The organism is Streptomyces sp. NPDC005878 (assembly GCF_040629815.1).
Lineage (GTDB): Bacteria > Actinomycetota > Actinomycetes > Streptomycetales > Streptomycetaceae > Streptomyces.
Map to the genome: position 1 here is coordinate 1 of NZ_JBEXWK010000004.1, position 57,671 is coordinate 57,671.

Here is a 57,671-nt window from a genome sequence, read left to right on the forward strand (position 1 = left end):
TATAATAATTGATTGAGATGGTGTATTGCACCACCGGGTCGGGGGGTGGGGCGCCGGTTCGGGGCGCCCGACCACGCACTGCCTGGTCAGAGGTACGGACGGGTGATCAGCTCAATCGCATGACCAGCGGGGTCCTTGAAGTAGACACCCCGACCGCCATGCTCATGGTTGATCTCGTTCGGGCGTCGCATGTGGGGATCGGCCCAGTGCTCGGTGCCCTGGTCGCGGAGTCGCCGGTACGCCCGGTCGAAGAGCTCGTCGTCGATCAGGAACGCGTAGTGCTGCATCTGGATGTCCACGGGCGGCTCGGCGAACTGAAGCAGTACGCCGTCGGAGAGCTGGATGTTGGTGAACGGGCCCCAGGACGGTGCTTCGGGGAGTTCGAGGAGCTCGCGGAAGAAGCGGGCCGACTCGTGGCGGTCCTTGGCGGCGATGATGGTGTGGTTGAACGCGACTGACATGCAGGTGACCTCGTTGTTGTTCGGCACGGAAAGCGGACGCGCAACGCTCGTGCGTCGGGAGGTCCGCGTGCCGAACCGAGGGGGTGCCTGCCGCGCACCCGGTGGGGGATCAGCCCTCCACCGGTTGGCCCATCCGTGTGTGGCGTATCGCCGGTCCGGTGTTCACGTCGGGTGACCTTACTTGATCTCGCCAGTCGCGACAACAGGTCAGTGGTCGGGGCTCAGTTGGTGAAGAACGGCGAGTCGGCCCACAGCGGCGGCATACAAAAGGCCCGTCGTGCGGCGGGGCTCTCCGTCACGTCCCCGAGGGCCGCGGCTGCTCGGGCGGAACCGAGCTCTCGGCGACCTCCATCCACTGGTCCAGGTCGGCCTGGGTGAACTCTGTCCACGGTGGGATCTCGGGGAGTTGTCGGAGAAGTTGGTAGGCCTCGGGGATCTGGGGACCGCGGAGGACAGGGCAGTGGCAGCCGGCGATGACCTCGGCGTCCAGGTGCTGGAAGTCGGTGACGACCCTCCCGAACTTCTCCGGATCCAGCAGCGCGACCCAGGGGGGACCAGGCTGCCGCCGAAGAACTGGCCGTCGCGGAATTCGTCGGGTGACAGCGCCGCCATGTCGGGCATGGGAGTCGGCACGTTCGTGGCGAAGGTGTCGACGGACCACAGGACGTTGGTCTTCCGGTCGAAGAGAGCGCGGGTTGTGGGGTTGTCGTACAGGGGTGGCCGTTTGGCGACCAGGGTGCGATCGCCCGCGTCGATCGTGTCGCCGTCGGTCATGAAGCGGCACCGGTTGATGGGAGTCTCCCACTCCTCCGCCATGCGGCCGATGGAGAACCACGTCGTCAGCAGGGTCGCGTTCGGGCACTGGGCGAGGACCGCCAGGAGGTTGCCGGCGTGGTCGCGGTCGTCGTGGGTGAGGAAGATCCACCGTACGTCCAGCGGATCCACGACAGACCAGGCCGCCTCCAGCCACTGGGCGCGCACCGCGGGCGCCCCGGTGTCCACGAGGATCGGTTCGGCTCCTCGGATCACCATCGAGTTCATCGGGAAGTGGCCGACGGGCGGGGCCTCAAGGGCCCACGGGATGACAAACGTCTCTTCGGCGATCTTGTACGGCTGCAGAAGGTTGAACGTCTCTGTGGTTGTCATTGCTGCTCTCCCTGGCGAGTCGCCGCAACGTCCCCCAACCAGTCCAGCCCCGCACCCGGGCCGACGTCAACCGCCGGATGTGTAGTGGTTGACCGGGTGGGCGACGATCCCGCGTGGCGTATCGCAGAAACCCCTTGAACTGCTGCGAAAGCAGCTCACCTGACAGCGTCCAGCGCCGGGGCGATGGTGGCGAAGGCGCGGTTGGTGAGTTCGGCGGGGTCCTCGGAACCGTCGCTGCCGCTCCACCGTTGCAGCACGGTGTCGAAGGCGGTGAGCGCCATCCCGGCCGCCAGCCGGGGGTACAGAGCGGTATCGGGGTCGAGTCCCAGGCGCCGCGCCAGCTCTCCTGCCAGATCCTCGCGCCACTGGTCCTGGCGCTCCAGAAAACGTGCGCGCAGGGCGGGGGTGCGCAGGATCAACTGGACCACACGCAGGGCCCGGTCGGAGTGGTCGGCGCAGGCGGCCATGGAGACCCAGACGGCGTGCCGCAGGGCAACGGAAGGCCGCTCCTCGGGGGGACGCGACGCCAGCGTTGTGCGCATACCGGTACCCAGGTCGGCCAGGAACTGGACGACCACGTCCTCCTTGGAGGCGAAGTACCGGAAGAACGTCCGCTTGGACACACCTGCGGCGGCCGCGATCTCGTCGATCGTGACCGCGTCGAACCCCTTCAGCGCCAGAAGCTGGAGGGCTGCTTCGCTCAGCTCGTCGGAGACCAGCTGGCGTTTGCGCTGGGCCATGGTGACTTCAGGGCGGGAGTCCACCGGCCGATCGTACGCCATGCCATTCATGGCACTCGGTAACCTCTTGACACCGAGTGCCATAGGCGGCAGCGTGTGCCGCATGATGAAGAAGGAGCGCTGGACCGCCGATCGGATCCCGGAGCAGGCGAAGAGGGTGTTCGTCGTCACCGGGGCCAACAGCGGCCTCGGCCTGGCGACCACCCGGGCACTCGCCCGCAAGGGCGCCCGCGTGATCCTCGCGGTCCGCGACGAGGCCAAAGGCCACCGGGCCGCCGCAGCGATCGCCAGTGAGCAGCCCGGCGCCCACCTTGAGGTCCGTTGCCTCGACCTGGCCGATTTGGATTCGGTCCGGGCGTTCGCCGGTCAGTTGCGCGCCGATCACCCGAGGCTGGACGTCCTCGTCAACAACGCCGGCGTGATGGCACCGCCCCGCTCGCTGAGCGCCCAGGGGCACGAGGTGCAGTTCGCCGGCAACCACCTCGGCCACTTCGCACTCACCGGTCTGCTGCTCGACCTGCTGACCGACGGCCGTGACCCCCGCGTGGTCACGGTCAGTTCGACCAACCACCGGCAGGGACGCCTCTACTTCGACGACCTGTCCGGTGAGCGCACGTACTCGCCCATGAGGTTCTACAACCAGTCGAAGTTCGCCAACGCCGTCTTCGGATGGGAACTCCACCGGAGGCTCACCGCGGCCGGCAGTCCGGTGCGCAGTGTGCTCGCCCACCCCGGCTACACCTCCACCCATCTGCAGACAAGCGCGCCGGTCGGCATGGTGAAGATGCTGTTCGGCCACATCCTCGCCCCGCTCGCCCAGCGCGCGGAACAGGGCGCGCTTCCCCAGCTGTACGCGGCCACCGCCGCGGATGTGGAGAGCGGTGAGTTCATCGGGCCGGACGGCTTCGCCGAGCTGCGCGGTGGCCCGACGCGCGTGCGGTTGGCCACCGCGGCGGCCGACCCGCAGACCGGCCGCCGTCTGTGGGAGCTGTCGGAACAATTGACCGACGTGCGGTTCACGCTCCCGGCCCCGGGGCGCTGACCCAGGCAAAAATGCGGGTCGGCGCGGCCGGGTGGGGTTTTCCCAGGGCCGCGTTAACGTGGTGGACGTGACGGGAAACGATGCCGACCGGCGGTGGTCGGAGTCCATGCCGGCGGCCTACGAGCAGTATCTGGTCCCCGTGGTCTTCCGGCCCTTCGCCGAGGACCTGGCGGCCCGAGCGGCGGCGCTCCGCCCCCGGCGGATCCTGGAACTCGCCTCCGGCACCGGCGCGTTAACGTCGGTGTTGATCGCGGAGGTATCCGGAGCCGAAGTGACAGCCACCGACTTGAACGAGGCCATGGTCGCCTACGGGTCGGCCCGGGTACCCGATGCCATGTGGCGGCGGGCCGACGCGCAGCGGCTGCCGTTCCCGGACGGGAGCTTCGACCTGGTGGTCTGCCAGTTCGGCGTGATGTTCTTTCCCGACCGGATCGCGGCCTTCCGCGAGGTCCGCCGGGTCCTGGCTCCGGGCGGGCGGTTCCTGTTCAACACCTGGGGTCCGCTCGGTACGCACGCCTTCGGAGCCGCGTTGCAGGCAGGCCTCGAACGCGCCTTTCCGGGCGACCCGCCGCCCTTCCTCCCCACCGTCCCGCACGGCTACGCCGACCCCGCTGTCGCGGCCTCCGACCTGTCGGCCGCCGGATTCGCCGTCGAGGAGGAGCAGGAGCTGACCCTTCAGGGCCGGGCGGCCTCGGTCGCCGATGTCGCCACCGGGTTCCTCGCCGGAACGCCGGTACGCGCGGGCGTGGAGGAGCGGGGCGACGAGCAGGCCGTCCGGGACACCGTCATCGCGGAGATGACGGCCCGTCTGGGCCCCGGGCCGGTGACCGCCCCGATGACGGCGTACGTCTTCCGCGCCGCGGCCTGGACAGAAACGGCCCGGACAGAAACGGCCCGGACAGCATAGGGAAGCCTGCTGCATCTCGCGGTCGTCTTCCAACCGGGTGACAACTCCGTGCGGCCGCCGCCTCCACACAGGGCCGCCGTAAGTGCAGCGGCGGCCCGTCGTCCACCTGGATGGCGGACGGCGGCACCGACGCCCACACCACCGGCCCTGTGACGGAGGGATGCCCACGCGGCCTGTCCCGCTCCACGCCCTACGTCAGCCCAATCCTGTGGTGCCGACCGCCTTGCGGGGGATTCTGGTCGCCCACCAGCAAGCGGGCCTTCCCTTCGTACTGCGTCGTACAGCGGCGGCCCCCAGCCTGTCGAGGAGGAAGTGTGCCCGGCCCAGAAGACATCCTCGCCCCGGGCGGCGCGGACGACGACCAGCAGTTGCTGCAGCAGGTGGCCCACGCCCTGCGAGAGCTGCATCCGCAGGCATCGATGGCGCAGATCGCCCGGGAGGTGGGGGTGGCGCCGACGGAGCTCTATCGCCGCTACCCCACCAAGGACGCGCTGTTGCTGGCCCTGGCCACGTCCTTCTTCGACGGTCTCCTCAGACACGCGCAGGAGGCCCGGGCGCTGCCCGCCGAGCAGCAGTTGCAGTACTTCCTGCGGACGGTCGGCCTGCATCTGGCCACCAGCCGCAGCGTTCTGCCCCACGCCTTCGGGGAAATGTCCCTGCCCGAACAGCGTCACCAGATTTACGCGATCATCGCCGACCTCCTGGCCGGCGCCAAGGAGACCGGCCACGTTCATCCAGACACCGACGTGGCCGACATCGGCGCGATCATCTGGGGTATGCGGGGCGTCATCGAGATCACCGGGGCCCTTGCTCCCGACGCCTGGGAACGCCACCTCGACATCGCCCTCGCCGGCCTCACCAATCCCCGCCTCACCTTCAGCGGGCCGCCCATGGATGTCGACCGCCTGGACCAGGTGATCAGCGGACGCCGCCCACAACGCTGACCCGGCGCCACGCCTGTCACCTGGGGGTGATGGCGATCCCTTCGGGGTGGTGGCCGGTTTCCAGCGTCGCCCGCACCTTGGGCTGCGTGGGGTCGATCACCGTGACGGTGTCGGACTCCTCGTTGGTGACCCAGACGCGGCTGCCACCCGGACTGACCGCAAGGCCCTGCGGCGTCTTGCCCACGGGCACCCGGGCCAGGACGCGTCCTGACGTCGTCTCGATGATCAGCAGGACATCCGCGCCGGAGTCCGTGGCGTAGAGCCGCCGCCCGTCGGGGCTGACGCCCACGCCCACCGGGGCTTTGCCGACCGCCCAGGTGTCCACCACTTTGCCCGCCCCGTCTTTTGACGCCCAATGGGGACAGGGGCATGAGGATTTGTCGACAACGGTGTGGTGACGTGTGTCGCCAGGGTTGGTCATGCCGCATGCAGCGCCACCGTCGGGTGCGGTCGTGAGGCGCGGATCGCCGGATAGAGGCCCGCGAGCGCGCCGATCAGGAGCGTGGCCGTGAGGCCGCCCGCCAGGGACCAGGGTGGGAGCACCGGCGTCCGGCTTGGGACCGGTCGAAGCCGTACGTGGCCTCGTCGAGGCGGGCCGCCTGCGTGGTGACACCGGCGGTGCGCTCCTCAAGCACCACGTCACTGCGGCGGATGCGGGCGTCCACGTTGGCGGTGGCGGTGGCGTGCCGCACCGGGCCGATGCGCTCGACCATCGCCACCGCGTTCCTGGGGGGGGTGACCGGGCGGCCCGTACTGTCGTCGTCCGCCGCCTCGACCATGAGGAGGTTGGTGTCCTTGCGGTCGAGCCGGACCATCAGGTCCGCGCGGCTCGATGGGCGGTCGCGTGCGGAGCGGGCGGACGAGAGCCGGTGACCCGCGGTGGATCAGGCACAACGGCACCCGTGACAGGATCCGTAGGTATGAGCATGGAACAAGCGGATCGCCCTGTCGCCCTGGTCACCGGGTCCACCTCGGGGATCGGGGAGGCCGTCGCGCGGAGGCTGGCGGCGGACGGGATGCGGGTCGTCGTGCACTCGCGGCGCAGTGCGGAGGCCGGCGAGGCACTGGCCGCGGAGCTCGGCGGGGATTACGTGCGGGCGGACCTGGCGGTGGAGGCAGAAGCCCGGGCGCTGGTCGAGACGGTGCTTGAGCGGTGCGGGCGGCTGGACGTGCTGGTGAACAACGCGGGCATCAGCTGGCCGATCCCGCACGACGACCTCGCCGCGGCGACACCCGCCGACTGGCGGCAGCTCCTGGAGGTCAACCTCATCGCGCCCTGGGTGCTGTGCACGGCGGCGCTTCCGGCGCTGCGCCGCTCCCCCGCGGGCGGCGGCATCGTGAACATCACCAGCCACGCCGGGGTGCGGCCCAAGGGCTCGTCCGTGCCGTACGCGGCGAGCAAGGCGGCGCTCAACCACGTGACCCGGCTGCTCGCGTCCGCGCTCGGGCCCAAGGTGCGGGTCAACGCGGTCGCACCGGGGCTGGTGGACACGCCGATGACGAAGGACTGGGCGCAGGCACACGAGCTGTGGCGGGAGCGCGCGCCCATGCGCCGCCCGGCCCAGCCCGCCGACGTGGCCGACCTGGTGGCTTCGGTGATCGCCAATACGTACCTCACCGGCGAGGTCATCGTGCTCGACGGGGGGCTGAACCTGACCTGACGGTTGTGTGCGCGGCAGGGACCGGCTTGGGCCGACCGTCCTGGAGCTATCCCGAGGGGATGGGGATCGTGGCGCTGACCACGTACCCACCGGCGCTGTCCGGCCCCGCGCTGAAGAAGCCCCCCAGCAGATGCACCCGCTCGCTCAGGCCGATGAGGCCGTGCCCGCCGCTGGGCAGGTCGAGCGGGGCGGTGCCGGCTACGGCGGCGGTGTTGCGGACCTCCACTCTCAGCTCATGGCGCGCGCACCGCACCCGGACCCGGGCCCTGGCCCCCGGGGCGTGCTTGCGGACGTTGGTCAACGCCTCCTGCACGATCCGGAAAGCGGCTCGCTCCACGCCTTCCGGGCACGAGGCGCACTCCCCGTAGCCGATGTCCGCCTCGACATCCACGGCGCTCTCGGCGAGGAGCCGCGGAAGGTCCGAGAGGCGGGGCTGGGGTCTGCGCTGCGCGGAGCCCGCTCCCGCGGCCCGCAGCACGCCGACCATGTGCCGCAGTTCCTCCAGGGTCCTGACGGCAAGCGTCCGGATGGTGTCGGCGGCCTCCCGCGACGCGGAGTCGGGCGTACTCATGCGCAGTGCCCCGGCCTGCAGACTGATGAGGCTCACCTGGTGGGCGACGACGTCGTGCATCTCCCGGGCGAGCTGTGTGCGCTCCGTGGCCAGTACCTGCTCGGCCAGCAGACGGTCCTCCCTGCTGCGCCCCTCGGTGAGTTCCTTCAGCCGCGCCGTGAGCTCGCAGCGCAGGGCGACCGCGCGCCCCAGCGCGATCGCGGCGATGGGTGCCCCCAGCTTCTGCTCCAGCCAGAGCATGTTGGTCAGCCTCTCCACCAGTGCCTTGGCCTCCAGCGGGTTGGGCAGGATCTCGGCGGCGGTCACGAGCACGGCGCAGGTCGTCAGGAGCAGGCGGCTCGGCCTGAGGCGGCTGACGGTGTACAGGGCGATCAGTGCTGCCAGCCAGGCGCTGCCCGCGAACTGGCCCGGCAGGGTGAGCAGCAGCGTGGTGACCGGCATACGCAGTCGGGCGAACAGCGCAAGACCCGCCCCCAGGGACAACGCCTGCTCCAGCGTGCTCAGCTTGGCTTCCGTGATGAAGGTGTCGCCGACGGCCAGCACCACCGGTCCCAGGATGTACAGCAGACGCCACTGTGCGGGAGTGAGCGTCATACGGGGCGCCGGGGCTCGTCCGCGCGGCCGTCCACCAGTCCCGCCCGCTCCGCGACGACGGCCGCCTGCACCCGGTTGAGGCCGCCCAGTTTCCCCAGCAGCGCACTGACATGGTCCTTCACGGTGCCGTGGGCGAGGTGCAGACCGGAGGCGATCTCCGCGTTCGAGAGTCCCCGTCCGAGCAGGGTGAGCACCTCGCGTTCGCGGTCGGTGAGCCCTTCCACCGCCCGCCTCGCCTGTCCGGCGTCCCCGGTGCCCTGCACGTATCCCCCGATGACCGTGCGGGCCACCGTGGGATCGAGCGTGCTGCCGCCGGCGGCCAGCACGCGGACGGCCCGGGCGAGCTGTTCGGGCTCGGTGTCCTTGAGCAGGAAGCCGGACGCCCCGGCACGCAGGGCCGTGGCGAGGTACTCGTCCGTGTCGAACGTGGTCAGCATGGTGACGGCCGGCAGCCGCTCCCCCAGGACGGCCGTGAGCCGGCTCAGCACGGTCAGCCCGTCGACGTCGGGCATCCGGATGTCCAGCATCACCACGTCGGGCCGCTGCGCGAGGACGGTGTCCACGGCCTCGCCCCCGCAGCAGTCCGCGACCACGTCGATGTCCGGCGCTGCGGCCAGGATCATCCGCAGGCCTGAACGGACCAGCTGCTCGTCGTCGACGACGACCACGCGGATCGCCCGGTCTTCCCGTTCCGCTGCCACGGATCCGACTCTAGGCCGCAACCTGGCGGGCCGCCGTGTGAGGAGCGGGTCCTTACCCCCGCCGGGTGGCGGGGGCCGAGGGCGACGCCGGGCGGATCCCCCGGCCGGCGCCCGTGGGTCATGGTGGTTCGTGTGGTCCCCGTGCCGTACGCGTCGCCGTAAGGCCCTCACCGTGGGTCCACCCCCCTCCAGGCGCCTCCACCCGCCTCACCCCTGAGCGTATCGAGCAGCCTGGCACCTCCCGGCCATCGCCTTCTCCCGTAGACGGGCGACGTCCGCCGGCCGAGGACCCACCGCCGGACCGGCACCGCCCCCACGCGGCACGCCGACCGGACGGCGAGGAAAGGTATCTCTCGTATGTCGCACACAGGCAGTCGTACGGCGCCGGAGTCCCGGTACGGAGCGTCCCCGCTCGCGGGACGCGAGGCGGAACTGCGCGTCCTGCGCGACGGCGTCGTCGCGTCCGCGGCCGGCCACCCCTCCCTGGTCCACCTCACCGGCGAGTCGGGCATCGGCAAGACATCGCTCATCCAGGCCCTTGCGGGTACGCGTTTCGGCGTCCCGGTCCTCGTCGGCAGCGCGTGCGGCGCCCCGCTGGAGCGGGACTTCTCCTTCGGGGTGGTCCGCCGGCTGTTCGCCGACCTCCTCGCCAAGACCGACGAGCCCACCCGCCTGGCCCTGCTGGAGCTGGCGGGCCCCCCGGCGCGGCTCGTGCTGGACGAGGCCTCCCCCGACATCCGCCGCACCAGTACGTACACCACCCATCACGCGCTGTTCAGGCTCATCGCGAAGCTCGCCGAGCGCTCCGCCCTGCTCCTCGCCGTGGACGACGCCCACGCCGCCGACGCCCCGTCGATGCGCTTCCTCGCCTACGCCGCCCACCGCCTCGCCGGCCACCCCGTCACCGTGCTGCTCTCGACCACGGACGGCGAGCGGCCCTACGCGGAAGAGCCTCTTCTCGCCCTGACCGGCCAGGCCCGCGAAGTCCGGCTCGCTCCCCTGAGCGGCGAGGCGGTGGCCGAGGTCGTGCACCGGTCGACCGGGCGGGTGGACACGGAGGTCGTCGCGGCCTGCACCGAGGTGACCCGGGGTAACCCCTTCCTGCTGACCGAGCTGCTGCGCGTACTGAGGCACTCGGGCGCTCCCCTGGACGCGCTCGGCGCGGTCGAGGTGCGCAGGCTCGGCTCCCCGGCCGTGGCGGCCCGCCTGCGCGCCCGCTTTCGGGCCTGTCCCGACACCGAGGCCCTGGCCCACGCCGTGCCCGTCCTCGGTGACGGTGCCGAGTTCGACATCGCCGCCGATCTCGCGGGCCTGGAGCCGGCTCGGGCCGCGCGCGCCCTGGATACCCTCGCGTCGATGTCCGTGGTGGCCAACTCCCACCCGCTCGGCTTCACCCACTCCTTCGTCCGCACCACCGTCCTGGACAGCATTCCGGTCGGCGCGCGGCTGACCGCGCACGGGCGGGCCGCGCACCTGCTGCACGCCGCCCACGCCCCGTCCGAGCAGGTCGCCGCCCACCTGCTGCGCTCCGGGGCCTCCACCGCGCCCTGGGCGTGCGAGGAGCTGCGCGGCGCGGCCAAGCTCGCGGCGGGGCGCGGTGCCCCGGACATCGCGGCCACGTATCTGCGCCATGCGCTCAAGCAGCCCTCGGCGCCGTGTGAGCACAGCGCCATGCTGTGCGACCTGGGCACCGCCGAGCTGTCGTACGCACCCCACGACGGCATCCGCCACCTGCGCACGGCGCTGGACACCGCCACCGACGCCCGGCAGGCCGCGCAGGCGGCGCTCAAGCTCGTACCGGCGCTGTGCATGGTGTCGGCCCACGAGGAGGCGTCCCGGATCGCCGACACGGCCATCGCCGACCTCGGCGACGAGGACCCCGACCTGGCCTGGCGGCTGGAGGCGACGGCGATGACGCCGGAGTTCCTGCGGCTGCCGACCGTGCCCACCGCGCTGGCCCGCGTGGAACGCATGGAGCGGCCCGTCCTCGGGGACCTCGCGCTGCGCCGCGCCCAGCAGGGGACGGTGGCCACCATGGCGGCCTGGCGCGGAGTGGAGCGCGAGAAAGTGGTGCGCTGCACCCGTGAGGCGATCCTCAGCGCCGACCACAACTTCTTCCGGCCGCCCTCCTACTACACGCTGTTCGCCCTGGCCCGTACCGACGCCTCGGCCGCCATCGACGAGGTGTTCGCGGTCGGCGACCGGATCGCCGAGGGCAGCGGATGGCCCCGGGCCATGGCCATCATGGCGATGGCCCACGGCCTCAAGGCCGTGCACGAGGGGGACCTGCACGAGGCCGCCCGCCGTTTCGCCGCGGCGCTGGCGTCGTTCGAGGACTACGGACTCGACGTACGCGGCGACCACTGCGCCGTGACCTGCGCTGTCTGGTTCGCCGACGTACTCGTGTCCCTCGGGCGGGCGGACCGGGCGCGCGCCCTCCTGGCCCACCATCTGCGCGGGGCGGACGACGTGCCCGAGATGCTGGAGTACACGGCGCTGCTCTGCACGCGCGGCCGGCTGCTCCTGGCCGAAGGGGACGCGCGGGGCGCCGTGGACGCTCTGGAGGAGTGCGGCCGACGGGCGGCGGCGTGGCAGATGCACAATCCCGCGATCCTGCCGTGGCGCTCACTGGCCGCCGCCGCCCACACGGCACTCGGGCAGCGCGAACGGGCCCGTGAGCTGGCCGAGCAGGATCTGGCGCTGGCCCTCACCTGGGGCACCGACCGCGTCGTCGGTGTCGCCCAGCACGCACTGGCCATGGCCCTGGGCGGCGACGAGGGACACGAGCTGCTGACGACGGCGATCGCGCGTCTGGCCGCCTCCCCGCACCGCCTGGGCCGCGCTGCGGCGCTCCTGGACCTCGCGGCGCTCCAGGCCGAGAGCGGGGGCGACGAGGCCCGCGCCACGGTGGAGGAGGCGATCGCCCTGGCGTCCGCGTGCGGCGCCGAGCCGCTGGTGCGGCGCGGGGAGCGGTTGCTCGCCCAGGTGGGCGGAGGACGGCGCAGGAGCAGGCGGGGCAGCGCTCCCCTCGGCCTCACCCCGCAGGAGCATCAGATCGCGCTCGCCGCGGCGCGCGGGGCCACCAACCGGCAGATCGCCCAGGACCTGTGCGTGACCGTCCGCAACGTGGAATTCCACCTCTCCAGCGCCTATCGCAAGCTCGGGGTGAAGCGGCAGGGGCTCGGCCCGCTGCTCCTGACGGGCGGCGCCCCCGAGTCGCCGGACGCCCAGCAATTGGTCGGAGCCGGCAGCCGCTGAGCTGTCACGGTGCCTGGGCCCCTGATCGGGCCCAGGCACCTCTTTCTGACCGGCAGCGACCGCTCCCCGCCCCCGGCCCGCAGATGACGGAGGCGGCCGGTGCGCAGGTCCGGCCGCGGCCACCCGCGCGTCCGTCGGGTGGTCGGCCTTCGGTACCGAAGCACCTCAGCGGTGCCGGCCCCGTACGAGTCTGTGGTGGTGACCGTAGGGACACGGCCACCGGGCCACTGCCAGTCTCGTAGACACGAGTTGCCGATCTCGTAGACACGAGTTGCCGACCGGCCGGGACGAACACTTTCCCCCGGCAGCCCTCCCCCTCCCCCCTCCCCCTGGGATGCGCCTGCCATGTGCCCCACACACCAGAGCCCCCTCGCTCACCCGCTGTCCGCGCTGCGCAGCGCGGAAGGCCTCTCCCACGCCGGATACGCCCAGCTCGTCGCCCGCAAGCACGCCGAACTCGGCTACGGCACCATGGCAGCCCGCCGCGAGAAGATCGCCCGCTGGGAGTCGGGGAAGGTCACCCCCGAACTGACCGCACAGTTCACGATCGCCCGCCTCCACGGTGTGCCCCGCTCGGACGTACTGCGCCTGGGCTGGCCGCACTGGCTGCACCTCGCCGGCGGCTCCCCCGTGCCGCTCTGCGCACCCTGGACCGCCGAGGAGGCCCTGCGCTCCCTGCGCGCCCACTCCCGCACCCCGCAGACACCCGCGTCCGACGACGGCCACTTCACCGTCTGCGCGGACTCCGTGGAGCGACTGCTCACCCACTGGCAGGAGACGTCCCGTACACCCCCCGCACCGCCGGAACGCCCGGGCCGACGGCCGGCCGACGCCACCGTCACCGCTCTGGAAGCCCGCCACGACCAGCTCAGGCAGCTGTGCCGCACCGAGACACCCGCGACCGGCCGGGTGCTGGCGGACGCCGAGCTGCGCGTGGTCACCGAGCTGCTCCACACGGCGGGCTACGGGCCGGAGTTGGGCGCGCGTCTGATGGCGGCCACCGCCCGCGCCGCATGTCTCAGCGGCCTGCTCGCCTACGAACTCGGTGATCAGGCACGCGCGCAGACGGCCTACGTCGCGGCCCTCAGGGCCGGTGTCCTGGCCCACGGCCACGACCACGAGCCGGGGCTCTGGGTGCTGGTGCTGCTCGCCGCCCAGCAGGCCACGCAGGGAGCCCCCGCCAACGCACTGCGGCTGCTCGACCACGCCGAACCGTCCTCTCCCGCGCGAGCCGACTCCCCGCTGCCCGCGGTCGTGCACATCACGCGCAGCGCGGCCCGCACGCTTCAGGAGCAAGCCGAAAACCCCTCGCAACACCCCTCATCGGAGGCCGCGTTCACCACCGCCGATCTGGACGTACTCATCCGCCACACGTTCCTCCACGACGCCGTACCCGCCCCGGCCGTTGCCCCACAGGCACACCGAGGGCACACCCCACCCTCTGGAATCCCCTGCCACGAGCGGCTTGGCTGAATCCTGTGCCGCGACACTCCTTCCCCTCACGGCCCGCTCCGGGCAGCCCCTCCCACCCTTGACGGTCCAGCCGATCGCGTCTCCGTTCCAAGGAAGGCAACCGTGACTTTCCCGCTCACCCTCCCCGGCCCTCCCCGCCCCCACCGCCCGCTGCCCACGCGCCACCACCCCTCCCCCGCGATGGCACCGCGCACACCGTCCGGCGCGGTCCGCATCCTGCGCTGGCCCGAGCAGTCGCACCAACTCGACCAGTGCCGCGCGCAAGGCGTCCCCCGCCTGCTCCTCGTCGCACCGACCGCGCCGCCCCCGCACTGCGTCGACCAGCTGGAGGACTGGATCCGCACCCCCGCGGACCCCCAGGACGTCCAGGCCCGGCAGGCCGCGCTGCAAGTGCGGGCTGCGCCCCGTGACCCGGTGCTCGACCACCACGGGATCCTGCACTTCGCCGAGCAGTCCGTGCCGCTCGGGCAGGGCGAAGCCGATCTGGCCAGGGTGCTGCTGGCCTCCTACCGCGGCACCGTCAGCCGCGAGGACCTGACGCGGGTGATGTGGCCCGAGGGCGAGATGCCCCGCCGCAACGCCCTGGACGTACGCGTCCTGCGCCTGCGCCGGCGACTCGCCCCGCTCGGCCTGGTGATCAAGACGGTGTGGGGCAGGGGCTACATGCTCGACACCCAGCCGGACCCGCAACCCGCCCAGCGCCGTGTGCCGGGAGGCGAGTGAGTCCGATGGAAACGCCCAGGACGCCCCCCACCCTCGCCGACCTCGCGCGGCACGGCGCCGAACGGTGGCCACAGGCTCCGGCCCTGCGCTGGCGCACCGCCGAGGGGGCACCGCGCGAACTCACCTTCGCGCAGGCCCACGACGCGAGCGACGAGATCGCCCGCGGGCTGCTGGCCCTCGGCCTCGCCCCCGGTGACCGGGTGGCCATCCAGAGCAAGTTGCGCCCCGAGTGGACCCTGACGCTGCTGGCCGCCGCCTCCTGCGGACTGGTCCTGGTGTCCCTGCTGCCCACCACGGTCCCCGAGGAGATCGTCCACGTCGTCAACGACTGCGACGCCAAGGCGGTGATCTGCGAAGACGGTGAGCAGCTCACCAAACTCCGCGCCGCTCTGCCCGCACTGCCGGGTCTGCGCCACATCATCGTGATCGACGAGGAGCCCCGGACCGACGGGGAGCCCGGCACCACCGACCCCCCGACCACACTCGTCGGCCTGCGCCGCGCCGGCTCCCACGCGGTACCGGCCGCCGCGCTCGCCCGACGGCGGGCCACGATCACCCCCGACGACCTGCTGGTCATCATCTACACCTCGGGAACCACCGGCCCGAAGAAGGGGTGCGCCCTCTCCCACGGCAACTACGTGGCGGTCCTAAAGGCCCACCCCGCGCCTCCCCGGCGCCGACCCGACCAGGCGTACACCTCGAACGGCACCGTCTTCGTCGTCACCGGCCCCCACACCATCGCCCTCCTGATGCAACTGCTCAGCTGGTGGGCCGGATACACCTTCACCAGTTTCAGCGGCGGCCCACCCGACACCATGCCCGCCGAACTGCGGGCCGCCGCGCCCGCCGTCGTCCCCCTCGTCCCCCTCGCGCTGGAGATGATCTACCGCTCGGTCCTGGCCCCCCGCTCCCCCGCCGAACGCACCGAGCTCGTCGACGCCGCCCGCGCCGGACTGTGGGTGCGCCGGATGCGGGCGGCGGGCGAACCCGTAGCGCCTGAACTCCAGGAGTGGTTCGACCACACCGACAGGACACTCTTCGCCGAAGTGCGCGAGCGCTTCGGCGGCAATCTGCGTCGCGCGACGGTGTCGGGAGCGCCCGTCTCCCCGGACATCCTGTCCTTCTTCGTCGGCTGCGGACTGCCCTTGGTCGAGTGCTACGGCATGACCGAGACGGCGGCCGCGGCGACCACCAACACCCCTGACGACAACCGTCTGGGCACCGTCGGCAAACCCCTGCCCGGAGTCGAGATAGCCATCAGCGACGACGGTGAGATCCTCATCCGGGGCGACAACGTCTTCCACGGCTACTGGGGCTATGACGAGGGCGAGTTCGGGGCGGTCCACGACGGCTGGCTGCACACCGGCGACCTGGGCGAACTGGACCGGGACGGCTGTCTGCGCCTGACCGGCCGCAAGAAGGAACTCATCCAGCTCTCCAACGGCATGGCCGTCACCCCCCACCCCCTGGAGCGGGAGCTGCGGGCCCACCCCCTGATCTCGCAGGCCGTCTTGTACGGGGAGGCCAAACCGCACCTGGTCGCGCTGCTCACGCTGGACGCGGAGCGCGCCGCCCAGTGGGCCGCCGAACGGGACCTGCCCGCCGATCCGCGTGCCCTGGCCGCCCACCCCCTCCTGACCGAGGAGCTGCACAGGGCGCTGGACCACGCCAACGCCACCGTGCAGGAGTACTTCCGCGCCAAGGCGTTCCACGTACTCGACCGTGACCTCAGCATGGCGTCCGGAGAGCTGACGGTCTCCTTGAAGGTCGCGCGCCCCGTCGTGCACGCCCGCTTCCGCGAGCTGTACGAAGCCCTCTACGAGTAGACCCGCGAGGACAGGAGAAAGGCCCCGGTCCGGTGACCGGGGCCTTCCTCCTGTGCGCCCCCTACGGGGTGCCTACCTCGTCAGATGACCAGGTCGGGCTGGTACAGGTCGAGCCAGACGTGCAGGTCGAGGAGCTTCTCCAGCAGCAGGCGCTGCCCGGGTGCGTTCGCGGAGGCGCCGGGAGGGGTGTCGGCGGCGCGGGTCGCGGCCCGGCGGTCCACCAGGGCGAAGACCGCCGCCTCCCGCTCTCCCAGGACCTTCCGCGCCTGCCGCTGCAACGCCTCGACGTAGCGGACGTCCTGTGTCATGGGATACGGGCTCTTGGTGCGGCGCTGGACGACCTCCGGCACGACGGGGCGGGTGGCCTCGCGCAGGATGCTCTTCTCCCGCCCGTCGAAGACGTGCAGGGGCCACGGGATGTTGTACGCGTACTCGACGATGCGGTGGTCGCAGAACGGCACCCTGACCTCGAGGCCGGCGGCCATGCTCAAGCGGTCCTTGCGGTCGAGCATCCCGCCGAGGCTCCGCGTGAGGTGCAGATACAACAGCTCGCGGCGCCGGCGCCGGTCCGCGACCTCGCCGTCGAGGAAGGGGGTCGCGCTCACGGCCTCGTGGTAGCGCTGTTCGGCGAACTCCGGCATCTCCAGCGACTTTCGCAGGTCGGGAGACAGGAACCCGCGCTCCTGGCGGACGGCACCCGTGGCGGCGGTCAGCCAGGGGAAGCCCGCGCTCGCGCTGATCGTGGGGTCGTGGAACCACCAGTAGCCGCCGAACATCTCGTCGGCGCCCTCCCCGGACAGCGCGACGGTCGAGTGCGCCCGCACCGCGCGGAAGAGCAGCAGCAGCGAGTGGTCCATGTCGCCGCGCCCGACGGGCAGGTCCCGCGCGGCCACGCAGGCGCGCCGCACCTCCTCGTCGGCGAGGGCCGCCGGGTCCAGGACCAGGTTGGTGTGCCGGGCGCCCACGTGGTCGGCGACGGCCCGGGCGTAGGCGGTGTCGGGGCTGACGTTGTGTCCGTCGGGGACGAAGTGCTCCTGGTGGCCGACGAAGTCGACGGAGAAGGAGCGCAGCGCCTCACCCCCGTAGGCGAGTTCCCGGGCGGCGAGCCCCGTGATGGCGCTGGAGTCGAGGCCGCCCGAGAGCAGGGTGCACAGCGGGACGTCCGCGACCAGTTGCTCGCGTACGGAACCTTCGAGCAGGGCGGCCAGGTGGCCCGCGGTGGCCGTTCGGTCCTCGGTGTGTTCGGTGGCCCGCAGCTGCCAGTAGGAGCGTTCACGCAGCCCGGAGCGGTCGAGCACGGCCATGTGGGCCGGTGGCAGCTCCCGCATGCCCCTCCAGACGGCGGCGCCGGGTGTCTTGACGCCGAGCATGATCTCCCGCAGCCCGTCGAGGTCCACGGAGGGCCGGACGCCGGGGTGAGCGAGGATGGCCTTGGGTTCGGAGCCGAAGAGCACGCCGTCGGGCGTGGGGTGGTAGTAGAGGGGTTTGACTCCGAGCCGGTCGCGGACCAGGAGCAGCCGTTCGGTGCGGCCGTCCCACAGGCCGAAGGCGTACATCCCGTTGAGGCGGTCGACGAGGGCGTCGCCCCACTCCAGGTAGCCGCGCAGCACCACCTCGGTGTCGCTCGCGGTGGTGAACCGGTGGCCGCGGGCGCGCAGTTCGGCGCGCAGTTCGCGGAAGTTGTAGACCTCGCCGCTGTAGGTCAGTGCCACCGTGCCGTCGGCGGTGGCGGCGGTCATCGGCTGGGCGCCGCCGGCCAGGTCGATGATGGACAGTCTGCGGTGGCCCAGGGCCGCGTGGTGGTCGGCCCAGATGCCGCCCGCGTCCGGCCCGCGGCCGGTCATGGTGGCCGTCATCCGCTCCAGTGTGTCTCGCTGTCCGGTGAGGCCGGTGTCGTACGAGACCCATCCGGTGATTCCGCACATCTGTTGTCTCCGGGTGGTCGTGCAGCGCCACCGGGGCGGAAGGCGGCGGCGTCAGGTCGCCGCCCCGCCCCGGTGGCGGCTGCGGGGAGGGTGGACTAGTCGACGAAGACGTGGTCGCCGCGGAAGGTGGTCCCGTCCGGTGTCGCCTCGGCCGGGTCGGATCCGAGGGAGACCACCTTGTTGTCCGCGTCGACGAAGACGACCTTGGGTTCGACCTTGGCGGCCTCCGAGGCCTCGACCATGCCGTACGCGATGATGATCACGAGATCGCCGGGGCTGATGAGCCGGGCCGCGGCCCCGTTGATGCCGACCACACCGGAGCCCCGGGGGCCTTCGATGAGGTAGGTGGAGAGCCGGTTGCCGTTGTTGATGTCGACGATGTCGACCTTCTCGCCCGGCAGCAGGCCCGCGGCGTCCATGAGGTCGGCGCACAGGGTGAGGGAGCCGACGTAGTGGAGGTCCGCCTGGGTGACGGTGGCACGGTGGATCTTGGAGGTGAACATGGTACGGAGCATGGGAGCGGTTTCCTGTCTCTACGGGGGCGAGGGTGGGGAAAGGGGGGTTCAGAACTGGACGGACTTGACTTCGAGGAACTCCTCCAGCCCGAAGACGCCGTGTTCACGGCCGTTCCCGGACTGCTTGTAACCGCCGAACGGGGCACGGGGGTTGAAGCCGCCGCCATTGATCTCGACCTGTCCGGCCCGGATGCGCCGGGCCACGGCCAGGGCGCGGTCCGGGTCGGCCGACCACACGGCGGCGGCGAGCCCGTAGGGCGTGGCGTTGGCCAGGGTGACGGCCTCGTCCTCGTCGTCGTAGCACTCGATCACCAGCACCGGGCCGAAGATCTCCTCGTGCTGCGCGTCCATCGCGGTGGTGACGTCGGACAGGACCGTGGGGCGTACGTAGTACCCGTGCGGAAGGTCCTGGAGGGGTTCCGCCCCGCCGGTGATCAGGGTGGCGCCCTGGCCCTGGGCGCGTTGGATGTGGCGGCGCACCCGGTCGCGCTGTCCCGCGGAGATCAGCGGGCCCAGCTGGGTGGCGGGCAGCAGCGGGTCGCCCACGCGCATGGCCCCGGCTGCCTGGGCGGCGGCCCGTTCGACCTCCTCCTTGCGGGCGCGGGGCACCACCAGGCGGGTCAGGGCGCAGCAGGTCTGTCCGTTGTTGAGGAAGGCGGCGGCGACGGCGCGGGGCACGACCTGGCTGACCTCGGCGTCCGGGAGCATCACCGTGGGGCTCTTGCCGCCGAGTTCGAGACCGACCCGCTTGACGGTGCCGGCGGCGGCCCGGCTGACCGTCTTGCCCACTTCCGTGGATCCGGTGAAGGAGAGGAAGTCGACGTCCGGGTGCGCGGCGAGTGCCTGGCCCACCACCGCTCCGACGCCGCTCACCAGGTTGAAGACCCCGGCGGGGAGACCGGCTTCCTCGATGATCCCGGTGAGGGCGAAGACACTCAGGGGCGCCAGTTCACTGGGTTTGAGCACCACCGTGTTGCCCGCCGCCAGCGCGTACGCGGCCTTCGCGGCGACTTGGTACAGCGGGTAGTTCCACGGGGTGATGGCACCCACGACGCCGAACGGTTCGCGGATCAGGAGCGAGGGGGCCCGGTGCTGTTCGTACGGGTAGGACTCACCCACCTCGGCCGCGGTGCGGAAGGCCAGGGCCGCGAGGCCGACCTGCGCCATGCGGGCGAAGCCGATCGGTGTTCCCACCTCTCGGGTGATCAGCTCGGCGAGTTCCGGTCCGCGGCGCTCGATGCCGTCAGCCACCGTGCGCAGATACGCGGCGCGGTGCTGGGCGGGGGTGCCGGCCCAGCCGGTGAAGGCCCGCCGTGCCGCGTACACCGCGGAGTCGACGTCTTCGGGGGTGCCGCCGGGTGCGGAGCCGATGACCTTCTCGGTGGCCGACTCGATCACGTCGATGTCGGTGCGCGAGGTGGAGGTGGTCCAGGCGCCGTCGATGTAGAGGTGACGGTGGTGCATGTCGGTGCCCCTTCCTGAGGGCGGGGTGGGGGTGGTCATGACGGCGTGCCGTGCCGCCGCGGGTCCGGCCGGGTACGCGGCGCGGTGGGCGGGTGGCCGCGCACGGCGCGCTCGATGTCGCTCAGCGCGGCCCGGAAGGCGGTGAGGTGCGGGAGCAGGAAGAAGATGTGCAGGGCTCCCGGTATCCGGCTCACCGCCGCGGGTACCTGGTCGCGTTCCAGCCGCCGTGCGTACTCCTCCGCCTCGTCGCGCAGCGGGTCGTGCTCGGCGGTGAGGATGAGCGCGGGGGGCAGCCCGTAGAAGTCGTCGGCGAGGAGCGGGGCGGCCAGCGGGCTGCGGGCCGCGTCCGCGTCGGGCACGTACAGGTCCCAGAACCGCTCCATCGCGGCGCGGGTGTTGAGATATCCCTCGGCCTTGTCCCGGTAGGACGCGAAGTGGGTGTGCCGCGCGGGTGCGATTGGCGGGCAGATGAGGATCTGCAGCGCGGGGCGCGGTCCGCCTTCCTCGCGGGACGTCAGGCATGCCGCGGCGGCCAGGTTCGCCCCGGCGCTCTCGCCCGCCACGATGAGGTGGCCGGGGTCGGCGCCGAGCTCGGCCGCGCGGGCGGCGAGCGCGCACAGGGCCGCGTAGGCGTCGTGCGCGGGCGCGGGGAACTGGGTTTCGGGGGCGAGCCGGTAGCCGGCACTGGCCACCACGGCACCGGTCGCGTTGGCGAGCCGGCGCAGCGGCCGGTCGACCAGGTCGAGGTCGCCCGCGGCCCAGCCGCCGCCGTGGAAGAACACCAGGAGGGGGCGGGGCCCGGGGCGCGGCTCGGGCTGGTACACCCGTACCGGCAGCATGCCCGCCGGTCCCGGGACGAACGTGCCGAGGACGCGGGCCACCGGTTCCGGGTCGCCCTGGACCTGTCGCAACCGGCCGATCAGCAGCCTCAGTTCGGGGACATCCGCGCTTTCCAGTGGCGGGAAGCCCTGCGCGCGCAGCGTGTTCAGGAGGGCTTCCGAGTCCGCCTGCGACGGCGAGGGGTGCGGTTCTTCCTGGTGCGGGGTCATGGCGTTCCTTGCGGTGGGGGGAGGCGGGCGCGAGGTCACGGCCTGCGCGGGCGTGGCAGGGCCGGGCGGAAGTCGGCCAGGTTCAGGCGCGCGGTCCTGCGGCGGTACTCCGCCGTCTGGCCGGGCCAGTTGTTGGTCACCCGGCCGGAGGAGTGCCGGTACCAGCTGGTGCAGGTCGCCCAGACCGAGCGCCGGGTGCGGCGGGTCATCTCGGCGTCGAAGGCCTCGGCCACCTCGGGGCGCACTTCGAGGAATGACCGGGTGCCTCGGGCCAGTTCACGGACGGCTGCCTTGATGTAGCGGATCTGGCTCTCGATCATGTAGACGGCCGATCCCGCGCCGATGTTGGTGTGAGGGCCGTAGACGAGGAACAGGTTGGGGAATCCCGGCACCGTCATCCCAAGGTGGGCGCGGGCGCCCTCGCTCCACTGGTGCGACAGCCGCGCGCCGCGCCGTCCGGTCACCCGCAGCGGTCCCAGGAAGTCGGTCGCGGCGAACCCGGTCGCGTACACGATGGTGTCGACCTCGTGCCGGGCGCCGTCGGAGGTGCGGATCGCGGTGGGTGTGATCTCCGTGATCGGCTCGGTCACCAGGGTGACGTCGGGCCGCTGCAAGGCCGGGTAGTAGGTGCTGGAGATACCGACGCGCTTGCATCCGACCTCGGTGGTGGGGGTGAGACGGGCCCGCAGCTCCGGGTCGGTGAGCTGCTGGGTGAGCTGCGCCTGGCTGCCGCGCCGGGTCAGCCCCGCGGTGGGCGAGCGCCGGGTGAGCCCGCTGACCAGGGACTCGTTGAAGAGCCACCAGCCCAGCCGCGCGGCCTTGTGCCGTACGTCCCGCACCGGGCGGGGCAGGCGGTGCGAGGCGGGCAGGGTGCGGTCCCACTTGGGAACGACGTAGGGCGCCGAGCGCTGGAAGACGGTGAGGTGCTCCACCTGGTCGGCGATGGCGGGCACGATCTGCAGGGCACTGGCGCCGGTGCCGATGACGGCGACCCTGCGGCTGTGCAGGGAGTGGCCGTGGTCCCAGCGCGCCGAGTGGAAGGCGCGTCCGCGGAAGCGCTCCGCGCCGGGGAGGCGGGGTACGACCGGCCGGTTGAGCTGGCCGCAGGCGGCCACGAACACCTCCGCCTCGATCGTCTCTCCGGCCGCCGTGCCCAGCCGCCACAGCAGCCGGTCCTCGTCGAAGACCGCGTCGGTGACCTCCTGCCCCAGCCGCAGATGGGGGTCCAGGCCGTGGGCGGCCACGCACGAGCGGAGGTAGTCGAGGATCTCGGCCTGCGGGGCGTACCGCCGCGACCAGGGGTAGCGGGGGCCGAAGGAGTACGAGTAGAGGGAGGCGGGGATGTCGCAGGCCGCACCGGGATAGGTGTTGTCCCGCCAGACGCCGCCGATGTCGTCGGCCTTGTCGAGGACGACGAAGTCGTCATGTCCGGCCCGCTTGAGGGCCATGGCCACGCCCAGTCCCCCGAAGCCGGCGCCGACGACGGCGACCCGGATACGGCGGCCGGCCGTGCGGCCCATCACCGCTCCTCCCCGGCCGGGGCGGGCGGGATGTTGTGGTTGAAGCGGAGCAGGTTGTCCGGGTCGTACTGGGCCTTGACCCTGGCGAGGCGGCGCAGCCGGGTGTCGTTCCAGAACGCGCTGACCCGCATGTCGGCGTCGTCCTCGCTGAGCAGGTTGAGGTAGGCGGCGCCGGTTCCGAAGGCACGCAGGTCGGCGCCCGCCTCGCGCACCCAGCTCCGGCACCGGTCGTTGTCGGCCGGATCCGCCCACTGCCCGACGATGTGGATGAGCCAGCTCTCCTCCCGGTGGGCGAAGGCGGTGGCGTCGGCGGGGATCCGGGTCGGCTCCGCGTCGAACGGGATGACCTGGAGGACGGTCTCGGGCGAGGGGAGGTCGGCACCGATGCGCGCGACCGTCTCCCGCTCGGCGGGACCGAACCGCGGCAGGAACTCGCTGGTCCAGTACTGCTGGTGGTCGCGCGGGTTGGCGGGGTCCAGCATCGACTGGACGTGGACGAGCGGCATGGGGGCGATGGCGTCGATGAGCGGTTCGCCGAACTCGCGGAAGCGCCGCACCACTTCCCAGCCGTCCTCCACATCACCGGCGTAGCGCAGGAAGAAGGCGACGACGGGCCGGCCCTGGTGCTCCTCGGGGAAGAACTCCAGCCGCGGCACCCGCAGGAAGACGACGTCGGTGCTGAGTTCGTCGGGGGTGGCGGCGATCTCGTCGTGCAGGAACTCCAGGACCGCGGCGGCCTCTTCGACCGGATAGGCGACGATGCCCGCCAGCATCATCGGCCCCACGGGGTGGGCGCGGTACTCGAAGGAGGTCACGACGCCGAAGTTGCCTCCGCCGCCGCGTACGGCCCAGAACAGCTCGGTGTTCTGGTCGGCGCTGGCGGTCACGAGCTCCCCGTTCACCGTGACCATATCCACGGAGAGCAGGTTGTCGCAGGTCAGGCCGTACTTCCTCTGGAGCATGCCCATACCGCCGCTGAGGGTGAGGCCCGCGATGCCGGTCTCGGAGACCTGGCCGCTGGGTACGGCGAGGCCGTGGACCTGGGACTCGCGGTCCACGTCGCCGAGCGTCGCTCCGCCCTGGGCGCGCACGGTGCGGCGCGCGGGGTCGACGTGCACCGCGCGCATCAGCGACAGGTCGACGAGGAGCCCGCCGTCGCAGGTGCCGTGGCCGGCGATGCTGTGCCCGCCGCCGCGCACCGCGACAGGAAGGCCCGCCTCGCGGGCATACGCCAGGGCCGCGAGGACGTCGGCGGTGCCGAGGCAGCGCACGATCAATGCCGGGCGGCGGTCGATCATCGCGTTGAAGACACGGCGCACGGTGTCGTACTCCGGGTCCACCGGAGTGATCAGCTGTCCTCGCAGTGCGGCACGCAGCTGCTCGAGGGCGGGGGAAGTCATTGCCTTGCCTCCTGGGGCGTTCGGCGGTGAGGGGAGAGGGCGGGCGACAGGGTTGCCCGACGGTCGTGGCGGTCAGGCGCCGGCCGCGGCCGCCTCGGCTCGGCGGCGCTCCATGAACTCCTCGAACTTGTCGTGGAGTTCGTCGGTGGCACGCATCAGCCGGCCGGTGGCGGGATCGACGAGCGAGTGCACCGAGTGGGCTTCGGCCAGCAGGCGTCCGCCGTTCGTGCGGTAGATCTCGTAGTGGCACTCGAGGTGGCGCCTCGGGGTCACGGCCCAGGTCCGGATGGTCAGGTCGTCCAGGTACTTGGCCGGCTCGTGGAAGCGCGCCCGGAAGTTCGTCGTGGTGATGGTGTAGTTCCAGAAGTCGACGCCCACGGCCAGTGCGAACGCCTCACGACCCAGGTCGAACCAGGGGACATAGCTGGCGTAGTAGGCGTGGCCCTGCACATCGCATTCGCCCCAGCGGACGCGGGCGGTTGTATCGATGTGGTTCCAGCCCTCGATGGCGGAAACCGTTTCAACCCAGCGCGGCATGACGCCTCTCTTCTCTCACAGGGGTTCAGAAAAGGCAGACCCGGAGGAATACAGAATTCCTCGACGAGCGCCGAAATGCGGAAGTGAGCCGCATCGACATCAGCAGGCTAGGCATATCCAGAAGAGCCCGTCAATAGGACTCGAAAAGCATTACTCAGCGCCCTCCACGATGACGTTGAGCTGCCAAATCTTACAGAGTTCTGTCATTCCTTACCGGTCCGGAAAAGAGCCCTTTCGCTTCCGGTAAGAAGGCGGGACAACCGCGACAGATCGGTTGACACGCATGCGGGGCGGAATCTAACTTCAATCTCAGGACGGGCCGCCGGCAAGGACCGGAACCTGAATTCGATTGCGGATTCCCGCTTTCCTTCTCGCATTCCTCCCGTTCCTCCATTCCCCCGACCATCGCGCAGCGACAGGAGTCGTCGATGGAAATGTCAGAAATTCTTCGCGCCACGATGCCCCAGGACGTCCATGCGGCGGGCATCGACCTGGTCGACCTGTGCCGATGGGACCTGGCGGTCGCCCGGACCAAGGGGGAGCTTCTGCAGCGCGTCTTCACCCTGGCCGAACGCCGGACCGCCGAGGACCACGCCGACGCGGACACACCGCCCCAACGGCTCCTCGGCAAGGCGTTCGGCGTCAAGGAAGGCGTCGTCAAGGCCGTCGGAGGACTGCCGATGGACGCGGCCTTCAAGGACATCGAGGTCGAGGTCGCCCCCGGCGAGACCACCTGGCCGGTGCGCCTCCACGGCGAACTGGGCCACTGGGCCGCCGACCGCGGGGTGGAGATGGTGGGCGGCGCACACGACCTCGGCGACGACATGGCCGCCGCGTGGGCCGCCGCCCGCACACCGCGGGAGCCCACGGCTACCACATCGCAGGAGCCCGCCCGCACCACACCGCACGAGCCCGAAAGCGCCACCCTGGCCCAGCCCGAAGGTGCCACACCATGAGCGGCGCCCCCACGGCCTTCGTCTTCCCCGGGCAGGGCAGTCAGTTCCCCGGCATGGGCCGGGAGGTCGACCGGTTCGGGGACCGGGGCGGGCGGATCGTCGCCCGCGCCGAGGAGGTGACGGGCCTGCCGGTCGCGGAGCTGATGTCCACGGCCGATGCCCGCACCCTCACCGACCCCGAGATTGCCCAGGTCCTGGTCTTCGTCTGGTCGGCCGCCGCACTGGCCCGGCTGCGCGCCCAGGGCTGGCAGCCCTCCTACGTCGCCGGGCACAGCCTCGGCGAGTTCACCGCCCTGTACGCCGCCGGGTGCCTGGATCTGGACACCGCGCTGCGGCTCGTCTCCTGCCGGGGCCGGGCCATGCGCGACGCGGCCCGCCTGTCCCCGGGGTCCATGGCCGCGCTCGTGGGACTTCCCCTGGACCTGGTCCGCGGGATGTGCCGCGAGGAGTGCGACGCCACGGACCTGGTGACGGTCGCCAACGTCAACTCCCCCCGCCAGGCGGTCGTCTCCGGCAGCACACCGGCGGTACGGCGGGTCGTCGAACGGGCGCAGGCCCTGGGCGCGCTGCGGGCCCGCCAGCTCCCGGTGGGCGGGGCCTACCACTCCCCGCTGATGGCACCGGCCCTGCCGCCGCTCGCCGCCGAGCTGGCCCGGGCCCGGCTCCACCCGCCCCGTACGCCCCTGGTCTCCAGCACCACCGGCCGCGTGGTCGAGGACATCGAGGAGTACCACGACGAACTGCCCTGGCAGATGCTGCGCCCCGTGCAGTGGCGCCGCACCGTCACCACCTTGCGCTGCCGGGGAGTCGACCTCTTCGTGGAGGCCGGACCCGGCCGGGTGCTCGCCGGACTGGGACGCGAGATCGCCCGCGAGGCCGCCCACCTGAGCGTCCAGGACGCCCTGTGCACCCCACCCGGCGGCACTCCGCCGCGCGGCGCCGACACCCTCCTGACCACCGCGACACCGAAGGACCACTCGTGACCGAACTCGAAGGACGCATCGCGCTCGTCACCGGGGCCACCAAGGGAATCGGTCTCGCCGTCGCGACCGACCTGGCCCGGGCCGGCGCCACCGTCCTCCTCAATCACCGCGGCAACCCCGAACAGGCCCGGACCGCCCTGCGCACCGTCCAGGAGGTGCGGCCCGACGCGGAACTCGTCCAGGCCGACATCTCCCGGCCGGACGACGTGGACCGCATGTACCGCGACATCCGCCGCCGGCACGGCCGCCTGGACGCCCTGGTCAACAACGCCGGGATCACCCAGGACGGCTACGCGGTGATGATGGGCGAGTCCAAGTGGCGGCAGGTCATCGACACCAACCTCACCGGCGCGTTCCTGTGCTGCCGGGCGGCCGGACGGATGATGGCGAGCCGCCGCAGCGGATCCATCGTCACCGTCTGCTCCACCAGCGCCTTCAACCCGCCCGCCGGGCAGGCCAATTACGCGGCCTCGAAGGCGGGAGTCCTCGCCATGGTCAAGTCGATGGCCAAGGAGCTGGGCTCCTACGGCGTACGGGTCAACGCCGTGGTCCCCGGGTTCGTGGACACCGCGATGACCCGGCAGATGCCGCCCGACCGGCTCACCCAGAGCCTCGACGGGATCCCGCTGGGCCGCATCGGCCGACCCGAGGAGGTGGGCTCCGCCGTGCGGTTCCTGCTCGGCGACACCGCCTCGTACATCACCGGCACCTCACTCGTCGTCGACGGCGGACTCATCAGCTGAGCACGGGCCCGCCCGCCGACGATCCCCACCCACCACCCCCACCCCTCTCACCACCATCGGAGACACCTCATGGTCATGTCCCTGGAAGAAGCCACCACCCACGCCGCACGCCGGCACGAACTGGCCCTGGAGGTCAAGACACTTCTGGTGGACCGGCTGGCGCTCGACGTCGACCCGGCCGCCATCGGCGACGACCAGCCGCTGTTCGGCCGCGGGCTGGAGCTCGACTCCATCGACACCCTCGAACTCGCGATGGCCGTCGAGGACACCTTCGGCGTCACCATCACCGACGACGACACCCACAGTCTGCTCTCCCTCAACCGCCTGCTCGACCACATCCAGGCAGAGCAGTCATGAGCGACCACCCCACCGCGGCGCCCGGCACCGTCCTGAGCGCCGACGACATCGCCCGGCTCCTCCCCCACCGCCACCCGTTCTTCCTGCTCGACCGCGTCACCGCCCTGGAACCGGGCACGAGCGCCGAGGCCATCAAGAACATCACCTCCTCCGACGCCGTCCTGGCCGGACACTTCCCCGGGCGCATGATCTACCCCGGCGTCCTCCTCGTGGAGTGCGTGGCCCAGCTCGCCGCCGTCGTCTACGGCACCGCCGGAGCCCTGCGCGCCACCGGCGAGATCGTCGGCGACGTCGCCGAGCGCGTCGGCTACCTCGCCGAGATCCGCCAGGCGAAGTTCCTCAAGCCGGTCGTTCCCGGCGACCAGGTCGTCTTCCGCCTCCAGAGCGGCACCCGCGTCGGCGGGCTCATCTCGGTCACCGGCCAGGCGTCCGTCGGCAGCGACACGGTCCTCACCGTCCGCCTCGCCGTCACCGAACGCGACGCCTGAATCCCCCTCCCCCGACCTCACCTCCCAGGAGCTTCCATGAAGACCGCATACACCACCACCCACGACGAGTACGCCGTACTGCGGGAGTCGTGCGGACTGCTCGACTACAGCGACATCGGTTTGGTACGGGTCTCCGGCCCCGGCGCCACCGGCTTCCTCGGCCATGTGGCCACCCGCGGCGTCGAGTTCCTGCTCGAAGGCCAGAGCATGACCGCCCTGCTGCTGCGCGCGGACGGCACCCTCCTGTCCGAGGTGCTCATCCACTGCCACGCCGGCCACTACCTGGTGGAGATCTGGCCGGCGCAGGCGGTCGAGGCCACCGAGCACCTCCTGACCCGCGGCGCCCTCGCCGACGACACCACCGTCCAGGACGTGCGCGAGGAGTACGACGTGCTGGCCCTCGAAGGACCCACGTCCTTCCGCATCGCACAGAAGTACCTTCCCTTCCCCATCGCCTCCATGGGCTACCGCAGCTTCGTCACCGCCGACCACGACGGCCGCTCACTGACCATCTCCCGCACCGGGGTGACCGGCGAGTACGGCTACAAGTTCTTCGCCCCGGCCGGTACCGGGGAAGCGCTGCGGAGCGAGTTCACCGCGCTCGGCGCCGTGGAATGCGGCAAGGACGCCGTCGACGTGTGCCGTATGGAGGTCCGTTTCGCCAGCGTGGAGCACGAGGCCGCCGACGGCTCCGCCACCGCGTACGACCTCGGTCTGCAGTGGATGATCGAGCCCGGCAAGGAGCCCGAGGGCGCCGCGGACCCGGCGCGCCGGCCCGTGTGCTGGATCGGGGCCGAGGAGATGACGGACCGTCCGTCCCACGGCACCGCCCTCACCGTGAGCGACGCCACGGTCGGTGTCGTCACCCACGCGGTCTGGTCGCCCCGCCTCAACCGGGTGATCGGCACCGCCCAGGTGGATACGGCGGTGGCCGCCTCCGGCCAGGAGTTCGCCCTCGCCGACGCGGGCGTCGCCCTGCGCACCATCTCCGCTCCCTTCCTCACCGCCACCAGCCTCGACGTCTCGCTCGACTGACGCGGTACGCGGGGCGGGCACCCGCCCGCCCCGCCCTCCCCCGGCGTCCCACCACCAGCACGCCGCGCCCTCCCCACCCCACTCGCGGCACGCAAGGAGAAGTCATGAGCCACAGCGACCACCGCCTCGAAGGCGTGGCCATCACCGGAATAGGCCTGAGCTGTGCGCTCGGCAACGGCGCACAGCACGTCTGGCGCGGCATCCGCGCGGGCGAGAGCGGCATCGCCAGGACCCAGCGCCTCGACGTCTCGACGCTCAGCTGCCAGTACGCCGGCGAAGCCCCCACCGTCCCCTCCTCCCACCCGCGGCTGCGCGGCCGCGTCGACAGGGCCACCTCGCTGGCCCTGACCGCCGCCCAGGAGGCGGTCGCCGGCGCGGGACTGCCCGAGGACGGCCAGGACCCGTACCGCATGGGCATCGCGGTGGGAACCTCCGTGGGCGGCCTCGACCGCGGCGAGCAGTTCCACTGGGAGCTGCTGCGCGGCGGCCCCGGGGCGACCCACGCCGACCTGCTCTTCAACTACCCCCTGTACACCTCGGCGGACGCGCTCAGTATCGCGTTCCGGTTCAAGGGCCCCAAGGTGGTGATCTCCAACGCCTGCGCCGCCGGTTCCAACTCCATCGGGTTCGCCGCCGACGCGATCCGTGAAGGCCGGGCCGACGTGATGATCGCGGGCGGGGTGGACGTGCTCGACATCCTCTCCCTCGCCGGCTTCGACAGCCTCAACGCCCTCGACTCCGAACCGTGCGCGCCCTACTCCCGCAGCACCGGCCTCAACCTCGGCGAGGGCGCGGCCTTCCTGGTCCTGGAATCGCAGTCGCACGCCCGCCGTCGGGGCGCGGACATCCTCAGCTACGTCCTGGGCTACGCACTGACCAGCGACGCCTACCACGCCACCGCGCCCGACCCGGCGGGCGACGGCGCCAACCGCGCCATGCGCGCGGGCCTGGCCCAGGCCTCGCTCGGCCCCGAGCACATCGACTACGTCAACGGGCACGGCACCGGCACACCCACCAACGACAGCGCCGAGACCAAGGCCGTGGACGCCCTCTTCCAGGGCCGTACCGCCGCCCCCATGAGCAGCACCAAGTCACAGGTGGGCCATATGCTCGGCGCCGCCGGGGCCATGGAGGCGGCCACCTGTGTGATGGCGCTGCGCGACGGTGTGCTGCCGCCCACCGTCAACGTCGACGAGAGCCGCGACCTGCCGCGCGACATCGTGCCCAACCGGTCGCGGCCGCGGGAACTGAACGTGGTGGTCTCCAACTCCTTCGCGTTCGGCGGCAACAACTGCTCCCTGGTCCTGGGCAGCCGGCCGGCCACACCGCGTACTCCCGCCGCCCACCGCGTCGTCATCACCGGCGCGGGACCCGTCACCGCGCTCGGCAGCGGCCGCCAGGTCCTGCTCGACGCCCTGCGGGACGGCCGCACCGCGGTGGGTCCGGCCCGGCTCAGCGACCTGAGCCGCTCCCGCACCCGTCTCGCCGCCGAGGTCGACACCGCCGAGTGCCGCCGCCACGTCGACCGGGCCTACGCCCGCCGGCTGGACCAGATCGGCCTGCTCACCCTCGCCGCCAGCCGACTGGCCCTCGACGACGCCGGCCTGCGCGTCACCAAGGCGGAGGCGAACCGCATCGGCATGGTGTTCGGCACCTTCAGCGGGCCGGTGGAGACCGTGGAGCAGCTCAGCGAGACCATCGGCACCCAGGGGCCGCACCGCGTCAACCCCCGCCTCTTCCCCAACTCGGTGATGAACGCCGCCGCCGGACACGCCTGCCTCGCCCTCCAGATCCGCGGCCCGCTCTCCACCCTCGCCACCGGCTGCGCCTCCGGACTCAGCGGCCTGGGATACGCGGCCGACCTGATCCGCCGGGGCGAGGCGGACGTGATGCTCGCCGTCAGCGCCGACGAGCTGACCCCGCTGCTGCACTTCGGCTTCGACCGGGTCGGCCTCCTCGCGCAGGACAGCCCCCGCCCCTACAGCGCCACCCCCACCGGCGCCGTACTCGGAGCCGGCAGCACGGCCCTGGTCGTCGAGTCCCTGGAACACGCGCTGGCACGGGGAGCCACCGTCCTCGCCGAGGTGAAGGGCCACGCCATCACCAGCGACGGCCATCGCGTCGCGGGCAACGACCCCTCGGGCGAGGCCTGGGCGGAGAGCTTCCGGCGGGCCCTGGCCGACAGCGGCATACCCGCCTCGGACGTCGGCACCGTCTTCGGCGACGCCCGCGGCACCGCCGCGATCGACCGCGCCGAAGCCGCCGCGATCGCCCAGGTGTGGCGGCCGGGCACGGTCCGGCTCAGCAACCTCAGCCCGTACACGGGCCATGTGCCCAGCACCTCGGCGCTGATGTCGGCCGTCTGCGCCACGGAGACCATGCGTACCGGCTGGAGCCCCCGCGTCCCCGGCCCCGTCGAGCCCCTCGACGGCCTGCGCCCCTATCTCGACTCCACCCCCGACGCCGCGGGCAAGGCCTGCGTCGTCACCGCCGCCAACTGGGGAGGCACCTACGTCTCCCTGGTCCTGGCCCCCTGGCACCAGTCGGCCCCGTCCGAGGAGGCGACGGCATGACCCGCCCCACCCCCACAGGACCTGTCGTCCGCATCAGCTCCCCGCGGCACTGCCCGGATCGGGACGATCCCCGCTGGACCGACTGGCTCACCGGCACCGAACGCGTCTACGCGCACTCCCTGGCCCGCGCCGAGGAGCACCTGTCCGCCCGCAAGGCGGCCAAGGAAGCGGTCGCTCAGCTCGTGGGCTGGCCGGGGACGCCGCCCTGGCAGGACATGGAGATCGCGCGCCGCGCGGACGAGGCTCCGGTCCTGCGGGTCCGCGGCAGGCTGGCCGCCTGGATGGGTGAGCGGGGTCTGGCGACGCCCCGCGTCTCGCTGACCCACGCCCGCGGCTACGCGGCGGCTCTCGCCTGGTTCCCGAGCGGCGGGGAACGGTGATGCGCGCGCCGCGGCCGTACGAGCGGGTGGCCCTGGTCACCGGCGCCCTCGGCGGCATCGGAGCGGCCGTGACCCGCGCCCTGCTCGACCAGGGCATGGGCGTCGTGGTCACGGACCTCGACGGGGACGCCTGCCGGGCGGCGGCGAACGCGCTCAACGGCGGTCCCTCCCCCGGCAACGCGGTCGGCCACCCCCTCGACGTCACCGACGCCGACTCCTGGCAGCGGGTGACCCGGTTCGCCCGCCGCCGCTTCGGCCACCTCGACGTCCTCGTCAACAACGCCGGAACGCTCGGCATCCACGGCTTGGAGAGCTGCACCCCCGAGGAGTGGGACCGCGTGGTGGACACCTGCCAGCGCGGCACCTGGCTGGGGATGCGGGCCGCCGCCCCCTGTCTGCGGTCGGCCGGCGGCGGCTCCATCGTCAACGTGAGCTCCATCTACGGCATGGTCGGCTCGGGCGCCGCCTTCGCGTATCACGCCGCCAAGGGCGCCGTGCGGGCCATGACACGGGCCGCCGCGGCCGAGCTGGCGCCCGCCGGCATCCGGGTCAACACCGTCTCCCCCGGCATGGTCGCCACCGCCATGACGGCGTCCGTCCCCCGCGCGTTCCTCGACGACGTCACCGACCACACCCCCCTGCGCCGTCTGGCGCACCCGGACGAAGTGGCGGCCGCGGTGCGGTTCCTGACCGGTGACACCGCCTCCTACATCACCGGTACCGAACTCGTCGTCGACGGCGGCTTCACCGCCCTGTGACGCTCTCCCCGAGGAGTCGTGATGGACCAGGACCACGGCCGGACGCCCTGGGTCGCGCTGAGCGTCCTGTGCACGGGCTTCTTCCTGATCGTGCTGGACACCACGATCGTGCACGTGGCCATCCCGGCGATGATGCGCGCGATGGACGCGGACCTGGACCAGGTCCTCTGGGTCGTCAACGCCTATCTGATCAGTTACGCGGTCTTCATGATCCCGGCCGGACGCCTCGGCACACGCTACGGCCCCCGGCGGATCCTCCTCACCGGGCTCGCCCTGTTCACCGTCGCCTCCGCCCTGTGCGGCTGCGCCGCGAGCGTCGGCCAACTCCTGGCCTGGCGTGCCCTCCAGGGACTCGGAGCCGCCCTGGTGACCCCGCAGATCGGCGCCTTCATCGCCGCGATGTTCCCCGCCCGCCGACGCGGGGCCGCGTTCGGCGCGCTCACCAGCGTCATGGGACTGTCGATCGTCGCGGGCCCCCTCCTCGGCGGGCTCCTGGTGACCCGCGTCGGCTGGCAGTGGATCTTCATGATCAACGTACCCGTCGGCGCCGCGGTGCTCCTCCTGTCCGCCGCCCTGCTCCCCGCACCGGCTCCCGAGGGCCGCCGCGGCACGGACCCGCTCGGTCTGGCGCTGGTGACGATCGGCCTCACCACCCTCACCTTCGCACTCCTGGGCAGCGGACGCCCGTTGCGCGCCCAGGCCCTGTGCGCGGGAATCGTGTGCCTGGTCCTGTTCCTCGTCCAGCAACGCTGCAACCCCCGCTCCCCGCTACTGCCCCGCACTCTGTTCACCCGCCGCGACTTCGCCGTGGCCAACGGCATCGGCGCCGCCGTGCAGTTCGCGGTCATCGGCAGCGCCACCCCGATCGCCCTCCTCCTCCAACAGCAACTGCACCTCACGGCGCTGCACTCCGCCTTCCTCACCGCGCCCACCCCGCTCGCCGCCGCCGCGGCCGCCCACGTCTCCGGCCGCCTCGCCGACCGCATCGGCGGCAAACCCCTGGTCATCGGCGGCCTGCTGACCTACGCGTACGGGCTCGCCCTCCTGGGTTCGCAGGCCCGCCCGGGGATGGACCCCTGGGAGCTGCTCCCGGCGATGCTCCTGGCCGACCTGGGCATCGGCGCCGCCCTGGCCCCCCTGACCAAGATCGCCATGGACGCGGTCGACAGCCGGCACGCGGGCCCGGCGTCCGGCGTGCTCAACACCAGCCGCCAGGTCGGCGGCATCCTCGGCGGCGCCGCCGTCGGCGCACTGATCAGCCGTCAGGCGGCCTCGGCCGCCGACAGATCGACGGGGCCCGGGAGCCCCGGCGACCCGAGCCACCCCGTGGACTACGCGGCCGCCCTGCACACCACGACGCTCCTGACCTCCGGCGTCCTCTTCCTCGCCGCCCTCGCCGCCGCGACACTCGCCCCCGCACCCAGCCGACGCCCCCGCCACCCACGCCGTACGGCGGTGCTGCGGCTGGACACACTGCCCGCCGTCGTTCAAGAGGGCCCCGGCTACCGGGCCGTACAGATCCTCACCGCGACCAGGGTCGCCGCACGCGGGCACCGCGAGGTCCTCGGGTTCGAAGTGGCGGGCGCCGACCCCTCCGCCACCTGGTCCCGCCTGCTGAGCGGGCTGCGCTCCCACGGCCTGGGCCTCGCATCCGTGCAGTACGTGGTGTGTGACGACACCCCCGGGCTGGCCGCGGCCGTCGGCACCGAACTGCGCCTGCCGACCCGCCCGGCGGGCGGGACCCGCGACGCGGCGGCGGAGCTACGCCGGACCCTGCGGCTGCACCTCGGCGACGACGGCCCCGCACCCACACCTGCCGGACTCGCCGCCACGGTCCAGGAAGCGATCACCGCGCAGAACAGGCGGTGGGCCACCGCGCCCCGCCCCAGCAGACGGACGTGGCTTCCGCCGATCCCCCTATGACTCCCGGGCCCTTACCGCGTACGTACGCACGACGCATGACACAGGCCCGGTGGGGGCCACCTTCGGGCCCCCGAAGCCAACCCACCAACCAACTAACCGAGCAAGCAACTGGCACACAGCCAACCAACCAGCAAACCAACCTTCGAGACAGAGGAAGCCCGTCATGCCCACATTCCAGGAACTCTCTCCGCACAGCACAGCCCCCGCGGCGCATGAAGGCCCGGCGCACAGACTGCCCACACTCACCGGGATGCGGTTCGTGGCCGCCGCGGCTGTCGTGCTGTGCCACTTCTCCCTCTACATCCGGGGAAACCCGGACTTCTGGCGCAACCTCGGCCAGGTCGGCGTCTCGTTCTTCTTCGTCCTCAGCGGCTTCGTCCTCACCTGGTCGGCCAGGCCCGACAGTCCCGCGCGGGCCATCTGGCGCGCGCGAGCGGCGAAGATCTTCCCCAACCACCTCCTCGTCGCGGCGGCCCACGCGGGTCTCATGCTGCTGACGGGCAAGGCGATCGTCAGCGCCCAGATCCTCCCCACGGCGACGCTCACCCAGTCGTGGATCCCGGGGTTCAACCTCACGACGGCCATCAGCCCCGTGAGCTGGACCCTCTCCTGCGAGGTGTTCTTCTACCTCGCCTTCCCCCTGCTGCTGACACAGCTCCGCCGCGTGCCCCCGAAATACCTGTGGTGGGCGGCCGCGGCCCTGATCGCGGTGATCTTCACCTTGCCGGTGGTCGCCCAGCACTTCGTCCCCAACGGCAAGCCGATGTCCCCGCTGCTTCCCTATCTCGACAACGACGCCTGGTTCGTGGGCTTCTTCCCGCTCGCACGGGCCTTCGAGTTCGCCCTGGGCATGGTCCTGGCCCGTATCGTCGCCGCGGGAAAGTGGTTCCAGCTCGGCATGGCGCCCGCCACGGTCCTGTTCGTGCTCGGCTACTGGCTGTCCATGGGATCCGGCCTGTACTCCTTCGCCGCCGCCACGGTCATCCCGATCGGCATGCTGATCTGCGCGGGCGCGGTCGCGGACGTCGAGGGACGCCCTTCACCGCTGCGCCACCCCTACTTCGTGCGGCTCGGTGAGATCTCCTTCGCCCTGTATCTCGTGCACAAGCCGGTCATCGACTACGGCGCCAAACTGCTCGGCATCCCGCACTTCAGCGGTATGGCTCTGGTCGACCAAGTGGTCGTGCTGGCGCCGTTGTTCGGTGTGGCCCTGCTGCTGGCCTGGCTGCTGTACATCGGTGTTGAACGCCCCATGATGCGCCACTGGGCCCGGCGCCGCCCGCGCCGCAGCGCGAGCCACCGGGCGGCCTGCCGCGAGTGCCCGGCCCGGACCTGCCCGGGCCGGCCGAGTGGCGCGGACCTCTCCGGAGAGGAGGACGGGGTCGAGCGTTCCCCGGCACGTTGACCCTTCTGCGGGGGTGGACCACGGCCGACGTACTCGGCGGTGGTCCACCTGCCTTCCGTGTGAAGGCGACGCCGGCTTCAGAGGGACTCCATCGGCACGAGGGCGGGTTCGTGTGGGGGATCAGAGGGTTTCGGATGCCTGATGGATGATCTGTCGTGCGGCTTGGACGAGGTCGGCGTTGGTCTGGGTCGGCGTGCCGTCCGGCAGTTGGAGCACGTCTTCCAGACCGATCCGTAGGTCCAGCCGCCGGAAGACGGCCAGGCGGAGGACGGGCCAGGCGGCTTCGTCCTCACCGTGCAGAAGGATGGGCGAAGCCGTGACCGGGCGGAGTTCGTCCAGGAGACCGACTGCGGCGCGAACCGCGGTCTGCGGGCTGGTGTCAGTGATCTCAGCGAGGACGCGCAGGACTTGGTGGGCCTGTGGCCAGGCCCGGAACCTCTGTAGTGCGGCGGTCCCCGAGTAGAGGCCGGCTTCGATGCCGACACCCCGCTCCAGCAGGGCGCCTGCGACTTCGGTGGCACCGTCCTCATGCCAGTTCACCGAGGCGTGGTCGGGCAGCACCGTCCAGGCCCGGACGTGAGCAGCGCGCGTCTCGGCGTACGGCGCGGCCCAGGCGCCGGTGGTGACGCCGACGGGGATGCCGGGGACCGCGGACCGTATGGCTGTGAGAACCGCCGCCACGACGGCCGGCTCCAATGTGTCCTCACCGTCCCGGTTCTTGGGATGGACGTGGAGGTCCTGGGCCCCGGCGGCGACGGCCCCGCGGGCTGCCGCCGCCAACTCCTGCGGAGTCACGGGGAGGTGAGCGCATTCGGCACGAGTCCTGGCGCCGTTCAGACAGGCTTGCAGCATGGCGCGATCTTCTCAGGTGGGTCCGACAGCGGGGAGGAGCGCTGGCGAGAGCGGCGGCTGACCCGCGCAAGCACGCGCAGGACTGGACCGGCCCGCTGCCCGGCCGGGTCCCGGGAAGCAGCGCTTCGCACAGGCGCTGCATCGCGTCCTACCAGTAACGATGTCGATGACGGCCACGGTGACGCGATGTGCTGGTGCCGAGGAGCACCAGGGCGAGACCCAGGGGCAACAGGGTAAGCAGCAGGAACGTCATAGGAGTGCTTGTGCCCGGCACCGGCTACTTGAAGCAGCCTCTTTGGGGGGCCGAGTGACTGACGCAGAGCGACCCTGCTCAGGCTGTACAGAAGGACCACCCACCCCCAATCCCTCACTCACAGTGACATTGACGCGCGCTTGAGTGACGCTCGGTTTAGCCTGATCGGGGAGGTGCCCAGGCCCGGACAGACTCCGAGCGTTCAGCACCCGTCGGGCCCTCCCTCGGTCCACGTATACGTGGAGGTTCCATGCGCCTCGCCCACCTGTACTCAGCGATCACCGCATCCGCGACGCTGGTCCTGGTCGGTACGACGACCGCGTTCGGCGCGGTCAGCCCGTCCCCGGCGGCATCCACCGACACGGCATCCCCCGACACGGCCTTCCTGCAAGCGATCCACCAGGCCAACCTCGCCGAGATAGCGGCGGGCAAGGATGCCCGTACACACGCGACCAGCACCTGTGTGAAACAGGTCGCCGCTGTCCTCGTGCGAGACCACACCACGCTCGACAGCAAGGGAGCGGCTCTCGCCAAGACCAAGGGACTGTCGCTGCCCACAGCACCCACAGCTGCCCAGCAGAAGCAACTGAGCGCACTGAAGTCGAAGAACGGCACGCCCGGCTACGACACCGCATGGCTCAAGGACCAGAACACCAGCCATCAGCAGGCCCTTGCGCTCATCGACAAGGAAATCAAGACGGGCAAGGACACGCAGATCCGTGCGGCGGCACAGGCGGCACGGCCGGTCGTCGCCGAACACCTGAAGATGGTCCGGGACGGCACGTGTCACACACCAGCCCCCTCTTCCACCGCCTCGCCGAAGCGGTAACACACCGCCCCCACAGAAGCTGAGCCACGCACCACGCACCGCCGCAGAGCGGCCTCACCGACCCTTGGTGCTCTGTGGCCGGAGCGCGGCACAGACCAGCCATCGGGGCCGCGTCAAAGGTCATCAACGAGGCGGGCGCGCCCTGTCCACGGTCAGCAACCGCGGACAGGGCGCGCCCGTCCGTTGGTTCTTCTCGCGCCGTTTGACGCGTTTTCGCGCTGTTTATTCCTCTCCAACAGCAGATCCTGAGCTGGTTCAGGTATGCCCATCTCCATCGAAGGAGATCAACGTGCACTTCCTGTTCCAAAGATCTGCGGAGAGGGTGGCGGCGGCCGCCGCCACCCTGGCCCTGTGCACCGGCGGACTGATCATGGGTGGCGCGGGCGCCGCACACGCCGCCGCCGTCTGCGCCGGCACCAAGATCGACACCTTGGAGTTCTACACCGGCTACACCTACCTCTACTACAACAGCGCGACGGGAATGAACTGCGCCTACACGGTTCCCAAGTCCGGGAGCGGCACCCGTCAGTTCATGTACGTGGGCCTCTTCCGGCAGAGCGACGGCGTCGGTGTGTGGGACGACGGGGACTTCACCCAGTACGCGGGTCCGGTCTACCTGCACGCGCCCGGCACCTGCGTCCAGTTCAACGGTCAGGTCGGAACGTGGGCCGGGAACTCCGGATACGGGCACTGCGGGAGCCTGGCGCTCTCCACCACCAGGCCGCCCGCCACCGAAGCGGGGAGCGGCCGATGAAGGGCGTCTCGCGTCGCACGCGACGACTGGGAACCATCTTCGGCACGCTGGCCCTGGCCGGTGCCGGAATGCTGGCGCTCCCCGCGACCGCGCAAGCCGCCTCGTACAACGGTGCGTGCGGGGCAGGTTACAGCGTCGTCGAGTCCGCGCCCATCGGTAACGCGGGCACGGTCTTTCTGACCTGGAACGGGTCGGTTGGCAAGAACTGTGCTGTTGCGGTACGCAATACCTCGGGTCCGGCTGTGTGGATGGAAACGTACATCACCCGCACCGCTGACTGGACCGGTGCCACCGACAGCGGCTACTTCACGACCTACGCCGGGCCCGTGTACATCAACGGTCGCAATACCTGCATCGCGTTCAGCGGCACCATCGGCAGCGAGTCAGCCACGCGGGGCCCGGGCCACTGCGGCTGACGTGTGCCTCCCTGAGGTCCGGCGCTCCCGACGTTGCCGCCCGGCCGTCTGCACCCTGGGCGGCAACGTCAACCCCCTGGTGGCCCTCCGGTCACTGGAACGGCCGTGCGCGTCGGCCGCCTCTCGCCGCGCTGTGCGCGCAGACGCTCACTGAGACGCTGAGCTTCTTCGAGCTGGTCTTCGAGAATGATGATGCGACAGGCGGCCTCGATGGGGGTGCCCTGGTCGACGAGTTCGCGGGCGCGGGCGGCGACGCGTAGCTGGTGGCGGGTGTAGCGGCGGTGGCCGCCCGCCGAACGCAGGGGTGTGATGAGGCGGTGTTCGCCGATGGCGCGGAGGAAGGTCTGGGTGGTACCGAGTATTTCGGCGGCCCGGCCCATGGTGTAGGCGGGGTAGTCGTCGTCATCGAGACGACTGATCGAGACGTCTGCTGTCATTGCACCTCTCTCATGCAACATGGGACACATGGAGGGGCCCGGGTGCCGTACCGGCACCCGGGCCCCGAAGGAACTGCTACACCATCTGCCGGCCCTGATACCGCGCCGGCCTTCTGTTTCCGCCGCCCCGACCGAGAAGCTGCCGGGGATACGGGGATCGCGGTTGCTTGACCGGAGACCACCTCACTATCGATGTCCTGCGGTACCCGGACTCCGTAACACCAGCCCGGGCGATCCTGATGGCGTCCAATCCCTCCGTTCTTCCCTCTGGGATCAATCACTTACCTACTACTGGTACTGCGAACTGCTGGTGATGCGGATACTGCTATTACTGCTGTACTGCGAACTGCTGGTCCTGCTGGTGTTGCGTCCTGCAAGCGGCCTGTACCAGCGCCGCGCGTCGGCAGCCAGCCCCGTCGCCCGTCCTGCATCTACTCCGGCTTGGAACCCCACTGCCGAACTTCCCCGGTGCGCGCGCCCGCAGCCGACGCCTTCACCGAGATACCACTGAACTGCACTTCACTGCGGTGTACTGCGCACTGCATCTACCACTGTTTCCTGCGGTACTGCTGATGGCGGCCCCTCATCACTGCGGGCCACCCGGTCCGGCAGCCAGTCCCGTCGCCGTCCCGCAACCACTCTGGCTTCGACACTCCACCGCCGCACCGCCCTACATACTGCGACTACAACCGCAACTACCTGTACTGCGGTACTGCTCCCCGGCAGTTCGTCTCTGCCGGGCCCTGCGTCTCTCTGCGTTACGAGAGAAACCATAACCACACCAGCGCCCAATGTCTACTCCGGCCAGCATAGATTTTTGGGCGTCAGGTCATCAGGTAGCCGACCTCGAACGTGACAAGCACAGGCGGCGGCCCGCACCGGGTGGAGACGTCGGCGTGTCCGGTGTCCGGTGCCCGTGGAGCCCGGGTCTCAGTCGATGGGCGCCTTGGCCTGCGAAGCGACTGGCGGAACGTCCGGGTAGGGGCGGGGATAGCGCACGCCGATACCGAAGCGGTCCGCGAGAGCGTCGGCGAAAGCGGCGGCGATACGGATCTCGCCGTTGGGGTTGGGGTGGGTGCCGTCCCAGGTGTGCTCCGCCGCGACGAACTCCGCCGCGGTTTCGGCGATCACCACCGGGGAGGTCGGGGTGGTGAGGTCGTCGGCCGCCGCGCGCAGCCGGTCGTTGCAGGCGTCGAGCCGGGCGCCGAAGTCGCGGTCGTCGACTGCTTTGGCGCACTGCAGGATGGTGCCGAGGACGATCGTGACGTGCGGCTCGGCCCGGCGTGCTCCGGCGACGAACTCCCGTAGATTGGCCTCGAATTGCGCGGGTTCGACGCCGTACCAGAACAAGTCGTTGATGCCGAGCAGCACCAGCACGTAGTCGGGGTGGTGCTCACGGACCTTGGCCTCGATCTCGTCCTTCTCGGAGAGGTACGGGCGGCCCCACTGGGCGTCGTGATCGGGGTCGAATTCCGGTTCGGCGTAGGTGGCGTCGTCGTCGCCGACCTCGGCGGTGCGGATGTTGTCGAGGGTGCCCTTGGGACCGACGAGGTCGATGCTCACGTCGTGCTCGTGCAGGTGCTTCCAGAACCGGTAGCGCCAGGTCCAGTCACCGCTGCTGCCATGACTGATCGAGTCGCCGACGATCATGATGTTCACCATGTCGGGGGTACGGGCGGGCTGGGCCAGGGACATGATCCTCCCTATGGACGCGGGACCGTCATACGACGTGCCGGGCGGCGGTCAGCGTCAGACTGTGGGGCCTGTGGGGCCTGTGGGGCCGAGCCCCTCGGTTCGCGTCCGCGGTGACGGGTCCAAGCCTCCTCTTGGCCGTGGCTCCGCGGGATCCGTGTGGACAACCCGCCGAGGAGGCGGCAGCCCGGGAACTCGCCGGAGGTTTCGAGAACGAGATGGCACCGCAGCACCGACCGACTGTCCGGGGGCGTGCCCGGACATGCCCTCACGCTACGCAGACCTCCGCGGTTGCGCCGCCGGGCGCGGTCGCCCGGGTGACGGACCACAAACAACCGGCGCAGCCGGCGCTCCGGACCGTCGGTATCCGCGGCACTCGTTCAGCACTGCGCTATTTGTTCCAGGTCAGGCTGACTTTCAACTGCGCCGAAGCCCCGGCCGCACTGATGATCGCCCCTGCCTGGGCGCTCAGTTCGACGCCGAACTCCACAACGAGGACGTCCGGCCGCTCCACAAGGTCCTCGATCTGAACGGCCACGCTACGGGCCACGCCCCGCACAGCGTGCATGACCGAATCAAACGTCGTTTCGGCCTTCTCGATCACCGTAGCCGACGCACTCCGAGTGAGGACGGAACCCGACGCCTGCCCCTCGGAGACCCTGACGAGCACGGCACTGCCGTCGTCTAGCAGGAACTCCATAATGGTCATAAACTATGAACTACCACGAACTACCGGACAGCGCCAGATGGTTGACGGTTCTCATATTTCCGGAGCGTGGCAGCCCAAGCGAGCAGAGGGCAAGGGATCTCGACCGCACTGAATTCGGCCTCACCCCCGAAGGAGCTGTGCGATGCCACTCGTCGTCAAGATCGCTCTTATCGTCATCGGTGTTGCCTTGCTGGCACTCGCTCTGATCGGCAGCGGAATCTCCCGCCGCCTGATGACCATCCCCAAGATGCATCGGGCACCGCGGATTGCGCTTGCCATACTCGGCGTATTGCTGCTGGCAGGCGGAATGTGGGGATTGTCGACCACCGAGTCGAAGAAAGCACCTTCGGTGGCAGACGTGAAGGAACATATCCCCTCCAGCGTCAAGGCGGACCTGAACTGCACCGAGGCAGCCGAGTCCCCCAAGGGGGCAGCGGAAGTGGACTGCAGTACGCAGAACAGCACCCCAGAATACGTCTACTACATCCTCTTCTCCAATGTCGACGATATGCAGGTGCACTGGAACAAAACCACTGCGCCGGGAGACCTCTCGGGAAATCAGTGCCAGACGATGGACGACTACAAAAAGGGAAGCCATCAGACTTATTACACCAATGATCAGTCCGTCATCATTGGCGACTACGCCTGCTACACGTCTGGGGACTCCATCGTAGCTGTGTACACAGACCGGCGTTACAACGTCATCGTCTCGGCCTCCATTACCGACCCGAAGAACTTCCCCGAATTCATCAAGTGGGTCAACGACACCTCGCAGCCTGTGGGGGACGAGGGCGCCACACCCGCTACCCCGTCGCAGACCGCCGCAGCGGGGCGCTGACCCCGCGGAGAGAAGGGCGCCATGGCGGCGGACTTCGATTTCGTGCTCGAGATGAGCGAGGCACCGGGCGGCTACCGTATCGAGGTGTCGTCGCCGTGCGGCGAGGACCACACCGTCACCAACATCGACGCGGACGAGCTGCTGCAGCGCCTGCCCTCTCTCCAGGCGGCGGTTCTCGGTTCAGCCGTGCGCTCACGGTCCGCCGTGGGGTCCGAGATGGAGGTGCCCGTTCGACAAGTCGGCGGCATCCTGTTCGACGCGGTGTTCCAGGGTTCCATCAGAGCGCTCTATCTCTCCAGCAGACAGAAAGCACGCGAGCATGACCGAAGACTGCGCATGGTGCTCCGGGTCCGCTGCCCGGAACTCGCCGCCCTCCCCTGGGAACTCCTGCACGACCCAAAGCTCGGTGGCTACCTGTGCCTGCATCACCCCATCATTCGCTACGTCGACATCCTGGAACCGGTCTCACCGCTGCGCGTACAACCGCCCCTGCGCATCCTGGGCATGGTGTCCCTCCCCGGTTCGCTCGGGGCACTCGACGCGGAAGCCGAACGGAAGAGCCTGAGCACCGCGCTCAAGCCCCTCATCGATGAGGGAATGGTGCAACTGGACTGGGTGCGTGGCCAGACCAAGCAGCATCTCTTCGCCGCGCTGTTCCATGGATGCCACATCTTCCATTTCGTGGGGCATGGAAGGTTCGACGAGGCCCGGCGCCAAGGAATGATCGTTTTCGCCGACGAACAGGGCCGGGAGGACCCCCTGCACGCCGAAGCCCTCGGCTCGCTGATCAGCATCGCCGAACCCGCCCCCCGCCTCGTCGTGCTCAACAGCTGCGAAACGGGGACGTCCCATGCCCAGGACCTCTTCTCCAGCACGGCGGCCGAGCTGGAGTACACCGTGCCGGCCGTAGTGGCCATGCAGTTCGCGGTGACCGACAAAGCCGCCGTCCTCTTCTCCCGGGCCTTTTACCAGGCCCTCGCCGCCAACCGCCCGGTCGACGAGGCGGTGCGCACGGCCCGCATCGCGCTGCGGGCGGACAAGGACGACAGTCTCGAGTACTTCACGCCCGTCCTGTACCAGCGCAGTGGCGACGCCCAGCTCTTCGACCTCACCTCACCGCGGCGGCCCACTCCCCCGCAGGACGTGGTCGAGGAGATCAACGAGATGCAGCGGGAAGCGGACCACGGCAAGGCCATCATCGATGAACCTGCCCCCGCACCGGTCGGTCCAGAGCCTGCTCGACAGACCGGGCCCCCCTCCGCGACGACCGCCCCCTCCCCCGGCATCACGCCACGTCCGGAGATCGACACCGGGCGGTGGGTGGTCAGTCTGTCCGTCCATCCGCAGGGGCGGCTGCTCGCCACGGGCGCCCGCAAGCGCGTACGCGTCTGGGACGTGATCACCGGTCAGCCAACGTGGGAGCACCCGTTCGGCGGATGGAGCACGATGGTGAACGCGGTCGCCTTCAGCCCCGACGGCGGGAGACTGGCGACCGGCAGTACGGACAATCTCGCACGCATCTGGGAGACGACGACCGGAACCATGGTCGCAGAGCTCGCCCACAACCACTTCGTCGACGCCGTCGACTTCGACACCAGCGGGAAGTACCTGGCCACCGGAAGTGCGGATGCGACGGCCTCGGTCTGGGATCTCAGCACGGGGAACCGGATTCGGCACCTGCGCCATGCCCGCGCGATCAAGGACGTGAAGTTCAGCCCGGACGGACGTCTGCTGCTCACGGCGTCCGAGGACGGCAAGGCCTATGTCTGGGACATCGCCACCGGCTTGCAGAAGGCCCAGATCACGCACAGGAACTTCGTCCTCGAGGTCGCCTTCTCCCCGGACGGGCAGAAGATCGCCACCTGCAGCGAAGACCACTTCGCCCGGGTAACAGAGACGGAGACCTGGACACCGCTCTTCCACGTCGAGCACAGCAGCGGTCTGAGAGCGGTGGGTTTCAGCTCCGACAGCCGTCTGATCGCGACCGGCAGTGAAGACGGCGCCGTGTGCGTGTGGCGGGCCGACACCGGGCAGTCGATGTTCAGCCTCCGGCACACCCGCTCGGTGAACACCTTGGCCTTCTATCCGGACTGCCGGTTCCTTGCCAGCGCGGGCGAGGACAAGGTGGTACGCAGCACCCGGCTTCCCGAAGCCGGCGGATGACCACCTGCGCGACGTGTCCTGGTCCCACGCTCACTCAGCAGCGCGCCAGCGTGCCGGCCTTCAGTGTGGATTTGCCGCTGAACAGCCAGCCTTCGGTGGACGTGCCCTGGATTCGGGCGTAGATCCATTTGTTGCCCTGGGCATTGGTGACGTAGCAGTGGTAGTAGACCTTCACCCCTGACTTGACCACGGTCACATAGGAGCACACCGCGTACGGTCCGGTGTAGAGGTGGGTGGTTTGGGACGCGTACCCGTAGCCGTCGCTGCGGTTCGAGTGGGCCCAGCCGGTGCACGTCGTCGACACCGGGACGGGCTCCTTCACCGTCGGGCTGGGCTTGGCCTTCGGTGACGCGGACGGGGCCGCGGGCGACTCGCCGTCCTTGCCGGGTTTCGGCGTGGGAGACGCCGCTCGGTCCCCGCCCTTCTTCGACGCGGTGCTGGACGGCCTCTCTCCGGGGTTGAGGGTCGTCAGGTCTCCCGGGGAGGTCGGGCCGTCGGTCGTACCGGGCAGGCCACCTTCGGCGGGGGTGCTCACCGGGGAATGCGCCGCGTTCGCCTCGCTGCCCCCGGATCCGGCCCGCATGTCCACCAGTGCGTAGGCGGCTCCGCCGCAGACCAGGACGCCGGCGGCCGCCACCGCGGCGACGGTACGGGTGCGGCGGCGCCGCGCGCGGACCACCGCCGTACCGGCCTCGGAGTGGCTGCCGTGTCCGGCGTGCCCTATGTGCGGACCCGGTGTCATGCCTGGCCGCACGCCACCCTGCTGCGGAGAGGCGCCGTAGGCGTCGGCCGGCGGGTAGGCGGCGACGGGCTGCGGGGCGGGAGGCGGGGCCGGCTGGAAGAACGGCGCGGCGGCCGGACCGAATCCCGGTGCGGCCTCGGGCCGCACGGCCTGCCCCGGCCCCGGTCCCGGATTCACCGTCCCGCCCTCGGCGACCGCCTCCAGCATCTCGCGTGCCTGCCCGGCGTCGGGCCGGTGCAGCGGATCCTTCGCCATCAGTGCCCGCAGCACCGGGGTCAGGGGCCCGGCCCGCCGGGGCTCGGGCAGCGGTTCGCCGACGATCGCCGCCAACGTGGACAACACCGACGTACGGCGGAAGGCCGACGAGCCCTCCACCGCGGCGTACAGCGTCATGCCGAGCGCCCAGATGTCCGACGCGGCGCCCGGTTCGCGGCCCTGGGCGCGCTCGGGCGGCAGGTAGTCGAGGGAGCCGACGATCTGGCCGCTCTGGGTCAGCTTGGCCAGGGCTTCGTCGCCGGGGGTATCCATGCTGGCGATGCCGAAGTCGGTGAGCACGACCCGGCCGCCGCGTTCGAGCAGGACGTTGCCGGGCTTGACGTCCCGGTGCAGGACCCCGGCCCGGTGCGCCGCGTCGAGCGCGTCCATCAGCTTGGCGCCGATCGCGGCCGCTTCGCGCGGGTCCAGTGTGCCGCGCTCCGCGAGCACGTCGTCCAGGGACGGCCCGTCGACCAGCTCCATGACGATGACCGGCAGCCCCTGCTCCTCGACCACGTCGTGCACGGTGACCACTCCGCTGTGCCGGATACGGGCGGCGGCCTGCGCCTCCCGCTGCATCCGGACCCGCAGATCGGCCAGCTCCTCCGGGGACGCGTCGGTGTAGGCCCGTACGACCTTGACGGCGACCTCGCGGTTCAGCAGCTGGTCCACTGCCCGGGCGACCACACCCATGCCACCGCGTCCGATCATCTCGGTCACGCGGTATCGCCCGCCCAGGACCACCCCGACCAGCTCCGCGCCGCTCGCCCCCGTCACCCGTCACGCTCCTTCGATGTCGCACTGCCCAAGATCCGCCGCCTGGCAGGGACCAGCGTAGGGGTACACGTACGGGCGGGTTCGGACGGCCCGGCCCTCGGCAACGGGCGATGGCGTCCCCATGGGAGGCGGGCGCCCAACAACCCGTCCCCGGCCCCCCCATCCCGCCATTCGATACACCTGCACCGACGAAACGATTCCTCGCCCCGGCGCTCTGTCTCGCCCGGTCGCCGCGAGCCGAACCGATAACCCCTACGGCCTAGTGACGGTTTGTCCTGGTCCGGTTACAGCCCGTTAGATGGCGTCCCTTACTTGTCTGTCGACGGTCCATCCATCTCCAATTCCGAAGAAAGCTGGCTGTGCATGTGGGACGAGGCGAAGTCAACGGACCGGGCCATCGCGGTAGTCGGGGCGGCGTGCCGACTTCCCGGCGGTATCGGTGACTTGGACCAGTTCTGGGACGCGCTTCGGCAGGGACGCGACCTGGTCGGTGAGGTGCCCGACGACCGGTTCGAGGCAGCCCGGTTCGTCGACACCTCGATGCCGCGCCCCGGCAAGAGCTACACCGCCGCGGGCGGTTTCCTCGACGACGTCACCGGTTTCGACGCCGCTTATTTCGGCATCTCGCCGAAGGAGGCGTCCCGGATGGACCCGCAGCACCGGTTGCTGCTGGAACTGGCCGTCGAGGCGCTGGACGACGCCGGAATCCGACCTGAGCGCCTGTCGGGCACCGACGCGGCCGTGTACGTCGGGGTGTCGGACACCTCCTACGGCGGCCTGCAGATGATGCTGCCGCAGGAGGTCAACGCCTACACCATGTCGGGCGCCGCTTCCTCGATCGCCGCCAATCGCCTGTCCCACTTCTTCGACCTGCGCGGACCGAGCATGGCGGTGGACACCGCCTGTTCCTCGTCGCTGGTGGCGCTGGACCGCGCCTGCCGCACCCTGCTCGACGGCAGCAGCCGCGTGGTGCTCTCCGCGGGAGTGAACGTCCTGCTCAGCCCGTATCACTACGTGGGGTTCTCCCAGGCGGCCATGTTGTCGCCGAGCGGCAGGTGCGCCTCCTTCTCGGCGGCGGCCGACGGGTTCGTACGCGCCGAGGGAGGCGGCCTGGTCGTCCTGAAGAAACTGGCGGACGCCGTCGCGGACGGTGACCGGATCCACGGGGTCATCCTCGCCAGCGCCTCCAACAGCGACGGCAGGACCATGGGCCTGGCACTGCCGAGCGCCGAGGCACAGGAGGACTTGCTGCGCTCGGTGTACGAGCAAGCCGACGTTTCCCCGGACGAACTGGTCTACCTCGAAGCACACGGCACGGGAACCCTGGTCGGTGACCCGCTGGAGTGCCGGGCCATCGGCCGGGCGCTGGGCCGCCGCCGCACCGCCGGGGTCCTGCCGATCGGTTCCGTCAAGACCAACATCGGGCATCTGGAGCCGGCTTCCGGCATCGCCGGTCTGCTCAAGGCCCTGCTCGTACTCCGGCACCGCGTGATCCCGCCGTCCTTGCACGCCTCCCCGCCCAACCCGGACATCGACTTCGCGGAACTGAACCTGGCGACCGCCGACAGCACGGTGTCCCTGGACACGGGCGGCCGTCCTGTCGTGGGCGTCAACTCCTTCGGCTTCGGCGGCTCCAACGCCCACGTCGTCCTCACCTCCGCGCCCACCGCGCCGCCCGCCCCACGCCAGGAACCCGGCAGCCACGGGACCACGGATCACGAGCGGGCACTTCCGGTACTGGTCTCGGCGCGTACCCCGAAGGCGCTGGCCGAGGCAGCCGCGCGGATGGCGGACCGGCTTTCCGGGGCCACCGCGCAGGAGTTCTACGACATCGCCCACACCTCCTGTCTGCGGCGGGGAACGCATCCGCACCGCGCGGTCGTGCTGGCCGGGCCGCAGGTCGCCGCGCAGCGGCTTCGGGCGGTCGCGGGCGCGCAGGCACCCGCCGAGGCGCCCGGGGCGGAGAAGTCCGGCTCAAGTGGCGCGGCCACACAGGACGTGCCGGGCAGCGAGGGGACGGAGCAGTCACCGTTCGTCCCCGCGCCCCGGGATGGGGACGAGGTCCGCTCCGCCCCCGCCACCTTCCAGGCCGTGTCCCGGGGGCGGATCACGTTCGTCTTCGCCGGCAATGGTTCGCAGTGGCCGGGCATGGCGGCCGACCTGCTGGAGCACGATCCCGTCTTCCGCGCCGCCGTCACGCGGGTGGACGCCGTCGTGGCTCCCCTGCTGGGCTGGTCACTGGTCGAGGAGCTGGCGGCGCCGGGTGAGCGGTCGCGGCTCGCGCTGACCGAGGTGGCCCAGCCGCTCCTGTTCGCCGTGCAGGTCGGTCTGGTACGGATGCTGGAGGCGCAGGGCATCACGCCTCACAGCGTGCTCGGCCACAGCGTGGGCGAGGTCGCCGCCGCCCATGTCGCGGGCGCGCTGGACCTGGAGCAGGCCGCACGGGTGATCGTCGGCCGGAGCCGCACCCAGGCGGCTACCGCGGGGACGGGCCGGATGGCGGCCGTGGCGCTGCCCGTGGACGAGGCGGTCAAGGAACTGGCCGCCTGGCCCGGACTGGAAGTGGCGGCGGTCAACAGCGCGCGGGACGTGACCGTGGCGGGCCCGGCAGCAGTTCTCCGGGCGCTGCTGGCCGAGTTGGGGCAGAAGGGGGTCGCCTGCACGGAGCTGGATCTGGACTACGCCTTCCACAGCGCGGCGATGGATCCCATCGACGAGCCCCTGCGCCGGGAGTTGGCCGGGCTGCGGCCCGGGGCGTCCACGGTGACGATGTTCTCCTCCGTGACCGGCGACCGTATCGAGGGCGACCGACTGGACAGCGGCTACTGGTGGCGCAACGTACGCGAACCCGTGCTCTTCGCCGCGGCGGCCGAGAAGGCCCTGGAGGACGGCACCGACATCTTCGTGGAGATCGGCCCGCACCCCGTCCTGCGCTCCTACCTGCACCGCGTCGCCCGCTCCCACACCCGGGAGACGGTCGCGGTGACGCCGACCCTGCGGCGCGGCGCCGGCGGTCCGGAGGCGGTGCACCAGGCGGTGACCACCCTCATGGCGCAGGGTGCCGACCTCGACTGGGGCGTGCACTTCCCGCGCCGGGGACGGGTGGTGGACCTTCCCGCGTACCCGTGGCAGCGCGAGCGCCACTGGAACGGGACCCCGCAGACGTGGTTGCGCACCAGCGGCTCCGGGCGCCTGGACCATCCCCTGCTCGGTGAGCGGCTGCCCTCGCCCGTGCCGACCTGGGAAGGGGCTGTCGAGCCCGCGCTGACGCCGTGGCTGGCCGACCACCGGCTGGCGGGTTCGGTGGTGGTGCCGGCGACGGCGTACGTGGAGATGGCGATGACGGCCGGGCGCCTCATCCTCGACGGCCCGGCGGAGGTCGACTGCCTGGAGATCGCGCGCCCACTGGTCGTTCCGTGGGCGGACGCCGGCAGTGTGCGGGTCCAGTTGTCCGTCACACCGGACGACGGGCTGGTGAGCATCACCAGCACCGAGTCACGGACCGCCGCCCTGCCGCGTGCGCACGTACGGGCCAGGGTGCGGGCCCTGCTCGGCCACGCGCCCGCCGATGTGGATCTCGCCGCCGTCCGGACGCGCTGCCACCGCGTGGTGGACGGCAAGGACCACTACGACGCGGTCGGACGCGCCGGTCTGCAGTACGGGCCCGCCTTCCAGGTGCTGCGCGAACTGCGCGTGGGGGACGGGGAGGTGGTGGCGGCCTACCGGCACGAGGCTCCCGGTGAGGAGTACCAGGCGCACCCGGCCCTGCTGGACGGCGCCCTCCAGGCGGGCGCCCCGCTGATCGGCTCGGCCGTGGAGGAGGGCACGGTCTACCTGCCCGCCGCGATCGGGTCCGCCCGGGTGTGGCGCACCCCCGCCTCCTCGGGGTGGATCCACGTACGGCGGCGGTCCTCCCTGGCGGCCGAGGAGTGCTGGGACATCGTCGTGACCGACGAGGACGGACGCGTCGCGGTCGAGCTGCTGCGCTGCCGCCTCCGTCGCCTGACCGGTGCCCCTCGCACCGCCCTGACGGTGTATCACACCACGATGCGGGCCGCGCCGGACGCGCTGCCATGGTCGGGCGACGGGCCGCCGGTCACGCCCCAGGGGATCGCCTCGGGGGCCGCCGACCGCATCGCCGCCTGCCGCGCCGACTGGCACGACGCCGCATACGAGCGTTTCGAATCCCTCCTCAAGAACGCTGCCGCACACCGGTACGCCGCCGCCTTCGCCGCTCTCCTGCCCGACCGCGGCGTGCCCTTCGGCGTCGACGACCTCGTCGCCGCGGGAATGGACCCCCGGTGCGTGCCGTTCGTCGAGGCGGTCATCCCCGAACTGATTTGCCACGGCCTGGCGCGGGAGGCGGACGGCGGCCGTCTGCGACTGACCCGCTCGACGTTCGATGACAAGGAACTCCTGCGCGCCCTGGTTCTGGACCTGCCCCGGTACTCCACGGAGAACCGGCTCGCCATCAGCCGCACCCGCGACGTCCTGGGCCGCGAGGACGACGCCCGCGCGGAGCTCACCGCGGCCGACGGCAGTCTCACGGACGTCGAGCAGCTCTACGACACCGCCCTCACCTCCCGCTTCCACAACCGGCTCGCACAGGCACTCCTTCGCGAGACGGTACGGACCTGGCCGCAGGACCGGCCCCTGCGGGTGCTGGAGGTAGGGGCGGGCACCGGCGGCACGGCGGCGGCCCTGCTTCCCCTCCTGCCCGCCGAGCGCACCCACTACGTCTACAGCGACGTCTCCCCCGCGTTCCTCGCCCGCGCCCAACGGCGCTTCGCCGCCTATGACTTCCTCACCTACCGCACCTTCGACCTGAACGAGGACCCAGCGGGGCAGGGACTGCCCGAGGCGGGCTTCGACCTCGTGATCGCCGCCAACGCGCTGCACACCGCCACCGATCTCGAAGCCGCGGTGCGACGCGTCGCCACCCTGCTCACGCCCGGCGGTCTGCTGCTCGCCATCGAGAGCCACGACCCGCACGTGCTGGCCCCTTTCTTCGGCACCCTGGAGTCGTTCTGGACCCGTACCGACCACGCGCTGCGCCCCAGCTCACCCCTGCTGGCCGGAGACCAGTGGCCGGAACTGCTCACCAGGTGCGGTTTCACCGACGTCGTACGCACCGGTGACGACGCGGCCGTCTGCCGCGACGACTTCTCCGTGCTGCTGGCAGCGGTCCCCCGGGGCGCCCGCCGGACGCCCGCTTTGCCGACGCCGGCGACGCCACGCCGCAGGATCGTCGCCGCCGAGACGGCCGGGGAACTCCCCCTCGCCACCGCCGTCGCCGACCAGCTGCCACCGGACGCGGACGGCACCCCGGCCTCGGTGCGGCTGGCGGACGACGATGCGGCCGACTGGGCACACCTCCTCGGAGAGGAAGGCACCCAGGTCTGCGTCCTCCTCACTGACGTGTCCGGGGACGATCCGGCCGAGGCCGTGGCCCTCACCACGCGACGCGCGGCGCTCCTGCGGTCCATCGCCCGGGCGGGCGCGGCCTTCACCGGCGGCGCACCGACCTCGCTGACCGTGGTGACCCGGCCCAGCGGCGCCCTGCCTCCGCCGGAGCGGGCCGAGACGACCCATGACGCGGCGGTGTGGGGCATCGCCCGGACCCTCGCCAACGAGGAGCCCCGGCTGTCGGTCCGTACCGTCTCCCTGGACCGTTCGGGCACGACCGCCACCGACGCCTACCGGGTGGCCCGCGAACTGCTGACGGACGACACCGAACCCGAGGTGGTGATCACCGCGGGCGGCGGACGCTTCGTACCCCGGGAGCGGGCACTGCCCGCCGACCACGCCGAGGTGACGGCCGCGGCCCAGGAGCCCTTCACGCTGGAGGTGCGCTCCCCCGGCCTGTCCTACCAGCTGGCATGGGTCGAGAACACCCCTCTCACCCCGGGACCCGGACAGGTCTCCATCGCCGTACGGGCCGCCGCCCTGAACTACCGCGACATGATGCAGGCGGTGGGCCTCCTGCCGGCCGAGGCGATCGAGGGAACGTATACCGAGGTGGGCCTCGGCCTGGAATGCGCCGGGGTCGTCACCGCCGTCGGCCCCGACGTGACCGGTTTCCGGCCGGGCGACCGGGTGTACGGCCTGGCACCGGCGTCCCTGGCCTCCCACACGCTGACCGCCGCCCAGGCCCTCGGCCACATCCCCGACACCATGGGCTTCGCCGAGGCCGCCACCCTGCCCGTCGTCTTCTCCACCGTGCACTACAGCCTCGACCACCTCGCGCGTCTCAGGCCCGGGGAGACGGTCCTGGTCCACGGCGGCGCGGGCGGCATCGGCCTCGGCGTGCTCCAGTACGCCCGTCTGTGCGGTGCCCGCGTGATCGCCACCGCGGGCACGCCCGCCAAGCGGGAACTGCTGCACACCCTCGGGGTCGATCACGTCCTGGACTCCCGCAACCTCGACTTCGCCGTCCAGGTCATGGAGGTCACCGAGGGACGCGGCGTCGACGTGGTGGTCAACTCGCTCGCCGGGGAAGCGATCACCCGCAGCCTGGAACTGCTGCGGCCCGGCGGCAGGTTCATCGAGCTCGGCAAGCGCGACATCTACGAGAACAAGCCCCTGCTGCTACGGCCCTTCCGGAACAACATCAGCTTCTTCGGCGTGGATCTCACCACCCTGGCCTTCGACCCCGACCGAGGAGCGGCCCTCTTCGCGGACGTCATCGAACGCGTCCACAACGGTTCGTACCGTCCACTGCCGCACAGTGTGTACCCCGCGGCACGGGTGGCCGAGGCGTTCCAGCTCATGCAGCATTCCCGGCACGTCGGCAAGGTCGTCGTCGCCCTGGACCCGCTGGACGAGCCGGTACGTGTCGAGCGGCGGACGCAGGCGCCCGCCCTCGATCCGCAGGCCACTTATGTGGTGACCGGAGGCCTGGGCGGATTCGGCGCCGCGACCGCCGGATGGCTGGCGGACCGGGGCGCCCGGCACCTGGCACTGGTGGGCCGGCGCGGCGACGCGTCACCCGAGGCCGAGAAGGTGCTGGCCGGTCTCACCGAACGCGGCGTACAGGCCACCGCGTACGCGGCCGACGTCACCGACGCGGCCGCGATGCGCGAGGTCCTCGCCCGGATCGACGCGGGCGGGCACCCGCTCCGCGGCGTCGTCCACTGTGCGATGCGGTTGGAGGACGACCTGCTGGTCGAACTCTCCGACGAACGGTTCGCCGCCGCGCTGGCCCCGAAGATCGCCGGTGCGATGGTCCTCGACCGTCTGCTGGGCGACCGGGAACTGGACCTGTTCCTGCTGTACTCCTCCGGCACCACCTTCCTGGGCAACATCCGCCAGGCCAACTACGTGGCGGCCAACCTCTGGCTGGAGGCACTGGCCCGGCGTCGGCGGCGGTCAGGCACCGCCGGACAGGCCATCGCCTGGGGCGCCATCGGGGAGACCGGGTACGTCGCCCGCAACGACCTCACCGCGACGCTCGCCTCGGTGGGCATGGAGCCCGTGGCGCTGCGCGAGGCCTTCACCGCCCTGGAACTGCCGGCCGTACGACGTGCCGAGGTGGCGGGCGTGGGGCGCTACAACTGGGCCCGGCTGCGCAGCCTCCTGCCGGCCCTGGCCGCGCCGCGCTGCTCGACGCTGCTTCCCGAGCGCATGGACGAGGCCGACCACACGCGTGAGGAGATCGTGGCGGCACTGGCGGCCATGTCGTCGGCGGACGCCGTACGCGCCGTCGCCGGGACGCTCGCGCATCTGCTGGCCGGTGTGCTGCACATGAACGAGCAGGACCTCGACCACGACCGCCGACTCGACGAGTACGGGCTGGACTCGCTGATGCTCGCCGAGATGCTGGTGTCCCTGCGCACCCGGTTCGACATCGAGATCCCGCCGCTGGAGCTGCTGCGCAGCGGAGGAACCATCACCGACATCTCCCACCTGGTGCTGCTGCGCCTCGGCCTGTCGAGCAGTCCGCAGACACCGGCCGCGAGCGAGGGGCCGGCCGAGAGCGGCACGGTTCCGGCCGCCGGCCCGGTCGCGGACGACGAGGTGGCGGCTTCCTCCCAGGGATAAGCGCGCGTCGGCCGCTCCCGGGGACAGTGCGACGGTCCCCGGGAGCGGCCGTAGTCCTTCCGCCCCTCGGTCTCCCGGGCCGAGGGGCGGAATCAGCCGACGGGGTTGGAAGCCTTTCCGGCCCGGGCGCCCGGCACACTCGCTCCCGTGCGGGTCAGTGACTCCCCGCACCAACGGTCCAGCCCCAGGCGACGGTGGACGGCGGCGAGCGGACGCGGTGCCCACCAGTTGGCGTGCCCGGTCAGCCTCATGAACGCCGGGACGAGCACACCCCGTACCACCGTGGCATCGAGCAGAACGGCCAGCGCGAGACCGCAGCCAATGAGCTTGAGGAGGGTGATGTCCGAGGTCACCAGGGGGAACAGCGCCGCCGCGAAGATGACGGCCGCGATGGTGATCATGCGTCCGGTGCGGGCGAGACCGCCGTACACCGCCGCGTGGTGGTCACCGGTGGCCCGGTACTCCTCCTGGATGCGCGAGATGAGGAAGAGTTCGTAGTCGACCGAGAGCGCGAAGGCGGCGCCGAACACCAGGACCGGCATGGAGGTCTCCAGCTCGCCGGTCACCGTGAAGTCGCCCAGCAGATGCCGCAAATGCCCGTCCTGGAACACGTACACCATGGCGCCGAAGCTGGCGCTCAGGCTCAACGCGCCCATGACGACGGCCTTGACGGGGATCAGTACGGAGCCGGTGAACAGGAACAGCAGCAGCAGGGTGCTGCCGACGACGATGCCCGCGGCCCACGGCAGGGTCCGCAGGACGGCCTCCTTGGTGTCGAGTACGCGCGCGGGGCGGCCCGAGACGTAGTGGCGGCCGGGGGACGGCAGGGCGCGCAGCTCCCGTACCAGGCTCTCGTCCTGGTTCGGGGGTCCGTCGGCGGCTACGGCGAGCCAGGTGGCGCCCTGGGTGATGTACATGAGCGAGTCGGCCGAGGGACCGGAGTCGAGCCGGCCGTCCTTGTACGTGCCCAGGGCCGTGGCGGTGGCGTCCACACCTGGCAGGGCGGAGACCGCGCGCGCGTAGCGGTCCAGTTCCTCTCCCTGGTCGATCACGTCCGCGTCGGGCAGCATCACGCTCAGGGTCCGCGTCCAGGGCAGGGCGAACTCTTCCTCGATCCGGGTGGCGGTGGCGTGGGACTCGGCCCTCGCGGGCAGGACACGCTGGTCGGCGACACCGAAACGTACGTGCGCGAAGGGAACAGCGAGCGTGAGCAGGACGAGCGCGGCGCTGCCGCCCACCAGCACCGGCCGGGTGGTGGCCTGGCGAGCCACCCGCAGCCACAGGGGTGACCGCCGCGCGGTGATCCTGCGCAGGGGAGCGAAAAGATCACCCCGGTCGATACGGGTCCCGATGACGACCAGCAGGGCGGGCAGTACGAGATGGGTGGTGGCAGCGGCGAGGACCACCACGCTGATGCCCGCGAGGGCGAGGGACCGCAGGAAGGCCAGCGGGAACAGGAGGAGTGCGCTGAGACAGACGACGACCGTGGCCGCGGAGTACAGCACGGTACGACCGACCGTGCGCATAGTCGTTTCGACGGCCTCGAAGGGGGTTGCTCCGGCGGCCAGTTCCTCGCGGTAGCGGGTCACGACGAAGAGGCCGTAGTCGACGGCCAGGCCGAGGCCGAGTGCGGTGGTGATGTTGGCCGCGAACGCCGACAGCGGCATGACGTTCATCAATACCCGCAGGACGGCGAAGGTGCCGGCCACCGCGAGGCCGCCGACCGCGGCGGGCAGCAGGGCGGCCGTCAGCGACCCGAACGCGAAGAGCAGGATCAGCAACGCGGCGGGCACTCCGATGAGTTCGGACTTCCACAGCTCCTGGCGGCTGAGCTGAGTGGCCTCTGCCATGACCCAGGCGGGCCCGGTCACGGACACCCGAAGACGTCCGGGCCCGTCGCCTCCGTGGCTTCCCTCGCTTCCCTCGCGCCCTCGGTGCCCGTCGTCGTGCCCGCTGTACTTCGAGGTCAGCCGGGGGACCAGTGCGGCGGCCAGTCGCGCGGCCTCGTCCTCGGACCCGCGCAGATCGACGGTGACCAGCGCGGCCCGCCCGTCCTTGCTGCGGAGCCGGCTGTCCCCCACAGACCAGTACGAGAGGACCTCGCCCACTCCGGGGCGCCGCCCGACCCCCTGGGTGAGATCGCGTCCGGCGCGCGTGACGGCCGGGTCGTCGACGGGCGCGTCCGCCGTCACGTGGAGCACCAGGTCGGGGAGGCCGGCGCCGAAGCGCTGGTGGAGCTGGGCCTCGGTCCGCGTTGCCTCGGTTCCCTCCGCGATATAGCCGCCGTTGGAAAGCCGTACGGGGGCCGCGACCGCGGCAAGCGCCAGCATCAGGCCGATGGCCAGCGCCCCCGAAAGCACCCACCAGGGGTGACGCACGCCCCAGCGCACCCGGTCAGGAGGCGATGGTGCCCCGCTCGCGGAACCTGACGGCGACCGCAGGACGTGAGGCCATCGCATGACGGGTCCTTTCTCTCAACCAGGACAACCCTGGCGAGGCCGACTCGTCATGGTCAAACACCTCTTGATCCATATGAGTGACGAAATAACGCTGCTCATACGGAACGAGCTACGTTGCCATGCGTCGCCACAGCGCCGGACGACCGCACGACGGTCCAGCACAGCACGACGTGGACGTCGCCACGCGATCCGGTACGGAAGCTCCGTCAGGCACGAAACACCAGCAAGGAGAACCCCCTTCATGCGCAGGACTTCTCTCTTCCGCTCCGCCACGGTCGCCACAGCGACCCTCCTCACGCTGCTGACGTTCAGCACCGGGAGCGAGGCCGAGTCGCGGGTGTCCACCGCCGCCGTATCCGGCGTATCCGGGATGCGCTCGCAGAACACGCTCTCCTGC

45 protein-coding genes and 1 pseudogene (1 of these 46 running past the window's edge) are annotated in these 57,671 nt (G+C 71.2%); 26 read left to right on the forward strand and 20 right to left on the reverse strand.

What is annotated here, in order from left to right; translation table 11 throughout:
- Positions 1-86 precede the first annotated feature (86 nt).
- The 3 genes from ABZ404_RS08510 to ABZ404_RS08520 all read right to left on the reverse strand — a co-directional run bounded on the left by ABZ404_RS08510 (position 87) and on the right by ABZ404_RS08520 (position 2,347).
- Positions 87-461, reverse strand: coding sequence for a VOC family protein (locus ABZ404_RS08510; protein ID WP_358831873.1), 375 nt, complete (start codon positions 459-461; stop codon positions 87-89).
- Positions 462-668: 207 nt separating this feature from the next.
- Complete coding sequence (locus tag ABZ404_RS08515; protein WP_358831872.1) at positions 669-1,607, reverse strand: MBL fold metallo-hydrolase; 939 nt, start codon at positions 1,605-1,607, stop codon at positions 669-671.
- Positions 1,608-1,762: 155 nt separating this feature from the next.
- Positions 1,763-2,347, reverse strand: a complete 585-nt coding sequence (locus ABZ404_RS08520; RefSeq protein ID WP_358831876.1) for a TetR family transcriptional regulator — start codon at positions 2,345-2,347, stop codon at positions 1,763-1,765.
- Between the two features lie 103 nt (positions 2,348-2,450).
- On the opposite strand from ABZ404_RS08520, the gene ABZ404_RS08525 reads away from it, so the two are divergent.
- From ABZ404_RS08525 to ABZ404_RS08535, 3 genes are all read left to right on the forward strand, one after another.
- A complete protein-coding gene (locus ABZ404_RS08525) occupies positions 2,451-3,389 on the forward strand; it encodes an oxidoreductase (RefSeq protein ID WP_358831871.1) in 939 nt (312 codons plus the stop codon).
- Positions 3,390-3,495: 106 nt separating this feature from the next.
- Positions 3,496-4,296 carry a class I SAM-dependent methyltransferase gene (locus ABZ404_RS08530; protein WP_358831875.1) on the forward strand — a complete coding sequence of 267 codons (801 nt, stop codon included), beginning with the start codon at positions 3,496-3,498 and terminating at the stop codon, positions 4,294-4,296.
- 314 nt (positions 4,297-4,610) lie between these two features.
- Complete coding sequence (locus ABZ404_RS08535; RefSeq protein ID WP_358831870.1) at positions 4,611-5,240, forward strand: TetR/AcrR family transcriptional regulator; 630 nt, start codon at positions 4,611-4,613, stop codon at positions 5,238-5,240.
- A gap of 16 nt (positions 5,241-5,256) precedes the next feature.
- On the opposite strand, the gene ABZ404_RS08540 is transcribed toward ABZ404_RS08535, so the two are convergent.
- The gene (locus tag ABZ404_RS08540; protein WP_358831869.1) at positions 5,257-5,568 is read right to left on the reverse strand and encodes a beta-propeller fold lactonase family protein; all 312 of its coding nucleotides are present in this window, start codon (positions 5,566-5,568) and stop codon (positions 5,257-5,259) included.
- 256 nt (positions 5,569-5,824) lie between these two features.
- Positions 5,825-6,055, reverse strand: a pseudogene (locus ABZ404_RS08545) (ABC transporter permease); the annotation flags it as partial.
- Positions 6,056-6,160: 105 nt separating this feature from the next.
- Here ABZ404_RS08545 and ABZ404_RS08550 point away from each other — a divergent pair.
- Positions 6,161-6,901, forward strand: coding sequence for an SDR family oxidoreductase (locus ABZ404_RS08550; protein ID WP_358831868.1), 741 nt, complete (start codon positions 6,161-6,163; stop codon positions 6,899-6,901).
- A gap of 46 nt (positions 6,902-6,947) precedes the next feature.
- Here ABZ404_RS08550 and ABZ404_RS08555 read toward each other — a convergent pair whose 3' ends face one another.
- Positions 6,948-8,066 carry a histidine kinase gene (locus ABZ404_RS08555; RefSeq protein ID WP_358831867.1) on the reverse strand — a complete coding sequence of 373 codons (1,119 nt, stop codon included), beginning with the start codon at positions 8,064-8,066 and terminating at the stop codon, positions 6,948-6,950.
- Positions 8,063-8,767 (reverse strand): response regulator transcription factor, encoded by a 705-nt coding sequence (locus ABZ404_RS08560; protein WP_358831866.1) that lies wholly within the window; start codon positions 8,765-8,767, stop codon positions 8,063-8,065. The genes ABZ404_RS08555 and ABZ404_RS08560 overlap by 4 nt, the downstream gene beginning before the upstream one ends.
- 357 nt (positions 8,768-9,124) lie before the next feature.
- Between ABZ404_RS08560 and ABZ404_RS08565 the strand changes: the two genes are divergently transcribed.
- From ABZ404_RS08565 to ABZ404_RS08580, 4 genes are all read left to right on the forward strand, one after another.
- Positions 9,125-12,025 (forward strand): AAA family ATPase, encoded by a 2,901-nt coding sequence (locus tag ABZ404_RS08565; RefSeq protein WP_358831865.1) that lies wholly within the window; start codon positions 9,125-9,127, stop codon positions 12,023-12,025.
- A gap of 345 nt (positions 12,026-12,370) precedes the next feature.
- Positions 12,371-13,498, forward strand: a complete 1,128-nt coding sequence (locus ABZ404_RS08570; RefSeq protein ID WP_358831864.1) for a hypothetical protein — start codon at positions 12,371-12,373, stop codon at positions 13,496-13,498.
- Between the two features lie 102 nt (positions 13,499-13,600).
- Positions 13,601-14,221: a helix-turn-helix domain-containing protein gene (locus ABZ404_RS08575; RefSeq protein WP_358831863.1), complete on the forward strand. Its 621-nt coding sequence runs from the start codon at positions 13,601-13,603 to the stop codon at positions 14,219-14,221.
- Positions 14,222-14,226: 5 nt separating this feature from the next.
- Positions 14,227-16,047, forward strand: coding sequence for an AMP-binding protein (locus tag ABZ404_RS08580; RefSeq protein WP_358831862.1), 1,821 nt, complete (start codon positions 14,227-14,229; stop codon positions 16,045-16,047).
- 80 nt (positions 16,048-16,127) lie between these two features.
- On the opposite strand, the gene asnB is transcribed toward ABZ404_RS08580, so the two are convergent.
- The 7 genes from asnB to ABZ404_RS08615 all read right to left on the reverse strand — a co-directional run bounded on the left by asnB (position 16,128) and on the right by ABZ404_RS08615 (position 24,457).
- Entirely contained in the window at positions 16,128-17,972 is a 1,845-nt protein-coding gene (asnB, locus tag ABZ404_RS08585) for an asparagine synthase (glutamine-hydrolyzing) (RefSeq protein ID WP_358831861.1), read from the reverse strand.
- A 95-nt stretch (positions 17,973-18,067) separates the two neighbouring features.
- Complete coding sequence (panD, locus tag ABZ404_RS08590) at positions 18,068-18,487, reverse strand: aspartate 1-decarboxylase (protein ID WP_358831860.1); 420 nt, start codon at positions 18,485-18,487, stop codon at positions 18,068-18,070.
- 48 nt (positions 18,488-18,535) lie between these two features.
- Positions 18,536-19,951: an aldehyde dehydrogenase family protein gene (locus ABZ404_RS08595; RefSeq protein ID WP_358831859.1), complete on the reverse strand. Its 1,416-nt coding sequence runs from the start codon at positions 19,949-19,951 to the stop codon at positions 18,536-18,538.
- A 35-nt stretch (positions 19,952-19,986) separates the two neighbouring features.
- On the reverse strand, positions 19,987-21,000 hold the full coding sequence (locus ABZ404_RS08600; RefSeq protein ID WP_358831858.1) for an alpha/beta hydrolase: 1,014 nt from the start codon (positions 20,998-21,000) through the stop codon (positions 19,987-19,989).
- 35 nt (positions 21,001-21,035) lie between these two features.
- Complete coding sequence (locus tag ABZ404_RS08605) at positions 21,036-22,520, reverse strand: NAD(P)/FAD-dependent oxidoreductase (RefSeq protein WP_358831857.1); 1,485 nt, start codon at positions 22,518-22,520, stop codon at positions 21,036-21,038.
- Positions 22,520-23,920, reverse strand: coding sequence for an FAD-binding oxidoreductase (locus ABZ404_RS08610; RefSeq protein WP_358831856.1), 1,401 nt, complete (start codon positions 23,918-23,920; stop codon positions 22,520-22,522). The genes ABZ404_RS08605 and ABZ404_RS08610 overlap by 1 nt, the downstream gene beginning before the upstream one ends.
- A gap of 72 nt (positions 23,921-23,992) precedes the next feature.
- Positions 23,993-24,457, reverse strand: coding sequence for a thioesterase family protein (locus tag ABZ404_RS08615; RefSeq protein WP_358831855.1), 465 nt, complete (start codon positions 24,455-24,457; stop codon positions 23,993-23,995).
- A 434-nt stretch (positions 24,458-24,891) separates the two neighbouring features.
- Here ABZ404_RS08615 and ABZ404_RS08620 point away from each other — a divergent pair, with 434 nt between their 5' ends.
- The 11 genes from ABZ404_RS08620 to ABZ404_RS08670 all read left to right on the forward strand — a co-directional run bounded on the left by ABZ404_RS08620 (position 24,892) and on the right by ABZ404_RS08670 (position 36,058).
- On the forward strand, positions 24,892-25,413 hold the full coding sequence (locus tag ABZ404_RS08620) for a 4'-phosphopantetheinyl transferase superfamily protein (RefSeq protein WP_358831854.1): 522 nt from the start codon (positions 24,892-24,894) through the stop codon (positions 25,411-25,413).
- On the forward strand, positions 25,410-26,396 hold the full coding sequence (locus ABZ404_RS08625; RefSeq protein ID WP_358831853.1) for an ACP S-malonyltransferase: 987 nt from the start codon (positions 25,410-25,412) through the stop codon (positions 26,394-26,396). The genes ABZ404_RS08620 and ABZ404_RS08625 overlap by 4 nt, the downstream gene beginning before the upstream one ends.
- Entirely contained in the window at positions 26,393-27,139 is a 747-nt protein-coding gene (locus ABZ404_RS08630) for a 3-oxoacyl-ACP reductase family protein (protein WP_358831852.1), read from the forward strand. The genes ABZ404_RS08625 and ABZ404_RS08630 overlap by 4 nt, the downstream gene beginning before the upstream one ends.
- Before the next feature lie 75 nt (positions 27,140-27,214).
- Positions 27,215-27,496, forward strand: a complete 282-nt coding sequence (locus ABZ404_RS08635) for a phosphopantetheine-binding protein (RefSeq protein ID WP_344073679.1) — start codon at positions 27,215-27,217, stop codon at positions 27,494-27,496.
- Positions 27,493-27,984 (forward strand): 3-hydroxyacyl-ACP dehydratase FabZ, encoded by a 492-nt coding sequence (gene fabZ, locus ABZ404_RS08640; RefSeq protein WP_358831851.1) that lies wholly within the window; start codon positions 27,493-27,495, stop codon positions 27,982-27,984. Before ABZ404_RS08635 ends, fabZ begins: the two co-directional genes overlap by 4 nt.
- A gap of 36 nt (positions 27,985-28,020) precedes the next feature.
- A complete protein-coding gene (locus ABZ404_RS08645; protein WP_358831850.1) occupies positions 28,021-29,019 on the forward strand; it encodes a glycine cleavage T C-terminal barrel domain-containing protein in 999 nt (332 codons plus the stop codon).
- Positions 29,020-29,123: 104 nt separating this feature from the next.
- Complete coding sequence (locus ABZ404_RS08650) at positions 29,124-31,592, forward strand: beta-ketoacyl-[acyl-carrier-protein] synthase family protein (protein ID WP_358831849.1); 2,469 nt, start codon at positions 29,124-29,126, stop codon at positions 31,590-31,592.
- On the forward strand, positions 31,589-31,972 hold the full coding sequence (locus tag ABZ404_RS08655) for a hypothetical protein (protein ID WP_358831848.1): 384 nt from the start codon (positions 31,589-31,591) through the stop codon (positions 31,970-31,972). The genes ABZ404_RS08650 and ABZ404_RS08655 overlap by 4 nt, the downstream gene beginning before the upstream one ends.
- Positions 31,972-32,730, forward strand: a complete 759-nt coding sequence (locus tag ABZ404_RS08660; RefSeq protein ID WP_358831847.1) for a glucose 1-dehydrogenase — start codon at positions 31,972-31,974, stop codon at positions 32,728-32,730. Before ABZ404_RS08655 ends, ABZ404_RS08660 begins: the two co-directional genes overlap by 1 nt.
- A gap of 21 nt (positions 32,731-32,751) precedes the next feature.
- Positions 32,752-34,653 (forward strand): DHA2 family efflux MFS transporter permease subunit, encoded by a 1,902-nt coding sequence (locus ABZ404_RS08665; RefSeq protein WP_358831846.1) that lies wholly within the window; start codon positions 32,752-32,754, stop codon positions 34,651-34,653.
- Between the two features lie 163 nt (positions 34,654-34,816).
- Complete coding sequence (locus ABZ404_RS08670) at positions 34,817-36,058, forward strand: acyltransferase (RefSeq protein WP_358990285.1); 1,242 nt, start codon at positions 34,817-34,819, stop codon at positions 36,056-36,058.
- Positions 36,059-36,178: 120 nt separating this feature from the next.
- Here ABZ404_RS08670 and ABZ404_RS08675 read toward each other — a convergent pair whose 3' ends face one another.
- Positions 36,179-36,910 (reverse strand): 3-keto-5-aminohexanoate cleavage protein, encoded by a 732-nt coding sequence (locus ABZ404_RS08675; protein WP_358831844.1) that lies wholly within the window; start codon positions 36,908-36,910, stop codon positions 36,179-36,181.
- 503 nt (positions 36,911-37,413) lie between these two features.
- On the opposite strand from ABZ404_RS08675, the gene ABZ404_RS08680 reads away from it, so the two are divergent.
- The 3 genes from ABZ404_RS08680 (at position 37,414) to ABZ404_RS08690 (ending at position 39,162) form a co-directional block, all read left to right on the forward strand.
- The gene (locus ABZ404_RS08680; protein ID WP_358831843.1) at positions 37,414-37,992 is read left to right on the forward strand and encodes a DUF4142 domain-containing protein; all 579 of its coding nucleotides are present in this window, start codon (positions 37,414-37,416) and stop codon (positions 37,990-37,992) included.
- Positions 37,993-38,281: 289 nt separating this feature from the next.
- Positions 38,282-38,746, forward strand: a complete 465-nt coding sequence (locus ABZ404_RS08685) for a hypothetical protein (RefSeq protein ID WP_358831842.1) — start codon at positions 38,282-38,284, stop codon at positions 38,744-38,746.
- Positions 38,743-39,162, forward strand: coding sequence for a spore-associated protein A (locus ABZ404_RS08690; protein WP_358831841.1), 420 nt, complete (start codon positions 38,743-38,745; stop codon positions 39,160-39,162). Before ABZ404_RS08685 ends, ABZ404_RS08690 begins: the two co-directional genes overlap by 4 nt.
- 68 nt (positions 39,163-39,230) lie before the next feature.
- Here ABZ404_RS08690 and ABZ404_RS08695 read toward each other — a convergent pair whose 3' ends face one another.
- The 3 genes from ABZ404_RS08695 to ABZ404_RS08705 all read right to left on the reverse strand — a co-directional run bounded on the left by ABZ404_RS08695 (position 39,231) and on the right by ABZ404_RS08705 (position 42,000).
- The gene (locus ABZ404_RS08695; protein ID WP_358831840.1) at positions 39,231-39,599 is read right to left on the reverse strand and encodes a MerR family transcriptional regulator; all 369 of its coding nucleotides are present in this window, start codon (positions 39,597-39,599) and stop codon (positions 39,231-39,233) included.
- Positions 39,600-40,529: 930 nt separating this feature from the next.
- Positions 40,530-41,294: a GDSL-type esterase/lipase family protein gene (locus tag ABZ404_RS08700; protein WP_358831839.1), complete on the reverse strand. Its 765-nt coding sequence runs from the start codon at positions 41,292-41,294 to the stop codon at positions 40,530-40,532.
- 388 nt (positions 41,295-41,682) lie between these two features.
- On the reverse strand, positions 41,683-42,000 hold the full coding sequence (locus ABZ404_RS08705) for a CU044_2847 family protein (RefSeq protein WP_358831838.1): 318 nt from the start codon (positions 41,998-42,000) through the stop codon (positions 41,683-41,685).
- 142 nt (positions 42,001-42,142) lie between these two features.
- Here ABZ404_RS08705 and ABZ404_RS08710 point away from each other — a divergent pair, with 142 nt between their 5' ends.
- Together ABZ404_RS08710 and ABZ404_RS08715 are read left to right on the forward strand one after the other, a co-directional pair.
- Complete coding sequence (locus tag ABZ404_RS08710) at positions 42,143-42,838, forward strand: hypothetical protein (protein WP_358831837.1); 696 nt, start codon at positions 42,143-42,145, stop codon at positions 42,836-42,838.
- A gap of 21 nt (positions 42,839-42,859) precedes the next feature.
- Positions 42,860-45,001, forward strand: a complete 2,142-nt coding sequence (locus ABZ404_RS08715; RefSeq protein ID WP_358831836.1) for a CHAT domain-containing protein — start codon at positions 42,860-42,862, stop codon at positions 44,999-45,001.
- Positions 45,002-45,035: 34 nt separating this feature from the next.
- Here the strand turns inward: ABZ404_RS08715 and ABZ404_RS08720 are convergent, their stop codons facing one another.
- Entirely contained in the window at positions 45,036-46,775 is a 1,740-nt protein-coding gene (locus ABZ404_RS08720) for a protein kinase (RefSeq protein ID WP_358831835.1), read from the reverse strand.
- Positions 46,776-47,138: 363 nt separating this feature from the next.
- Here ABZ404_RS08720 and ABZ404_RS08725 point away from each other — a divergent pair, with 363 nt between their 5' ends.
- Entirely contained in the window at positions 47,139-54,815 is a 7,677-nt protein-coding gene (locus ABZ404_RS08725) for an SDR family NAD(P)-dependent oxidoreductase (RefSeq protein WP_358831834.1), read from the forward strand.
- Between the two features lie 92 nt (positions 54,816-54,907).
- On the opposite strand, the gene ABZ404_RS08730 is transcribed toward ABZ404_RS08725, so the two are convergent.
- Positions 54,908-57,193, reverse strand: coding sequence for an MMPL family transporter (locus ABZ404_RS08730; RefSeq protein ID WP_358832241.1), 2,286 nt, complete (start codon positions 57,191-57,193; stop codon positions 54,908-54,910).
- Between the two features lie 322 nt (positions 57,194-57,515).
- On the opposite strand from ABZ404_RS08730, the gene ABZ404_RS08735 reads away from it, so the two are divergent.
- Positions 57,516-57,671: the beginning of a hypothetical protein gene (locus tag ABZ404_RS08735; RefSeq protein WP_358832242.1), read on the forward strand. It continues 453 nt past the right edge of the window; only the first 156 of its 609 coding nucleotides appear in the window; the start codon lies at positions 57,516-57,518; the stop codon falls past the right edge of the window.

Bases quoted from the DNA above. Each gene is read 5' to 3' on its own strand.
- ABZ404_RS08510 (WP_358831873.1), bottom strand. From the start codon at position 461: ATGTCAGTCGCGTTCAACCACACCATCATCGCCGCCAAGGACCGCCAC.
- ABZ404_RS08515 (WP_358831872.1), bottom strand. From the start codon at position 1,607: ATGACAACCACAGAGACGTTCAACCTTCTGCAGCCGTACAAGATCGCC.
- ABZ404_RS08520 (WP_358831876.1), bottom strand. From the start codon at position 2,347: ATGGCCCAGCGCAAACGCCAGCTGGTCTCCGACGAGCTGAGCGAAGCA.
- ABZ404_RS08525 (WP_358831871.1), top strand. From the start codon at position 2,451: ATGATGAAGAAGGAGCGCTGGACCGCCGATCGGATCCCGGAGCAGGCG.
- ABZ404_RS08530 (WP_358831875.1), top strand. From the start codon at position 3,496: ATGCCGGCGGCCTACGAGCAGTATCTGGTCCCCGTGGTCTTCCGGCCC.
- ABZ404_RS08550 (WP_358831868.1), top strand. From the start codon at position 6,161: ATGAGCATGGAACAAGCGGATCGCCCTGTCGCCCTGGTCACCGGGTCC.
- ABZ404_RS08555 (WP_358831867.1), bottom strand. From the start codon at position 8,066: ATGACGCTCACTCCCGCACAGTGGCGTCTGCTGTACATCCTGGGACCG.
- ABZ404_RS08565 (WP_358831865.1), top strand. From the start codon at position 9,125: ATGTCGCACACAGGCAGTCGTACGGCGCCGGAGTCCCGGTACGGAGCG.
- ABZ404_RS08570 (WP_358831864.1), top strand. From the start codon at position 12,371: ATGTGCCCCACACACCAGAGCCCCCTCGCTCACCCGCTGTCCGCGCTG.
- ABZ404_RS08580 (WP_358831862.1), top strand. From the start codon at position 14,227: ATGGAAACGCCCAGGACGCCCCCCACCCTCGCCGACCTCGCGCGGCAC.
- asnB (WP_358831861.1), bottom strand. From the start codon at position 17,972: ATGTGCGGAATCACCGGATGGGTCTCGTACGACACCGGCCTCACCGGA.
- panD (WP_358831860.1), bottom strand. From the start codon at position 18,487: ATGCTCCGTACCATGTTCACCTCCAAGATCCACCGTGCCACCGTCACC.
- ABZ404_RS08595 (WP_358831859.1), bottom strand. From the start codon at position 19,951: ATGCACCACCGTCACCTCTACATCGACGGCGCCTGGACCACCTCCACC.
- ABZ404_RS08600 (WP_358831858.1), bottom strand. From the start codon at position 21,000: ATGACCCCGCACCAGGAAGAACCGCACCCCTCGCCGTCGCAGGCGGAC.
- ABZ404_RS08605 (WP_358831857.1), bottom strand. From the start codon at position 22,520: ATGGGCCGCACGGCCGGCCGCCGTATCCGGGTCGCCGTCGTCGGCGCC.
- ABZ404_RS08610 (WP_358831856.1), bottom strand. From the start codon at position 23,920: ATGACTTCCCCCGCCCTCGAGCAGCTGCGTGCCGCACTGCGAGGACAG.
- ABZ404_RS08615 (WP_358831855.1), bottom strand. From the start codon at position 24,457: ATGCCGCGCTGGGTTGAAACGGTTTCCGCCATCGAGGGCTGGAACCAC.
- ABZ404_RS08620 (WP_358831854.1), top strand. From the start codon at position 24,892: ATGTCAGAAATTCTTCGCGCCACGATGCCCCAGGACGTCCATGCGGCG.
- ABZ404_RS08625 (WP_358831853.1), top strand. From the start codon at position 25,410: ATGAGCGGCGCCCCCACGGCCTTCGTCTTCCCCGGGCAGGGCAGTCAG.
- ABZ404_RS08635 (WP_344073679.1), top strand. From the start codon at position 27,215: ATGTCCCTGGAAGAAGCCACCACCCACGCCGCACGCCGGCACGAACTG.
- fabZ (WP_358831851.1), top strand. From the start codon at position 27,493: ATGAGCGACCACCCCACCGCGGCGCCCGGCACCGTCCTGAGCGCCGAC.
- ABZ404_RS08645 (WP_358831850.1), top strand. From the start codon at position 28,021: ATGAAGACCGCATACACCACCACCCACGACGAGTACGCCGTACTGCGG.
- ABZ404_RS08650 (WP_358831849.1), top strand. From the start codon at position 29,124: ATGAGCCACAGCGACCACCGCCTCGAAGGCGTGGCCATCACCGGAATA.
- ABZ404_RS08655 (WP_358831848.1), top strand. From the start codon at position 31,589: ATGACCCGCCCCACCCCCACAGGACCTGTCGTCCGCATCAGCTCCCCG.
- ABZ404_RS08660 (WP_358831847.1), top strand. From the start codon at position 31,972: ATGCGCGCGCCGCGGCCGTACGAGCGGGTGGCCCTGGTCACCGGCGCC.
- ABZ404_RS08665 (WP_358831846.1), top strand. From the start codon at position 32,752: ATGGACCAGGACCACGGCCGGACGCCCTGGGTCGCGCTGAGCGTCCTG.
- ABZ404_RS08670 (WP_358990285.1), top strand. From the start codon at position 34,817: ATGCCCACATTCCAGGAACTCTCTCCGCACAGCACAGCCCCCGCGGCG.
- ABZ404_RS08675 (WP_358831844.1), bottom strand. From the start codon at position 36,910: ATGCTGCAAGCCTGTCTGAACGGCGCCAGGACTCGTGCCGAATGCGCT.
- ABZ404_RS08680 (WP_358831843.1), top strand. From the start codon at position 37,414: ATGCGCCTCGCCCACCTGTACTCAGCGATCACCGCATCCGCGACGCTG.
- ABZ404_RS08690 (WP_358831841.1), top strand. From the start codon at position 38,743: ATGAAGGGCGTCTCGCGTCGCACGCGACGACTGGGAACCATCTTCGGC.
- ABZ404_RS08695 (WP_358831840.1), bottom strand. From the start codon at position 39,599: ATGACAGCAGACGTCTCGATCAGTCGTCTCGATGACGACGACTACCCC.
- ABZ404_RS08700 (WP_358831839.1), bottom strand. From the start codon at position 41,294: ATGTCCCTGGCCCAGCCCGCCCGTACCCCCGACATGGTGAACATCATG.
- ABZ404_RS08705 (WP_358831838.1), bottom strand. From the start codon at position 42,000: ATGACCATTATGGAGTTCCTGCTAGACGACGGCAGTGCCGTGCTCGTC.
- ABZ404_RS08710 (WP_358831837.1), top strand. From the start codon at position 42,143: ATGCCACTCGTCGTCAAGATCGCTCTTATCGTCATCGGTGTTGCCTTG.
- ABZ404_RS08715 (WP_358831836.1), top strand. From the start codon at position 42,860: ATGGCGGCGGACTTCGATTTCGTGCTCGAGATGAGCGAGGCACCGGGC.
- ABZ404_RS08725 (WP_358831834.1), top strand. From the start codon at position 47,139: ATGTGGGACGAGGCGAAGTCAACGGACCGGGCCATCGCGGTAGTCGGG.